The following is a 57,671-nucleotide window of genomic DNA, read 5'->3' as shown; positions in this document are numbered from 1 at the left end:
ACTTCAAGGAAGGCGTCAAGGCCACCGCCGAACGCCGCGTCGCGAACTTCAGGGGGCGGTGAGGCCAGGCGCGGCGCTCTCAACACGTCGTCCCGGCGAAGGCCGGGACCCATACGCCGCGGCCCACGCAAAAGGCACACGCGGCGTTGCCTTCTTCCTCCACCACCGTTCGGTGGTAATGGGTCCCGGCCTTCGCCGGGACGACAGTGAATTATTTCGGCACCGCCAGCGCATCCACGATCGTCACGCCCTGCCCCTCCGGATGCACCAGCACGGGATTGACCTCGATCTCGGCAATCTCGCTTGCATGCTGCGCTGCCAGCACCGAAATCTGCGAGATCAAGCGCGCAAGGGCTGCGACATCCGCTTTCGGCGCGCCGCGGAAGCCGTGCAGCAGCGGCGCGGCCTTTAGCGTCTCCAGCATCGTGGTCGCTTCCGCCGGGCTCACCGGCGCCGGGCGATAGACCACGTCCTTGAACAATTCGGTGGTGATGCCGCCGAGGCCCACCATCGCCATCGGCCCGAAGGTCGCGTCCGTCATGGTGCCGACGATGATCTCGACGCCCTTCTTCGCCATCGGCCCGACCAGCACGCCCTGGATCGCAGCGTCGGGCCGTTGCTTCTGCACGCTTTCCAGCATGTCGCGATAGGCCGTGAACGCCGCGCCCTTGGCGGCGATGTTGACGCGGACGCCGCCGACCTCGCTCTTGTGCGCGATCGCGGGCGACTGGATCTTCATGACAAGCGGAAATCCGGCGCGCTCGATCGCGGCGTCGAGCCCGTCGCGATCGGTCACCAGCACCTCGTCCGGTAGCGCGATGCCGGCGGCGCGCAGCAGCGACTTGCTGTCATGTTCGGAGAGCGTCTTCGACCTGAGATGCGCGGAAAGATCGTGCATCTGCGACGCAGATGCCGCCGTCTCCGGCGCGGGCTTGAAGGCGGCATAGTCCGCCAGCCGCCGCATCGCGACGCCGACATGGGTCAGCCCCGACAGCACCACCACGCCCGATTTCGCCAGCTCCTGCCGCGCGAAATACGACGGCAGCGTGTAGGAATAGAACACCACCGGCTTGTTCTGCGCCGCGATCAACGGCTTCAGCTCGGCCTCCTTGAACGGCATCCGCGTCTCGCTCGACAGCGACAGCACGACCAAGGTCGCATCGACCTCGTCGGAGGCGTCGAACAGCGCGATGCTCTTCTGCAGTCCGCCGGAGGAGACGCCCTGCGCGGTGACGTCGACGGGATTGCCGGCCGCGCCGTAGGACGGCATCCATTGCTTGATCTGGTTCTGGATCGCGATCGAAAGCTCCGGCACGCGCAGGCCCTGCATCGACACGGTGTCGGCGCCCCAGATGCCGGCGCCGCCTGATACCGTCAGCACCGCGACGCGGTCGCCCTTCGGCAGCGGGTTGGTGGCCAGAACCGCGGCGATGGTCACGGCCTCGTCGAGATCGTTGGAGACGATGAAGCCATACTTCGCGAACACCGCGTCATAGGCCGCCGACCAGCCCGCCATGCTCGCAGTATGCGACGCGGCCGCGCGCTCGCCCGCGCCGGAGCGGCCGACCTTGGTGACGATCACGGGCTTCCTGAGCTCTGCCGCGCGCTTCGCCGCGGTCAAAAAATTGTCGACGTCACGGATGCCCTCGATGAACAACAGGATCACGTCGGTCGAGGCATCCTGCACCATATAGTCGAGGAACTCGCCGGCGCCGAGATCGCTCTCATTGCCGGCGCTGACGACATAGCTAAGGGCTACGCCGAGCGCCTTGGCGCGATGATAGATCGCAAAGCCGATGCCGCCGCTCTGCGCGACGATGCCGATCCGCCGCTGGCTCGCCACCAGATCAGGCGCATCCGGCTTGACGTCGACGGTTGGGCTGAAGGTCGCGGCGACCTTCTGCGCCTGGCTGTAGAATCCTTCCGCGTTCGGACCGGAGATCCGCATCCCGGTTCGCTTCGCCAGCGCCACGATCGCGTCCTGCATGTCAGCGCTGTCGCCGCCCTCCTCGGCAAAGCCGGACGAGATGATGACCGCGTTCCTGACGCCGACGGAGGCGCACTGCTCCAGCGCCGGCAGCACCGCACGGGCCGGAATGACGATGACGGCGAGGTCGATCGGCGCGCCGATCTCGGCGACCGACTTGAAGCATTTTAGGCCGTCGATCTCGTCATAGTTCGGATTGATCGGATAGAGCGCGCCCGGATAGCCGTTCTTGCGCAGCATCGCGAGCAGCCGCCCGGGAATCTTCTCGTGATCGCGCGAGGCGCCGATCAGCGCGATGCTCTTTGGGGCGAAGAAGGAATCGAGCGGATGCGGCATGGGGCGTTCCGATTGTTGTTATTGCGCTCAACGATATTGGATCGTTGCCGTCAGCTCAATCTCTCCAAACAACCGACAGTCGTTCTCCGTCATCCTGAGGAGGCCGCAACGCGGCCGTCTCGAAGGATCGACGGCCGCGGCCGGGCCGTGCATCCTTCGAGACGCGCTGCGCGCTCCTCAGGATGACGGAAAAATGATCTGTAGCGGTCATTGCGAGCGAAGCGAAGCAATCCAACCCTCCACTTGCGGAAACAATGGATTGCTTCGTCGCTTCAGCGCAAAATTGCTTTGCAATTCTGTCGCGAGCTCCTCGCAATGACGGTGGACTACGCCGTCAGCTTGAACGTCACGCCGCAGAGCAGGAACTCATCCCCCGCCACCGCGCAGCCCCTGGCTTTCGAGGCGTCCAGTACCTTCGCCTTGTCGGCGACCTTGAACGTCAACCCGCTCATGATCTCGCTGTCGCCTTTGACGAAGCGGAAGGTCGCATTCGGCAGCTTCACCACGGTGCCGCTGGCGGGAAAGCCGACGATCTTGCCCCAATGCTCCGCCAACCCCTGCGGCTCGGGGCTCTGCATCTCGACCTCGGTCAGTGCCACCGTCGTGTCCCTGCGGATCGATTTCTGCCAGTCCGGGCCGGCCGGCGGATATGGGCCCAGGACGTCGTCGCTGCCGTCGGTGTGGTTGAACTCGATGAAGGCGGCACGGCAGTCGCGCGGGTGCAGCTGCACCCCGTGATAGGGCGCGTGCGTGATCACGTTCGCGGTGCGCACGCCCATCGCATTGGCCTTTACGCCGCGCGCATCGGGATCCTCGCAGCAGAAGATCGCCATGTAGCCGCCGCGGCCGCCGGTCTTCTCGATGAAGCGGCCGGCCGCCGTGCCGGGCCCCGGCTGGAACGGCGCGACCACTTCCAGCAGGATGGTATCGACCGGCAGCAGCGCGTTCTCGAGCCCGTATTTGGCGACGTTGCCGTCGCGGTAACAGACATCGAGGCCCATGATCGCGGAGATGTCCGCGATCACGGGCGCAAGCTGCGGTGCCACCAGGCAGATCTGCCGCAGCCGCATGTACTCGGCCATGTGATTGGTCACGGCTTACTGACCTTGGAAGGTGGGCTTGCGCTTCTCGACGAAGGCCTTGGCCGCTTCCTTGTGGTCGGCGGTGTCGCCGGTGCGGGTGTGATGGATCGCCTCGCCGTCGAAGCAGGCCTCCAGCGTCATCGTCTCGGCATTGTTGATGTTGCGCTTGATGTAGCCGAGCGTCACCGACGGTCCCTGCGCCAGCGATCGCGCGAGTTCCAGCGCCTCGGCCTCGATATCGGCATCGGGCACCACCTTGGAGACCATGCCGAGATTGTACGCCTCCTGCGCCGACAGCACCGGCGACATCAGATAGAGCTCGCGCGCTTTCGCACTGCCGAGCATCTTGGTCAGGAAATAGGTGCCGCCGTAATCGCCGGAGAAACCGACCTTGGCAAAGGCGGTGGTGATCTTGCAGGAGGCGCTGGCGACGCGGAGATCGCAGGACAGCGCGATCGAGAGCCCGGCGCCGGCCGCCGCGCCGTCGAGCTGCGCCACCACCGGCTTCGGCATCGTGTGCAGGATGCGCGAGACCTCCATGCCGCGGCGCAAGTTTGCCATCTTGGCCTCGAACGGCAGCGGCGCGCGGCCTTCGGCCATCGACTTGACGTCGCCGCCGACGCAGAAGGTGCCGCCGGCGCCCCGGATCAGCACCGCGCGCACCTCGATATCGTCCTGCGCACGCCGCGCCGCCTCGACAAGGCCGCGCGTCATGTCCGGATTGAGCGCATTGCGCCGCTCCGGCCGGTTCATGGTGATGGTGAGCAGGCCATGCTCGAGGGATTGGAGAACCATCTGATTGTCGCTCATGGCGTTTTGCCTTTCGTTGTTGTTTTGAATCCGTCGTTCCGGGATGGTGCGTAAGCACCAGACCCGGAACCTCGAGATCCCGGGTTCGATGCTACGCATCGCCCCGGGATGACGCTTCGCGTCACTTCTTCACTAGCGGGCAGCGCGAGTCGGCGAGCGGCTGGAACGCCTGGTCACCCGGCACCGTCGCGAGCAGCTTGTAATCGTCCCAGCGCCCCTTCGATTCCGAGGGCTTCTTGACCTCGAACAGGTACATGTCGTGTACCATGCGGCCGTCCTCGCGAATCCGGCCGTTCTTGGCGAACATGTCGTTGATCGGGGTCTCCTTCATCACCTTCATGACGGCGGCCGCATCGGTGGTGCCGGCGGCCTTCACCGCCTTCAGGTAATGCGTCACCGAGGAATAGACGCCGGCCTGCGCCGAGGTCGGCACCCGCTTGACGCGCTCCATGAAGCGTTTTGAGAACGCGCGGGTGTCGTCATTGAGGTCCCAATAGAACGCTTCCGCCAGCAGCAGGCCTTGCGCGGTGTCGAGCCCGACGCTGTCGATGTCGGTGACGAAGGCCAAGAGCGGCGACAGCTTCTGGCCGGTCTTGGTGAGGCCGAATTCCGCCGCCTGCTTGATCGCGTTGATGGTGTCGCCGCCGGCATTGGCGAGCCCGATCACCTTGGCCTTGGAAGCCTGCGCCTGCAGCAGGAAGGAGGAGAAGTCCGAGGTGTTGATCGGATGCCGCACGTTGCCGAGCACCTTGCCGCCCGACTTCACCACGACATTGCTGGTGTCCTTTTCCAGGTCCTGGCCGAAGGCGTAGTCCGCGGTCAGGAAGAACCAGGTGTCGAGGCCGGATTTCACCGCGGCAAGGCCGGTCACATTGGCCTGCGCAAAGGTATCGAACACATAGTGCACGGTATAGGGGCCGCAGGCCTCGTTGGAGAGGCGGATCGAGCCCGGGCCGTTGAACATGATGATCTTGCCGCGCGCCTTGGCGATCTCGCCGGCGGCAAGCGCCGTCGCTGACGCCGCGACGTCAAAGATCATCTCGACACCCTGGTTGTCGATCATGTCGCGGGCGATGTTGGCGGCAAGGTCGGCCTTGTTGAGATGGTCGCCGACCACGATCTCGACCTTGCGGCCGAGCACCGTGCCGCCGAAATCCTCCACCGCCATCTTGGCCGCGGTTTCGCTGCCCGAGCCGGTGATGTCGGCATAGAGGCTCGACATATCGAGGATGCCGCCGAGCTTCAGCGGAGGCTTGTCCTGCGCCAGCGACGCATTCGCCGAGATCGCAAACACACAGGCCAACACGCCGGCCAAAACTCGTCTCATTCACACCCTCCCCTTGAAGCACGGACCTCATTCCGTCGCGGCCGGTCCGTTTCACGCGCGCGGGATCATGCCGCATGCCATGCACAGCGGCAAGCCGCGGAGCTGACACGTGTTTTCCGCTGAACGGAATGGTCAAGATGTGCGAAGATCGAGCCGTGCAGATTCTATCGATGCAGATTCTGTCGACGCTAGCTCGCAGCACCCTGCTCGCGTGCACGACGCTGCTTGCTTGCGGCGCAAGTCACGCGGCCGGATGCAGTTTCGAGATTCAGGGCGAGGGCCGTGTTGCGGCAGTAATCGATGCGCGCAGCTTCCGGCTCGACGACGGCCGTGAGGTCAAGCTTGCCGGCATCGAGGTGGCGGACAGGACGAAGGCCACCGCCGCGCTGTCGGCGCTGCTGCTCGGCCGCGACGTGACGCTGCGCGGACAGGACGACACGCCGGACCGCTATGGCCGGCAGCCGGCCTATGCTTTCCTCGAAGGCCAAGAGATGCCCGTGCAGGGTGAATTGCTGCGCCGTGGCCTCGCTCTGGTGTCTTCAGGGATCGCCGACAAGGACTGCGCCGCGGCCCTGATGGCGGCGGAGGCCGAGGCGAGGACCGCCCGATCGGGAACCTGGGCCGAGTCCAGCGTCATAAAAAACGCCGAAAGTTCCGACGATATTTTGACCGGGATCGGGCGTTTTACAGTGGTCGAGGGCAGGGTTTTGTCCGTGCGTCAGGCTGGCGCGACGACCTATCTGAATTTCGGCCGAAACTGGACTCGGGACTTTGCTGCGACTATTTCAAGGCGCATAGTCCCTGCGTTCGAGGCTGCCGGGCTTGCGCCCAAGTCTCTGGAAAATCGTAGGATTCGTGTTCGAGGCTGGGTGGAAGCACGACGTGGGCCGCGAATCGAATTGCTCCGGGTGGGGCAGCTTGAAGTGCTCGGCGGGAACTAGGGGCCAGGAGGCCATGCCCCGGCCGGTTCATGGGACAATTTGTGGGTATTTGACGTGATTGAGCACGCAGGACGGCGTGAAGAGGGGACTGGCCGCCGTCTTTGGGCTGCGCCGGCGCTCGTCTGCGCGGCCCTGACGCTCTCGGCCTGCGGCAATATCGGCAATGTCGGCCGTTTCGAGCAGGCCCCCCCGACCGCAGCGGCGGCGCCGGTGAAGCCGAACCGCGTGGTGCAGCAGACGCCCAACAGCGAACGCGAGCATGAGCGCATCCTGTCGTCCTATGGCGGCGCCTATGACGATCCGAAGCTCGAGGCCCTGATCAGCAAGACCGTCGATCAGTTGGTCGCCGCGTCCGAACGGCCCGACCAGGCCTACAAGGTCACGATCCTCAATTCCGGCGCGGTCAACGCCTTCGCGCTGCCGACCGGCCAGCTCTACGTCACGCGCGGCCTGATCGCGCTCGCCAGCGACACTTCCGAGCTCTCCTCGGTGCTGAGCCACGAAATGGCGCATGTGCTGGCCAAGCACGCCGCGATGCGCGAGGACCAGGCGCGCCAGGCCGCGGTCGTGACGCGCGTCGTCACCGACATGAGCAGCGACCCCGATCTCACGGCGCTGGCGCTCGCCAAGACCAAGCTGACAATGGCGAGCTTCTCGCGGCAGCAGGAGTTCGAGGCCGACGGCATCGGCGTCGGGATCGCCGCGCGCGCACATTTCGATCCCTACGGCGCGGCGCGCTTCCTGACCGCGATGGAGCGCAATGCCGCGCTCAAGGTCGGCAAGACCGCGCTCGATCCGCGCGCGCAGGACTTCACCTCGTCGCATCCGGCGACGCCTGAGCGCATCGCCAATGCGCAGACCACCGCGCGGCAATACTCGTCGCCCGAAAACAACGAGCGCGACCGCGAGACCTATCTCGCCGCGATCGATAACATCGTCTATGGCGAGGACCCCAGCGAGGGGTTTGTGCGCGGCCGCCGCTTCCTGCATCCCAAGCTCGGCTTCACCTTCACCGCGCCCGACAATTTCACGCTCGACAACACCGCGCAGGCGGTGATCGGCGTCCGCGAGGGCGGCAGCCAGGCGATGCGCTTCGATGTGGTGCGGGTACCGGCCGAGCAGTCGCTCGGCGACTATCTGAACTCCGGCTGGATGGAAGGCGTCGAGAAGTCCTCGACCGAGGACCTCAACATCAATGGCTTTCCGGCGGCATCGGCCACCGCGCATGGCGACCAGTGGCAGTTCAAGGTCTACGCGCTGCGCTTCGGCAGCGACGTCTATCGCTTCATCTTCGCCGCCAAGCAGAAATCCACCGAGAGCGAGCGTAACGCGCGCGAGACCGTCAGCTCGTTCCGCCGCCTGACGCTCGACGAGATCCAGGCCGCGCGCCCGCTGCGCATCAAGGTCATCAACGTGCAGCCCGGCGATACCGTGGAATCGCTGTCGCACCGCATGGCCGGCATCGATCATCCGGCCGAGCGCTTCCGCGTGCTCAACGGACTCGATTCCCACGCCCAGGTGAAGCCGCGCGACCGCGTCAAGATCGTGGTGGATTGAGGCCGTGCACGCACCCTCACCACCGTCGTCCCGGCGAACGCCGGGACCCATAACCACCGTTATCGATTGATGGAAAAAGTTGGGGCCAACAGCGCGCCCTAACACCATCTTCCTTTGGTTATGGGTCCCTGCTTCGCAGGGACGACGTAGAGAGAGAACGCGCTATTTCGCCTTCTCCTTCAAGAAGGCGATGATGTCGGCGCGATCCTTCGGATCCTGAACCTCGTAGAACATCTTGGTGCCCGGAACCATGGCGTCCGGACCGGTCAGCCATTTGTCGAGATTCGCCTCGGTCCACACGATCTTCGAGTCCTTCAGCGCCGGCGAGTAATTGTAGCCTGCGACCGAGCCGGCGAGGCGGCCGACGACACCCTTGTGCATCGGGCCGACGTCGTTCTTCTCGATCGAATGGCAATCGCCGCAGCCCTGGTACAGCGTGGCGCCGCGCGCCGGATCTCCCGCCGCCCGGGCGCTGTTGAGGGCGAGTACAAGCGCAATCGCCGCCATCGCGGCGATTTTGGCGTGCCGCGGCGCGATGGCGCCTGCGATCGAACGAATAGTCATTCCATGGGGCTCCTGTTTGCCACCACAACAGGAGCAGCCACCCTGCCATTCTATTCCCTGAAATTCCGCCTGCGGGCGGGTTCCTTCAATCCTCGCAGCGGCCGACGTAATTGCGGGTCAGATGATAATGCGCGCCCGAGCGGGCGTATTCCTGATGCAGGCAGCCATCGGTGCGGTGGTGCAATTGCTGCGCGCCCTCGCAATTGAAGTGCTCGAAGTGCAGCCTGACCACGCGGGCGTTGTCGAGATAGGTCGCGAAATAGTGCCCGGCATTGGGCCGCGACCCGCACATATGCAGGACCGCATTGCGGATATCGGGCGGCAGATTGTCGATGCGCTCCGCGTTCCAGGGGTCATCGCGCGGAAAGCTGCCCCCGCGGGCAAAGACCCCCGATGGGTCCAGCAGACCCAGCAGCAGAGCGCCAATGGCAATCGGTGCGCGATATCCGCGTGGCGTTCGAGCGGTCATGCCGTGCCGCCTCGATCGGCAGCCCAAGCTTGCCGCACAATGGCGCAGGACGCCAGCCGCATTGATCGCTGACATCAGCACGTCTTGTTGAAGTTTTTTCCCGTCTGCGAGGAATATCCGCGTCATCGGCCGATCTATTCCAAGCTGCCACCTCCGCAGCGCGCCGCGCGACAGGAGCATCCCCAGTGTTTCCCAACCGGTGCGGCGCCGTCGCTCGACTTGCCCAACTCGGGTGCGCGCTTGCTGCGCTCACACTCGCAGCAGCCACCGCCGCGCGCGCGGACGGCTGTCCCAAGGCGAGCGACGAAATTGCGACCGACCGGCCCGACGTAACCAATTCGAGTATCGTCGTGCCGGTCGGGAGCTTGCAGAACGAGAACGGCGTCAACCTGACCGGCCGCAACAGTGGCCGCAGCATCGACGGCAGCAACAGCCGCTGGCGGCTCGGCATCGCGCCCTGCCTCGAAGTGCTGATCGACCTGCCGAGCTATACCGGCACGCTGAAGTCGCCCGGCGCCTCGGGATTTTCCGACGTGGCGCCCGGGATCAAATGGCAGATCAGCCCGGTGCCGGGGAAGATCGACCTCTCACTCACCGCCGGCGTCGCGCTGCCGACCGGTGCGGCCGAAATCGCCGGGCGCGGCGCGCAGCCCTACATCCAGCTGCCATGGTCCTGGGAGCTGCATGACGGCTGGGGCGTCAGCGGCATGTTCACGGAATTCTTCCGTCCCGCCGAGCTGACGGGACGGCACATGTCGGAAGCGACCTTCGTGATCGAGAAGAAGCTGACCGAGCGGATCAGCGTGTTCACTGAATATGTCGGCGACTATCCCGACGGCGCGCGGCCGACCCAGCTGATCAATTCCGGCGGTCTCTACCGGATCACGCCGACCCAGCAGGTCGACCTCCATGTCGCGTTCGGGCTCAACCGCAACTCGCCGAACTATATCGTCGGTGCGGGGTATTCGTTCCGCGTCGACGGACTGTTCCGATGACGATGGGTGATAGGCCCATCTCAATCCGCGCGGCGCTTCCACCTCCCCTTGAAAAGGGGAGGTCGCTTTGCTCGCCAGAGCAAAGCGGGTGGGGATCTGCTCTCCCGCTTGCAGCGTCGCCTGCGGCTGACCCCCATCCCGACCCTCCCCCTTTCAGGGGGAAGGAGAAGACAGGGCTGCGTGCTAATTAACTTCGGCTTCGCGCAGGCCGCTGAGCCACAGCGCCAGCAGCGTCCACACCGCGCCCGACAGAAGATAGGCACCGGCCGAGATCAGGCCGAAATGGGTCGCCAGCAGCAGCGCTGCGAGTGGCGCAAAGCCGGCGCCGAACAGCCAGGCGAAATCCGAGGTCAGCGCCGAGGCCGTGTAGCGATAGGTCCGCGCGAAGCTCGAGGCGATCGCGCCCGACGACTGGCCGAACGACAGGCCCAGCAGCACGAAGCCGAGCACCATGTAGACCGTCTCGCCGACCGCGCCGGCATCGAGCAGCTGCGGGGCGAAGCCGCTGTAGACAGCGATCGCGACCGCCGATCCGAGCAGCAGCGGCTTGCGGCCGACGCGGTCGGCGATCATGCCGGAGGCGATGATCGCGACGACGCCGACAGCGGCGCCGATCATCTCGATGATCAGGAAGCGCACCGGGCTTTCCTTGGTGAACAGGAACACCCAGGACAGCGGAAACACCGTAACCATGTGGAACAGGGCAAAGCTCGCCAGCGGCGCAAACGCGCCGAGCAGGATGTGGCGGCCCTCCTGCTTGATGGTTTCGCCGACCCGCGCCGGCTCGAGATCGCGGCTTTCGAACAGCTCGGAATATTCATCGGTCGCCACCATGCGCAGCCGCGCGAACAGTGCCACCACGTTGATGGCGAAGGCGACGAAGAACGGATAGCGCCAGCCCCAATCGAAGAAATCATCCGCCGAGAGGTTGCCGGCGAAGAACGCGAACAGCGCGCTCGCCACGATCAGCCCGAGCGGCGCGCCGAGTTGCGGCACCATCGCATACCAGCCGCGGCGATTCGGCGGCGAATTCATCGCGAGCAGCGAGGCGAGACCGTCCCACGCGCCGCCCCAGGCGATGCCCTGCGCGAGCCGCGCGGCAGCCAATAGCCAGATCGCCGCGACGCCGATCGTGTCGTAGCCAGGCAGGAAGGCGATCGCGACCGTGGCGGTGCCGAGCAGCAACAGCGCGATGACGAGCTTGGCGCCCTTGCCGTGGCGGCGGTCGACCGCCATGAAGATGACGGTGCCGAGCGGCCGCGCGGCGAAAGCCAGCGCGAAGATCCCGAACGAATAGAGCGTGCCGGTCAGTTCATTGACGAACGGGAAGACCAGCTTCGGGAACACGATCACCGAGGCGATTGCATAGACAAAGAAGTCGAAGAATTCCGAGGTGCGTCCGATGATGACGCCGATGGCGATTTCGCCGGGTTTCGCCTGCCCGTGGCCTGATGCCGTCGGGGTGCCGTGAGCCATTGCTGGGGCTTGTGCCATCGCCGGAGAACCGTCCTTTGGAGCATGATCCGGAAAAGTGGAAACCGGTTTTCCGAACAGATCATGCTCAAACAAGATGAGGCCACGAGCAGAATTTGCCACGCGGTCCACTTCACCTTCTGACCTCCTATCCCGCAGTGCAACATTGGACAAATTGTCCAATGTCAACTTTGCTGCATCGCAGCTACCCGTTGGCGGAACTCATGAAATTCTAGCGGGGTGAGCCGTGCGCGCCTTGAAATTACTGGCCTTATTGCCGTTCGCGGCGTTCCTTGGCGGGTGCGATTTCGTCGTCCTGGCGCCTGCCGGCGACATCGCCGCGCAGCAGCGCGACCTCGTCGTGATCTCCACCATCCTGATGCTCGTGATCGTGCTTCCGGTGATGGCGCTGACCATCTTCTTCGCCTGGCGCTACCGGCAATCCAATACCGAAGCATCGTACGAGCCGGACTGGGGTCACTCGACCCAGCTCGAGCTGGTGATCTGGTCAGCGCCGCTACTCATCATCATCTGCCTCGGCGCGCTGACCTGGATGGGCACGCATCTGCTCGATCCCTACCGCTCGCTCGGCCGCATCGCCGCCGACAAGCCGATCGAGAGCAAGGACGCCCCGCTCAATGTCGAGGTGGTCGCGCTCGACTGGAAGTGGCTGTTCATCTACCCGGATTACGGCGTCGCCGCCGTCAACGAGCTCGCAGCTCCGATCGACCGCCCGATCCGCTTCCGCATCACGGCATCTTCCGTGATGAACTCGTTCTACATCCCCGCCCTCGCCGGCCAGATCTACGCGATGCCGGGCATGGAGACTAAGCTGCACGCGGTCGCCAACCAGGAGGGCACCTTCCGCGGCTTCTCCGCCAACTACAGCGGTGCCGGCTTCTCCGGCATGCATTTCGACTTCAAGAGCCTGTCGTCCCAAGGCTTCGACAAGTGGGTCGCCAACGCCAAGGCCAGCACCAACATGCTCGGCCGCACCGACTATCTGCAGCTCGAGCGTCCGAGCCAGAACGATCCGGTGCGGCTCTATGGCACCGTCGATCGCGATCTCTACAAGGCGATCCTCAACATGTGCGTCGAGCCGGGCAAGATGTGCATGAGCGAGATGATGGCGATCGACGCCAAGGGCGGGCTCGGCCGCGAAGGCCTCAACAACACCCTGCCGCTGACTTACGACAAATACGCCCGCCGCGGCGCGCCGCTCGGCACTGAGCCGACCTTCGTCGCCGGCATCTGCTCGATGGACGAGATCAAGGATGCGCCATCGCGTGACGTTCTCGCGCCGCTCGACCTGACGCCACTGCGCGGCGTCGGGCTGAAGCGGCCGCCGTTCTCGCCCGCCCATCCGTCATCGACGTCTTTGCTGCTCGGCCAGCGCCCGAAATCAGACTCCTGAGGAGCGCCGCATGAATCCCGATCTCATCAAGATGATCTTCGGCCGCCTCAATCTGGAAGCGCTGCCGTTCCATGAGCCGATCCTGGTCGGCACCTTCGCGGTGGTTGCGACCGGCGGCCTCGCGCTGTTCGCGCTCGTCACCTACTTCCGGCTCTGGGGCTATCTGTGGAGCGAGTGGTTCACCACCGTCGACCACAAGCGCATCGGCATCATGTACATGATCCTCGGCATTGTGATGCTGCTGCGCGGCTTTGCGGATGCGCTGATGATGCGGCTGCAGCAGGCGGTCGCCTTCAACGGCTCCGACGGCTATCTCCCGGCCCATCACTACGACCAGATCTTCACCGCGCATGGCGTGATCATGATCTTCTTCGTGGCGATGCCGCTGGTGACCGGCCTGATGAACTATGTGGTGCCGCTGCAGATCGGCGCCCGCGACGTCTCCTTCCCGTTCCTCAACAATTTCAGCTTCTGGATGACGGTCGGCGGCGCCGTGCTGGTGATGATGTCGCTGTTCGTCGGCGAATTCGCCCGCACCGGCTGGCTCGCCTACCCGCCGCTGTCGAACATCGGCTACAGTCCCGACGTCGGCGTCGATTATTACATATGGGGACTGCAGGTCGCCGGCGTCGGCACGACGCTATCGGGCATCAATTTGGTCTGCACCATCGTCAAGCTGCGCGCACCAGGCATGACGATGATGAAGATGCCGGTGTTCACCTGGACCTCGCTCTGCACCAACGTCCTGATCGTCGCCTCCTTCCCGGTGCTAACCGCGGTGCTGGCGCTGCTGTCGCTCGACCGCTACGTCGGCACCAATTTCTTCACGAACGACTTCGGCGGCAACCCGATGATGTACGTGAACCTGATCTGGATCTGGGGCCACCCCGAGGTCTACATCCTGGTGCTGCCGGCGTTCGGCATCTTCTCCGAGGTGACCGCGACGTTCTCCGGCAAGCGGCTGTTCGGCTACACCTCGATGGTCTACGCCACGGTCGTCATCACCATCCTGTCCTACCTGGTCTGGCTGCACCACTTCTTCACGATGGGCTCCGGCGCCAGCGTGAACTCGTTCTTCGGCATCACCACCATGATCATCTCGATCCCGACGGGCGCGAAGATGTTCAACTGGCTGTTCACGATGTATCGCGGCCGCATCCGCTTCGAGCTGCCGATGATGTGGACGGTGGCGTTCATGCTGACCTTCGTGATCGGCGGCATGACCGGCGTGCTGCTCGCGGTGCCGCCGGCCGATTTCGTGCTGCATAACAGCCTGTTCCTGATCGCGCATTTCCACAACGTGATCATCGGCGGCGTGCTGTTCGGCCTGTTCGCCGGCATCAACTACTGGTTCCCGAAGGCGTTCGGCTTCAGACTCGATCCGTTCTGGGGCAAGCTGTCGTTCTGGTTCTGGGTCTCGGGCTTCTACTTCGCCTTCATGCCGCTCTACGTGCTCGGCCTGATGGGCGTGACGAGACGGCTTCGCGTGTTCGACGATCCGTCCCTGCAGATCTGGTTCGTCATCGCGGCCTTCGGCGCCTTCCTGATCCTGCTCGGCATCGGCGCGATGCTGGTGCAGTTCGCGGTCAGCATTCTCAGACGCGAACAGCTGAAGGACACCACCGGCGATCCCTGGAACGCGCGCACGCTGGAATGGGCGACCTCGTCGCCGCCGCCGGACTACAATTTCGCCTTCACGCCTGTGATCTACGACAACGACGCCTGGTGGGACATGAAGCGCCGCGGCTACAGGCGCCCGCTGACCGGCTTCAAGCCGATCCACATGCCGTCCAACACCGGCACCGGCATCATCCTCGCCGGACTGGCGACAGTGATGGGGTTCGGCCTGATCTGGTACATCTGGTGGCTCGCCGCCATCAGCTTCATTGCGCTGCTCGCGGTCGCGATCGGCCACACCTTCAACTATCACCGCGACTTCCACATCCCGGCGGATGAGGTGGTGCGGGCCGAAGACGCGCGGACGCGCGTTCTCGCCGCGGGAGCCCAGCCATGACCGTTGCTACCGTCTCCACCCAAAGCTCCGAACCGATCTTTCACGTCATCGACGAGCACGCACATCCGGAAGGGGCCAGCACCATGCTGGGCTTCTGGATCTACCTGATGAGCGACTGCCTCATCTTCGCGATGCTGTTTGCGACCTATGGCGTGCTCGGCGGCAACTATGCCGCCGGTCCGGCGCCGAAGGACCTGTTCGACCTCAAGCTGGTCGCGCTCAACACCACGATGCTGCTGCTCTCCTCGATCACCTATGGCTTTGCCATGCTGACGATGGAGAAATCGCGGATCGGCGCGACGCAGATCTGGCTTGCGATCACCGGACTGTTCGGCCTCGCCTTCCTCGGCATCGAGCTCACCGAGTTCGCGCACATGATCCATGAGGGCGCGACGCCGCAGCGTAGCGCGTTCCTGTCGTCGTTCTTCACACTGGTCGGCACCCACGGCCTGCACGTCACCTTCGGCCTGGTCTGGCTGGTGACGCTGATGGTGCAGACCGCGCGTTTCGGCCTGACCGAAGCCAACCGGCGCCGGCTGATGTGCCTCTCGATGTTCTGGCACTTCCTCGACGTGGTCTGGATCGGCGTCTTCACCTTCGTCTACCTCCTGGGAATGCTGCGATGACAACAGACTCTCACGCCCTGCACTCCGGCGCCGGCGATCACGGTCACCACGCCCACGATGGCGCCGCCCATGGCTCGCTCAAGACCTATCTGATCGGCTTCGGCCTCTCGGTGATCCTCACGGCGGTGCCGTTCTGGCTGGTGATGACCGGCACGATCGCGGACAAGGCGATCACGGCTCTGATCGTGCTGGTGCTGGCCGCGGTGCAGATCGTCGTGCACATGGTGTACTTCCTGCACATGAACACACGGTCCGAGAACGGCTGGACCATGATGGCGCTGATCTTCACCGTGATCATGGTGGTGATCGCGCTGACCGGCTCGCTGTGGGTCATGCATCATCTGAACGTCAACATGATGCCCCTGCACGACATGAGCCAGATGCCGTGACGGCGGAGGCTCCTCATCCGACTTCACCTCTCCCGCTTGCGGGGGAGCGTAGGCCGCCGTCGGCGGCCGTCTCTGAAGAACGCCGAAGCAAAGCTTCGGCTATGTCGCATCGTAAGATGCGATCCGGGTGGGGGCTTTCTCCGCAAAATGATCCTACCGACTCGCGGCGACACCTCCACCCCAGCCCTCCCCCGCAAGCGGGAGAGGGGGTGCAGTCCCGGCGCGGCCGCAGTTCGACTCTCCGTCGCTATTCACTGCTCACGCTCGGCATGCTGGGTGTGGTGCTGCTGATTGCGCTCGGGGTCTGGCAGGTCGAACGCAGGACCTGGAAGCTGGCGCTGATCGAGCGGGTCGAGCAGCGCATGCATGCGGCGTCGACAGCGCCGCCGCCCCCGTCGTCATGGCCGGCGGTCACCGCCGCGAGCGACGAATACCGCCGCGTCACCGTGCGCGGCACTTTCCTCAATGCCGACGAGACGCTGGTGCAGGCCGTGACATCAGACGGTCCAGGCTTCTGGGTGCTGACCCCGCTGCGCATGGCTGACGGAACCACGGTGCTGGTCAATCGCGGCTTTGTGCCGCCTGAGCGGCGCGATCCCACGACACGGCGCGACGGCGAGCCGCAGGGCACCGTCAGCGTCACCGGCTTGTTGCGGATGTCGGAGCCGAAGGGCGGTTTCCTGCGCAACAATGACCCCGCATCTGGCCGCTGGTATTCGCGCGACGTCGCCGCGATCGCCGCCAACCATGGATTGTCGCAGACCGCCCCCTTCTTCATCGATGCCGATGCGACGCCCAATCCGGGCGGCACTCCGGTCGGCGGGCTTACGATCGTGCGGTTTCCAAACAACCACCTGATTTACGCGCTGACATGGTTCGCGCTGGCCATTATGCTGGCGGGCGCGCTCCTGCGCATCATCAGCGGCAGGGGTCGCGCCGGCGCCGATCCAAGGTGGGACTCAAGGCGCGCCGCCGTGCGCCGCCTGATCGGCGTAGCCCGCAATCTGTCTCGCGACACAGGCCCAGATGCTCGAGCGCACATCGGATCCGCATGACGAAGAGGCCGCGACCGGCACGGCGGTGATGCCGTCCGCCGTGAGCGCGGCCGCCGGCATGCCGTTCGATCTCGCAGCCCCCGCCGACCTCGCCACCAACCGCAAGAACATGGCCCTGCTGGTCCAGCTGCGCTGGATCGCGGTGATCGGCCAGATCGCGACCATCGGCTTCGTGCAGTTCTGGATGGGCGTCGCGCTTCCGCTGATGCCGATGGCCGCCGTGATCTCGGGGCTGGTGGCGCTCAATCTCGTCAGCCTGCTGTGGCTGCGCTACCGCGCCGACATCAACAACCGCGAGCTCCTGATCGCGCTGACGCTCGACGTTGCTGCGCTCACCGTCCTGCTCTATCTCAGCGGCGGCGCCACCAATCCCTTCACGTCGCTCTATCTGCTGCAGGTCACGCTTGGCGCGGTGCTGCTCGACGCCCCCTCCACCTGGTCGCTGGTGGCGCTGGTGTGCATGAACTTCGCCTGGCTGACCAGCTACTACCGGCCGCTGGAGCTGCCGCAGCAGGGCTTTGCCGATGCGTTCAACCTCCATATCGTCGGCACCTTCATCGGCCTCGTGCTCGACGCCGTGCTGCTCGTGGTGTTCATGACGCGGATCAACCGCAACCTGCGGGACCGCGACCTCCGCCTCGCGGCGCTGCGCCAGCACGCGGCCGAACAGGACCATATCGTCCGGATGGGGCTGCTGGCCTCCGGCGCCGCGCACGAGCTCGGCACGCCGCTCGCTTCGCTCTCGGTCATCCTGGGTGACTGGCGCCGGATGCCCGCGCTCGCCTCCGATCCCGAGCTGTCGCAAGACCTCGGCGAGATGGAGATCTCGGTGCAGCGCTGCAAGACGATCGTCACCGGCATTCTGCTGTCGGCCGGCGAGGCCCGCGGCGAAGGCTCCTCGCCGACCACGGTCGCCGCATTCCTGTCGGCGCTGGTCGAGGAATGGCGGACGTCGCGGCCGTCGGCCACGCTGTATTTCCGCAACGCCTTCGGGGCCGATCTGCCGATCGTCTCCGACATCGCACTCAAGCAGGCGATCTTCAACGTGCTCGACAATGCCGCCGAGGTCTCGCGCGACTGGATCGAGCTGACGGCAGAGCGCGATCGCGACAGGCTGGTGCTGTCAGTGATCGATCGCGGCCCCGGCTTCTCGCGCGAGATGCTGGCGCATGTCGGCAAGCCGTATCAATCGACCAAGGGCAGCCCCGGCAGCGGCCTTGGCCTGTTCCTGGTCGGCAACGTGGTGCGCAAGCTGGGCGGCGTGGTGACGGCGCGCAACCGGCCGGACATCGGCGCCGCGGTCAGGCTCGAGCTGCCGCTCTCGACGCTCGCGATCGGAGACCATCTTGACGGATGAACGCCAGCTCCTGATCGTCGAGGACGACGCAGGCTTTGCCCGCACACTGAAGCGCTCGTTCGAGCGCCGCGGCTACGGCGTCGCGGTATCGGCCTCGCTCGACGAGGTCCGGCATCTCCTGGAAGTACAATCGCCCGGCTATGCCGTGGTCGACCTGAAGCTCGCCGGTGGCGCCTCCGGTCTCGCCTGCGTCGAAGCGCTGCACGCGCATGATCCGGAGATGCTGATCGTCGTGCTGACCGGGTTCGCCAGCATCGCGACCGCAGTGGAGGCGATCAAGCTCGGCGCCTGCCACTATCTGGCAAAACCGTCGAACACCGACGACATCGAGGCCGCATTCCTTAAAGCGCAAGGCAACGCCGCCATCGAAGTCGGCGCGCGGCCGACCTCGATCAAGACGCTGGAATGGGAGCGCATCCACCAGACGCTGATCGAGACCGACTTCAACATCTCCGAAGCCGCCCGCCGCCTCGGCATGCACCGCCGGACGCTGGCGCGCAAGCTCGAGAAGCAGCGGGTGAAGTAGCCGATAGAGGCGGGTGACGCCAACGAGACACGCGAATGCGCGCCTGATTCAGCCGGCCGCCCCTCGCTCCGTCACGACATCGCGGCAACATCAGCCGCAGTGTCGATGTACTCCTGAAAACGGACCGCCTTTCCGTCGCGGTACTTGAAAACGTGGGCCCATTCGTTCGTTACGGTCTTGCCTGTTCTCTTTGCCCGCGCCGTGAGTGTGCCCAAGACCACGACGGTGTCGCCCTGCTCGATCATCTCACGCGGAGCAAACTCGCTGAATTCCAAATTCTCGCCGACCTGGACGAAGAAGTTTGCAATCTGCTGCTTTCCCCTGAAGGTCCCCGCCCAAGGCAATTTATCCTGGGGACCTGGGGTTATCCACGTGCAGTCGTCATCGATCAGATCCCTGATGAGCGCTGGAATGTCACCACGTTGAAAGGCCTCATAGCCCTTCCTGGTTGCCTCAACATTGGATGCCATCGGATTTCTCCTCTGCAAATTGTTGGGTCATCTTAACGTCGATCCAATAACGGCAGGGCGGCCAGCATAGCATGCCGGGCACCGATTGCCGTCGTCATCCGTGAAACAACTCAAGACGATTCTGGTCAGGATCGTTTACGTGGCTTTCGAGCCGTTTGGCATCCGGAGGTTTCGCGCGCCTCACCTCGATCGGGGGCTGAAATGGAACGCATCCACCGGATCCTGATCGAGACCGATTGCAGCACACCGACATCGCCGCTTCGGCATGCACCGCCGTACGCTCGCGCGCAAGCTCGAGAAGCAGCGGGTGAAGTATCTGCGGATCGAGCGGCCCCGGATTTCGCTTCGCTTCATCCGGACTACGAATAGAGAGCCGCGTGGACGCAGCGTTGCCGTTTACTTCGGTGGCGTTGCAACGCGCGCCGCGCAAACAAAAAGCCCGGTCTTGTGACCGGGCTTTTGATCTGAAACCTTGCAGCGCTGCTTAGGCGGCTTCGTCGGCGACGCTGGTATCGTCGCCATCGCTGTCGAGATCCTCACCGTCGGCATCGCCCTCGCCTTCACCCTCGGCTTCGGCCTTGGCGCCGCGGCGCGGGCTCTTGGCGAGTTGGCCTTCGATCTCCTTGATCGCCTCGGTCTCGGTCGAGTGCTGCACGACCGCGATTTCGCGCGATAGACGGTCGAGCGCCGCTTCATAGAGCTGGCGCTCGCTGTAGGACTGCTCGGGCTGCGATTCAGAACGATAGAGATCGCGGACCACCTCGGCGATCGCGACGATGTCGCCCGAGTTGATCTTCGCTTCGTATTCCTGGGCGCGGCGCGACCACATGGTGCGCTTAACGCGGGCGCGGCCCTTCAGCGTCTCCAGTGCCTTCTTGACCAGCGCCGGCTCCGACAGCTTGCGCATGCCGACATTGGCGACCTTCGCCGTCGGAACGCGCAGCGTCATCTTGTCCTTCATGAAATTGATCACGAACAGCTCAAGCTTGGCGCCCGCGATCTCCTGCTCCTCGATCGCCAGGATCTGGCCGACGCCGTGAGCGGGATAGACCACGAATTCATTGGCCTTGAAGCCCTGACGCTGGGTCACGACCTTCTTCTCTGCGGGGGGCGGCGCGACGGCCGGCTTGGCGGCAACCTTCGGAGCAGCGGCGGGGACGGCAGCCTTCGGGGCAGCCGGCTTCGGCGCAGCAGCAACAGTCTTGGGGGCGGCCTTCGCAGCAGCGGGCTTCGCAGCTGCCGCTTTCGCAGCAGTCTTGGCAGTCTTTTCTGGCATCACGCTTCTTTTGTTCTTTGAGGACTTTGCAGCCGCCGCCTTCTTGACCCCCTTCACGGGCGCCTTGGCACGGCCCTTGGTTGCGCTGCGGGCAACGACAGCGGCTTTTTTCGTCGTCTTTGAAGCACTCTTTTTACGCGTTTTCTGTGACACAGCCTGCGCGCGGAAACTGCCACGCCCCTGTTCGATGTTTGCGGGAACCTCGAAGCCACAAGGTACGCATGGCAGGGGGTTCTTGGCCTGTAATGTGCCCAATATAGCACATTTTCCGCAAAAATCAATGGTTTACGCCCGATTCCGGGCATAACAGGGGACGCTCGGGTCAGATGTCCGTCATTAGGGTTAAATCGGCGGGCCGGACGGAGGGCCGCGGCGACCCCAAGCCCGCCCTTATCGGGGTAGTCCCGAGGGTGACAGGCGAACTTAGTCGCCGCTGCCCGGATTCGCAGAAAAATATTTCTCGAACTTGCCTTCCTTGCCTTCCCACTCCTTGGCGTCCTCGGGCGAGTCCTTCTTCTGGGTGATGTTCGGCCAGCTCTTGGCGTAGTCGCGGTTGACCTCGAGCCACTTTTCCAGCCCCGGCTCGGTGTCCGGCTTGATCGCATCAGCCGGGCATTCCGGCTCGCACACGCCGCAATCGATGCATTCGTCCGGATGGATCACCAGCATGTTCTCGCCCTCGTAGAAGCAATCGACGGGGCAGACCTCGACGCAGTCGGTATATTTGCACTTAATGCAGGCTTCAGTGACGACGTAGGTCATCCAAAACTCCGAAACGATCCACTTTTTCCGGGGTTGCGTAGCGCAGGAATACCGGAGCCGCAAGGAATTGCTGGCCCTAAATAGCTATTCCTTGCCTCCTTGCAAATCCTCGCAAAGCAGGCGCGCGGACGCGGCGTCGCCGCGCCGTTCGGCAAAGCCGATCACTTTCAGCACACGGACGCTGTTGTCGAGCGCGACGGTGACGACGTCACCCAGCTTCACGGCATGGCCCGGCGATTTCTCGCGCGTGCCGTTGATGCGGACATGCCCTGATGCGACAAGTTCAGCCGCGCTGGTGCGGGCCTTCACCACCCGCGCATGCCACAGCCATTTGTCGAGGCGCTGTCGATCCAAGCTTCAGACCAAGGTTGGATTATTCCTTCCGGCCGGCGAGCTGCTCCTTCAGCGCAGCGAGCTTGGCGAAGGGCGAGTTCGGATCGATCGGCCGGTCGCGCTCACGCGGCGTGCTCGCGCTCGAGGCATAGGGCCGATGCGACGGGCCGCCCTCGCGCTTGTCACGCCCGCCCTTGTCGCGGCCGCCGCGATCACGATCGCCGCCCTTGCGGCCGCCGCCGAATTTCTCGCCGCGCCGCTCATTGTCACGATCGCGGCCCTTGCCCTCGAAGCGCTCGCGGCGCTGGCCCTTGTCGTCACGATTGTCCTGGCGATTATCTTGGCGGTTGTCGCGGGCCGGCGCGCCATCGGCCGGCGCGACGGAAGCTGCCGCAGCGCCGTCAGCGGGTGCTGCGCCCGGACGCGGCGCGCGGAAGTCGTGGTGACGGCGCGGACGGCGATGCTGCTCGCGCTTCTCGCCTCCCTCGCCACCGCCTTCTGCGGCCTGCGCGCCTTCGGCGGGCTTGTTCTGGTGACGGCCGCGATTGCGATCGTGACCGCGATGATGCGGACGGCGTTCTCCATCGGAGCGGCCGCCGGGACGCCAGACTTCGACCAGTTGCGGCTCGGCCGGCGTTTCCGCGGCTGCGGGAGCGGCCTCGGCGGTGTCAGCGTCAGCGCTCGCGGGCTCCGCGGGCGCCTCAGTGGCAGCCTCAGGCGCCTCCGCAGCGGCTTCCGCGGCAGGCGCAGGCTCGGCTGCGGCTTCAGCGGCGGGCGCCTCAGCAGCGGGTTCTTCGGCCGCGGCGGGCGCGTCGACGGGAGCGGCACGCTCCGCTGCGGCATCCTGGTGCGTCTCGATGACGACCGGCGTCGCCTCACTGGCAACCACCTCGGCAAAGCCGACATCGGGCAGCAGCGCGGCCGACGGCGCGGGATCGCCGGATACCGGCTGATCGACAGCAGCTTCGGCCTCGGGCGCTTCGACCTCGGGCGCTGCGGCAGCCTCCACCGCATCGGTCGTGACCTCTGCGGCGGCGTCGGCCGGCGCATCGGCAGCGGCATCGACCGGCGCATCCGCGCCAGCGTCAGCACCAGCCTCGACCGGCGGTGCCTTGCCGGCAACCGTCTCGGTGGTCTCGACCGGTGCGGCCTCAACCGCCTTCGGCGGCAGCGGCGGACGGCGGTCCATGCGATAGCCGAGCGCACGCAGGATCGAGGCAAAATCCTCACCGGCGGAGCCGGTCAGCGAGGTCATCGCCTGCGTCACGACAAAGCCGCGGCCGTCGAAGGCGCCTGTGGGCTTTTCGCCCGGCGAGGTCTCGCGCCAGGCCAGCGCCGGACGGATCAGATCGGCAAGCCGCTCCAGGATGTCGACGCGCACCGCGCGCTCGCCGCACTGGCGATAGCCGAGCACGCGATAGCCATCGCGCGGCAACGTCTTGTCGACCGGGAACGAGGTGCGGCCGCTGGATGCGAGATGCTGCACATTCGACAGCGCCGCCATGTCGACATTGTTCTGCTTCTCGGCCCACAACAGCGAAGCCAGCGAGCGCGCCGCGGGCTTCAGCAGCTGCGGGAAATAGATGTGATAGGCGCCGAACCGCACGCCGTATTTGCGCAGCGCGGCGCGCGAGGGCTGGTCGAGATCCTTCATCTCGGCCGCGATCTTGCTGCGCTCGAGCACGCCGAGCGCCTCGACCAGCTGGAACGCGATGCCGCGGGCGATGCCCTGGATATCCTCGGCCTTGGACAGTTCGAACAACGGCCCGAGCAGTTTTTCGATATGCGTTTTGAGCCAGAGATCGAGCCTGGTCTGCACGGCTTCGCGCGAGGCGCCGGTCAGCCGCTCGTCGGAAATGATGCGCAGCCGCGGATGCAGCGCGTCCTCGGCGGCGACGAGCTTGGCGACCGCATCGCCGGTCCAGCGGATGGTGCCGTCGGAGGTCAGCACGAACTGCTCGTCGGGGGCGGCACCCAGTTTCTCGGCGCGCGCATCGATCTCGCGCGCCAGCACCTGCTGGGCGGCGGCTTGCAGCGCCTTGGCGTCGCTGCCGGCCTCGGCCGCATCAGGTGCAAAGGTGAAACCATCGAGCCGGCCGATCACATGACCTTCCACGATCACTTCGCCGGTCTTGCCAATTTCCGTATTCAAAACTGAGTTCTCCCGCAGGCGGCGCATCAATACACTGGTCCGCCTGTCAACGAAACGCTCCGTGAGCCGTTCATGCAGCGCATCGGATAATTTATTTTCGAGATCGCGCGTGATCCCCTGCCAGTGCTCCGGGTCATACAGCCAGTCCGGCCGGTTGGCCACAAAGGTCCAGGTCCGGATCTGCGCGATCCGGCCCGATAGCGTGTCGATATCGCCGTCGGTCCGGTTGGCCTGGTCGACCTGGGCGGCAAACCATGCGTCAGGGATACGACCCTTTTGCATCAGGAAGCCATACAGCGTGGTCACGAGTTCGGCATGGGCGGCCGGCGACAGCTTTCGATAGTCCGGAACCTGGCAGGCCTCCCATAGCCGCTCCACCGCTTTAGCCCCATGCGCGAATTCGCGCACCTCGGCGTCGCGCGCGACATGGTCGAGCACGCGCTGGTCCTCGGCGATCGGGGCCCGTGTCAGTGCCTCATGATTGGGCGCCTGCGCCAGCGACACCTGCAGCGCGCCGAGCGAGGCGAAATCGAGCTTCGCGTTGCGCCATTGCAACATCTTGACGCTGTCGAAGGTGTGGTTCTGCAGCGCGTTGACGAGCTCCGGCTCGAACGGCGCGCAGCGTCCCGTCGTACCAAACGTGCCGTTGCGCGTGGCGCGGCCGGCGCGGCCCGCGATCTGGGCGAATTCGGCCGGCGTCAGCCGGCGGAACTGATAGCCGTCATATTTGCGGTCGGAGGCGAAGGCGACGTGATCGACGTCGAGATTGAGCCCCATGCCGACCGCGTCGGTGGCGACGAGATAATCGACGTCGCCGTTCTGGAACATCTCGACCTGCGCATTGCGCGTGCGCGGTGACAGCGAGCCCAGCACAACAGCCGCGCCGCCATGCTGGCGGCGGATCAATTCGGCGATCGCATAGACCTCATCCGCCGAGAACGCGACGATCGCGGTGCGTCGCGGCTGCCGCGTGATCTTGCGGTCGCCGGCGAATTCGAGCTGCGAGAGCCGCGGCCGCGTGACCATCGAGGCGCCCGGCAACAGCCGCTCGATGATCGGCCGCATCGTCGCAGCGCCCAGCAGCAGCGTCTCGTCGCGGCCGCGGCGGTTGAGCATGCGATCGGTGAACACATGCCCGCGCTCGAGATCGGCGGCGATCTGGATCTCGTCGACCGCGAGGAACGACACATCGAGATCGCGCGGCATCGCTTCCACGGTCGAGACCCAGAACCGCGGCGCCTTCGGCTTGATCTTCTCTTCGCCGGTGATCAGCGCGACATTGTCGACGCCGGCGCGATCCGCGATCTTGTTGTAAACCTCGCGCGCGAGCAGCCGCAGCGGCAACCCGATCAGCCCCGACGAATGCGCAAGCATGCGCTCGATCGCGAGATGCGTCTTGCCGGTGTTGGTCGGGCCAAGCACCGCAGTGACGCCTGCGCCGGGCACGCGGTCATTTCCGAACGAGGATGAGAAAGCCATATTTTGCAGGTGTTTCTTGAATTGTTGGCAAGATCCCTAACCCGTCATCCCCGCGCAAAGGCCCCGCCTTTGTCGCTGTGAGGAGCGCGTCAGCGCGTCTCGAAGGATGCACGGCCGAGATCTATCCGTTTGCGGCGGTCTTGATGAGACAGCGGGGCCGTCGCCCTTCGAGACGGCCGCTCCGCGGCCTCCTCAGGGTGACGGTGAGGGATTGACGCTTTCGTCTTCACTCCTTCACGCGTCCTTTCGCAAAATCTGTCTCACAATGCGACGCTTTCTGCGCCCGGCTTAAGCTTCGGAACGACTCCGGAACGAATCGCGCCCGAATCGGTGACTCCATTCCAGGCCTGAAACGTTCACCGCAACATCTCGGGTGGACCTGACGGCGGCGGCACTAGATCAAGTTTGAGAGGGCTCCACAAGCACAGGATATGCGGACTGAATTCCTTAAATTCCAGAGGGGGCCGAGTCGAATCAGAAGCAGGCAAGAGTCAACTGGATTCCGGTGACGTCTGTTGCATTCCGCGGGGTCCCTAACTCGTCATGCCCGGGCTTGACCCGGGCATCCATCAACCAAGAAAGACCTCTCTCGAAAACGATGGATTGCCGGGTCAAGCCCGGCAATGACGAGATTGCCCCTACTGCGTCTTCGCCACGCGCGGCGGCGCGGCGGTGGTGACGAACGTGGTGGCTTCCAGCATGGCCTGGCCGAGCGGGGTCGGGATCGTCATGCGGAACGGCACCAGCAGGCGGGTGCCCGCGATCGGCACGAAGGCGATCTCGATGTTGCGCTGGGCGGCGAGGTATTTGATGACGGGGCGATCCGGGATGTAGCCCGAGACCGGCACGAAATAGAGCGCGCAGACCAGCGCCGGGCCGTGATAGCCGCGCTCGGCCTTGACGATCTCGACCCGCTTGAAATCGAGCTTGAGGTCGTAGCGCATGCGGCCGTCGAACACGCCGGCGCCGGTGCGGCAGACATCCGGGCTCATCAGTTCGGCATTGCCGGGGGCGCGCAGGAACGAGCCGGTCATCGGATCGAACACGCCCTTCTTCTGCGCGTCCGACACCGGCAGGCGGTCGGCATCGACCGGCGGCTCCGGTTCGATGGTGGATTCCTTGATGGCGCCGTTGGCCAGCACCATCCGGATCGTCTCGGATTTCTTCGCGGTGGTGGTGGTCGCGGTGTAGGAGTTCGCGACCAGCGAGCCGTTGACGACGCGGCCCTGCGAGGCACCCGAGCCGCTGCCGCCGGAAAACGCCTTCAGAAGCCCCGCGGTGCCGCCCTGGGCCGAGGCCGAGAAAGAGTCGTCGCCGATTTCGATGGTCCAGGCGCCCTTGCCGACCGGGATACCGGCCAAGGTCGCCTCATACTTGGCGTCAAGCCGCCCCTGCGCGCTGGCGCGCTCGGCGCAAAACAGCAGGAGGGCACCAGCGCACAGGCCGATGAGCCGGCCGAGCGGGGGCAAAAGGGCAATCGTGGTGGTCACTTACGTACCTGACGGTCCTGCTATCGGCGCTCGGTTCGTTGTCCAATTCCGCCAAGTCACATCAGCATGTCACATCGGCCGGACAACACGCGCATCTCTTATGGAACCAAGACTTGCAGCCGAATACGCCCTTTATATGGTTGCTATATCCGACGTTAAGTGGCTGGAACGGCTTATGAACCGCCATTTCCCGGACCGCCCGTGCGGCGATATAATCTTGACGCTTGGGCGATCTGCCCCTATACACCCGCGGTTCCTGGAAAATGGACGCGAATTCAAAACCCCCGCGCGGGCCGCGTGATCGCACGCGCCGCCAGAGGCGGGGATGCAATAAGGATTTTGTAAGATGTCCCGGCGCTGCGAACTGACGGCCAAGGGCCCCCAGACGGGCCACAAGGTGAGCCACTCCAACATCAAGACCAAGCGGCGCTTCCTGCCGAACCTGGCCAACGTGACCTTCATCTCGGACGCGCTCGGCCGCAACGTGCGCCTGCGCGTCTCGACCAATGCGCTCAAGAGCGTCGACCACAATGGCGGCCTCGATGCCTACCTGATCAAGGCCAAGGCTGAGGTGCTGTCGCCCCGCGCGCTGGATCTCAAGCGCGCGATCGAGAAGAAGGTCGGCAAGGCGGTGTTCGTGAAGAAGGCGAGCTGAGCTAGCCACAAGCGCGAAAGCGCGGAGAGAGTTTTGAACGGCCGGGTCGGATGACCCGGCCGTTTTTGTTTGTTCATATCCCGATGCATCAATGCGCCGGTGTCATGTCTTTCAAGAAATCTCTCAATCCCTCCTTCACCCGGCCCGTAGGCTCCACGATCGGCGAAATTCCCCAACGCTGAAAGATCGCCTGCTCAACCGGATTGGGATTCGCCATAAAGATATAGCTTGGAGGCCGGTCTAATTTTGAGCCAGCTGCTCGCCAGATTTTCGTGAGCCTATGGAAGAGATATCTAACATTGATGTCGGAGAGGCTGTACCCGATGAAAAGGACGGGATGCCGCAGCACGTCCGCTCTAAGCATCTGGTCGAGCGGCGACTCGAAGTCGAGCCGTTCAAAATAGCTACTCTCAGTGAGAATTTCGGGCGACGACGCCCTCGATGCGACCGGTGAACACTTCGATTTTCTTTCCGTCGCAATAAGCCAGATAGGTAATCGCTGTAACCGCCGGGTCTGCGGATTGGCCAACAATTTCTGCAAGCCTCTTATTCTTGAGTTTATTCCAAAATATCTCGGTAAGTCCTCCGGGGAATCCGCCGAGAAAGGGAAACTGCAAACCGGTGTGATCTACAAAGATTGGACGTTTGATTTTGGCAAACGCTTTAACAACTTTGTCTCGAACCAACACCTCCATGTCATCCGTTTGAATTTCGTCGATCGAGACGGATGCCTTCACGAGATCATACCGTGTTCCTTTGAAGAGTTTCCGAAACTCACCAAACTTGTAGTCATTCTTGGTCAGAAACCTCAGATCCATGTTGAACCCTTCATCCGAACGCAGTGTTGCGTTGCGCGTTGACCAGGATGAATGTTGTTCTCTTCGTGATCTCCTTTAGATTCTCCGCACCGATATACGTCATGGCCGACCTCACCCCTCCACTAATTTGAGAGAGGGTCACTTTGACCTCACCCTTGTACGGAATGCTTACAGTCTTGCCTTCCGCTGCACGGTACTCGGCAACGCCCCCGTGATATTTGGTCATCGCGGTCTCAGACGACATGCCGTAGAATGTCATACTCTTGGGAACACGTTTGCCTTCAACGTCCTCGTATTGGACCTCGCCTGCGCACTTCGCGTGACCAGCAAGCATCCCACCCAACATGACAAAGTCCGCACCGCCGCCAATCGCCTTCACGATGTCTCCTGGCACTACGCAACCGCCGTCCGAACAAACATGCCCCTTTAGTCCGTGCGCAGCGTCCGCACACTCTATGACAGCCGAAAGCTGAGGAAATCCGATTCCGGTCAAGTCTCGGGTTGTACACACCGACCCCGAGCCAATTCCAACTCTGACAATATCTGCACCAGCTAGTATCAGCGCTTCCGTGATCTCAGCCGTCACCACTGTCCCGGCCATGATTATCGCAGAGGGATTGTCCTCGCGTAGCTTGGTCACGGCGCCTAAGAACTGCTCCGTGTATCCGTTCGCTACGTCGATACTGATCATCGGAACAACAATTTGCTCCTTCACTTTGGCCAGCTTTTCCCGATCTTCCGTGGAAGTGCCGATCGTGTAGAAGGTCGAACCGGAAGCTTCGGTGCGGAAGAAATCTACTAGGTCTGCCACGTCGTAGTACTTGTGCAATGCGACAAGCGCTTTGAAGGGCGCGAATGCACGCGCCATCTCGAAAGTACCAACCGTGTCCATGTTGGAAGCGATTATCGGAAAACCCGCCCACTCTCGTGTCGAATGACGAAAATGAAATGTCCTCGCGATGTTGGCTTCCGACCTAGACGTCAATGTCGAACGTTTCGGTCGGATGAGTACGTCACGAAAATCCAGCTTCAAATCTGTTTCAATGTGCATTTTAGCCAAGCCTCGCCAACCGGCAGTTAAGAGTACGAGCTTATAAGTAGGGATCACCCAGAACAACTAGACGTTGTTCCTCTACCGGCCCTTCGGCTTCAAGAAATTTCCCGATGACCCGACAACGCGAGCGACTTCGTTAACCGTGGCTCGGCCGAGACGGGATAACGGCTTTCGGCGCTTGAACAGTACATTCCCGCAGTGCTCCGAAACGCGGGCCTTCCGTATCAACAGCGATAGTTTTGTGTGAACTGTGCGCGGCAATTAAGGGTCAAGGAGTGCGCTAAAAATCAAATTTCAATAACGTTTTCAATACGATACACCCTGTCCAGTCCCCGCAAAGAAAATATTCCTCTTCCCCGGCACCCCAACTCAGCATTACAAGCAGCGCGTCCCGCCTCCTCTGAGAGGGGCGTATCGCGATCGTCACGGACGTTGGGTGCGGGATGCGGTGGACGCTGTGGGTGCGCTTGACGAGCGCACCTCATCGCGGACGGTGAAAGCGTGTGGTCCTGACGCCCTAGCGGCCGGTGTCCCCTCGCGAAGCGCGCAAGCGTTTCTGCGGAGGCGGTGACAAGCAAGCCAAGTCTCGCCGGGGAGAGCACGTATAAGCCGTAACCCATCCGCGCGGGGAACGCCGGGATCGCCCGGCCGTACCTGTGGTCCTACCTCCCGAGCTTTTTGTTGCTCGGGACCCATGGGTGCGTGCTGGCACCCGGCGTTCCCTGCGCCCTCTGCTCCATCAGCGAGGGTCACACTGCCGCAAAGCTCGGGCCGATCCGGCCGCGAGGCTGCGTGCGCTCACCCTCTCCTGCTGTCTGACAGGTGAATCGATCCGAACAACGCGCATGCGTGGCAACGCGTGAGTGGTTTTTTCTTTGTGTGATGACGCATGGAGTAAAATCATTCATCACCTTGGACTGGAAGAGATGGATTGCGCTGTCTCACCAAAGTTTCCGCCTTCGCCAAAGGCTTCGGCGGACAAGACGGCGTGACAAGTCCGCCAACTTGCGGCGCAAAGAGTCCGCTGACAGCTGTTGCCAATGACAGCGGTGTCATCACGCGAATCCATATTGATGCGTCGAGAGCGCGTGAAGAAAGCCTTAACGCGCCGGCGTTAACCGACAAAGAAAGCCTATAAATCACGGCAAAAAGCGGCTTGTCGCGCCGAAGCCTTCGGCGAAGGCGGAACGTTAATCACAAACTCATTCGCATCATCACGAGCGCATGAGGCGCATGCAAAACGCCACGATCTCTTCCAGATGTTAGTGTGCAAACAAGCCGTCCGACACGATTGCGATTCGACGCGGCCACGCCGCGCGGGTTCGAAAACCGTGAAGGACATCACGGCCGGCACAACTGATCGTGAGGCATGTGCGCCGCACTCTTGGGAAGAAGCCAGGCCGTAACTACATCACGCCCAAAGAACGACTCAGTACAAGGAATTGATCAATGCAAGTTCGCGCAGCCGATCCGCGCGGAAGACTGGTGCCTGCACTCGCAACCGCCGCCGTGGCGGTGCTGGCCACGGCCGCCCTCGTCGTCCTCGAATTCAACCCGCCCCGCAATGTGCTGAAGGGCGAGCCCGGCATGATCACCTCCGCCGCCGCCAGCCGCGCCGGCGCCACCGTGCTGCCGTCCGATCCGATCACGACCGGCAGCGTGCGGTATCGCTGAGGGCGTCGCTATTTCATCATCGTCGTCCCGGCGAAAGCCGGGACCCATTACCACTAATGTTTGCCGTTCCGCGAAATGTTGCCCCAGCGTCGTACCCAATAAGCAGCCGGGGTAATGGGTCCCGGCTTTCGCCGGGACGACGGCAAAAATAGTAGTCCCCCGCCGCATTTTCGCATCCCTGCCCCGGCGTCTCGCCACAAGCCCGACACCCACGGCCTCACGTAAGCTCTCCCCCGCGAACAATAAGAACGCCACTGGGAGGCTCACGATGACATCGAAGGCCATTTGCAAGGCCATCACGGCTCTGGCTGCGCTTGCGCTCGCGACACAGGTGCAAGCCGCCGAGAAGAAATATGGCGCGGGTGCCAGCGACACCGAGATCAAGCTCGGGCAGACCTCGCCATTTTCAGGCGCAGCGTCGGCCTACAGCGTGATCGCGAAGACGCAAGCAGCGTACTTCAAGATGATCAACGACCAGGGCGGCGTGAACGGGCGCAAGGTCACCCTGATCACGCTCGACAACGGCTACTCGCCGCCGAAGACGGTGGAGCAGACCCGCAAGCTGGTGGAGCAGGAGGAGGTCGCCGCGATCCTCAATCCGCTGGGCACGCCGACCGGCCTCGCCGTGCGCAAATATCTCAACGACAAGAAAGTGCCGCAGCTGTTCGTCGGCGCCGGCGCCACGCTATGGGGCGACTATGCGCATTATCCGTGGTCGATCGGCTTCCAGCCGTCGTACCAGGCCGAGACCGCGGTCTACGCCAAATATGTGCTGACCAACAAGCCGGACGCCAAGATCGCGCTGTTCTACCAGAACGACGACGCCGGCAAGGATTACGGCAACGGCTTCAAGAAGGGACTGGGGCCCGAGAACACCGCGAAGATGGTGGTGGCGGAGACGACTTACGAGTCGACCGATCCGACGGTCGACAGCCAGATCGTGAAGCTGAAATCGTCGGGCGCCAACGTGCTGTTCATGCACGCGATCCCCAAGCAGGCGGCGCAGGCGATCAAGAAGATTGGCGAGATCGGCTGGAAGCCGGACCTGTTCTTCCTCGCGGCGACCTCGACCTCGGTGTCCTCGGTGCTGAAGCCGGCCGGCTTCGAATACTCGAAGGACATCATCTCGTCCTACTCGCTGAAGGATCCGAACGATCCGCAGTGGAAAGACGATAAGGATGTGATCGCCTGGCAGAGCTTCATGAAGAATTACTTCCCCGACGGCAATCTGCAGGATCAGCTGATCGTCTACGGCTATGTGGTGGCGGAGGCGACGGTGCAGGTGCTGAAGCAATGCGGTGACGACCTCACCCATGAGAACATCATGAAGCAGGCCGCCAACCTCGACATCGCGCTGCCGATGTTCCTGCCCGGCATCAAGGTGAAGACCTCGCCGACCGACTATTTCCCGGTCGAGGCAATGCGGCTGCAGAAGTTCAACGGGGAAACGTGGCAGCTGTTCGGCGACACGATCGGGAATGATTGAGGGGCGTTGTTGAACGCGATCCCACCCACATCGTCGTCCCGGCGAAAGCCGGGACCCATTACCCCGAGTTGATGTGTGGCGCGACGCTGGAGCCACAGCCTGCTCCCACAACAGGCTGCGGTGGTCATGGATCCTGGCCTTCGCCGGGACGACGAGGAGGTTAGACTGCCCGGACGACGGGAGGTTAGACTCCCCGCTCCAGCAACACCCGAAAATCCGCCCGCGCGCGCTGCGCCTCGGCCCGCGCAGCTTCCGACGCATCGCCGAGCCCGAAATAGCCGTGAATCAATCCCTCGCCGGCATGATACGTCACCGGCACACCGGCCGCCTGCAACGCCTTCGCATAGGCCTGGCCCTCGTCGCGCAGCGGGTCGAACCAGGCGGTGGTGACGACAGCCGGCCCGACACCGGCGAGAGACTTCGCGCGCAGCGGCGAGACGCGCCAGTCGGAGCCCTCAGCCGGGTCCGCGAGATAATGCCCGCAGAACCACTGCATCGTCGCACGCGTCAGGAAATAGCCCTCGGCATTCTCCGCGCGCGACGGAAATTTGGCGTTCTCGCCCGCGTCGGCAAAGCCGCCGGCCACATCAGTGACGGGATAGACGAGCAGCTGCCCGGCGAGCCTGATGCCGGCGTCGCGGCAGGCGAGCGCCGTGGTGGCGGCGAGATTGCCGCCCGCGGAATCGCCGGCGACGCCGACGCGAGAGAGATCGCCGCCGAACTCGCCGATGCGCGCGACCACGTTGCGGATCGCGGCGAACGCATCCTCGAACGCGCCGGGAAAGCGCGTCTCCGGCGGGCGGCGGTAATCGACCGAGATCACCACCGCGCCGGTTTCGATCACGAGGTTGCGCGCCTGGCGGTCATGGGTCTCGAGATCGCCGGCGACCCAGCCGCCGCCGTGGAAGAAGATCACGGTCGGCGCCCGCCCGTTGCCGCTGCGATAGAGCCGCGCGGCGAGCTTCCCCGCGGCGCCCTGCACCGCGATATCCCGCGCCACATCGACCGGCGGTGGCGGCACCGCCTTGCGCGCCTCGGCCAGCGCCCGCAGCGAATCGCGGGCGCTCTGCGGCGTCATGGTGGTGGGATCGCGCAGCGGCAGCAGCGGGATGATCTTCTCAATGACGGGATCGAGCGGAAGCGGCATGATCGTGCTTTCTCGGGAGCAGTTGCCGTCTATCTGACAACATGCTCCCGAAAAGCACAACCATCATGCCAACCGTCATGCCACGTGTTGCGCGAGCTGCTCCGGCGCGGCCTCGCCCTCCTCGCCGGCGGGCTCAGCCTGCGCGGCGGGCGCAGCGGCCAGTTCCTTGGCCAGCGCGGTGGCGCCGACATAGTCGGTTTTGCCGGTGCCGAGCAGCGGCACCTTGTCGACGACGCGGATGTCGGCGGGCACCGCGAGCTCGGAGGCGCCGGCGCTCTTGGCCTGGCGCTGCATCGCGGCGCGGTCGGCATCCTTCTGCGTGGTGAGCAGCACGATGCGCTCGCCCTTGCGCTGATCGGGCAGCGTGACCGCAACCGACATCGCCTGCGGCCACAGCGCGGTCGCCATGGTCTCCACCGCGGACAGCGAGACCATCTCGCCGGCGATCTTGGCAAAGCGCTTGGCGCGGCCCTTGATCGCGATAAAGCCCTGCGCGTCGACCGAGACGATATCGCCGGTGTCGTGCCAGCCATCGGGCAGCGGCTCGAGCACACCGGGATTTTCGGCACGGAGATAGCCGATCATCACGTTCGGGCCCTTCACCGACAGACGTCCACCTTCCTCGATGCCGGGGACCGGATCGAGACGATACTGCATCAGCGGCGAGATGCGGCCGACGGTGCCCTGGCGGTTCGCCATCGGCGTGTTCATCGCGAGCACCGGCGCGGTCTCGGTGACGCCGTAGCCTTCGAGGATGCGGATGCCGTAACGCTCCATGTAGATCTGCCGCGTGCGCTCCTTCACCGCCTCCGCACCGGCGATGACGAGCCGCAGCGTGCGGAAGTCATAGGCATGCGCCGAGCGGGCGTAGCCGGTGAGGAACGTGTCGGTGCCGAACAGGATGGTCGCGCCGGTCTGGTAGATCAGCTCGGGCACGATCCGGTAATGCAGCGGCGACGGATACATGAAGATCGGGATGCCGCCGAGAAGCGGCATCATCATGCCGCCGGTCAGGCCAAACGAGTGGAACACCGGCAAGACGTTGAACACCTTGTCATTGGCATTGGCATCGACCCGCGCCAGCGCCTGCGCCGCGTTGGCGAGGATGTTGCGGTGGGACAGCACGACGCCCTTCGGCGTGCCTTCCGAACCCGAGGTGAACAGGATGACCGCGGGATCGTTGGCGTTGCGAGTGACGCGCGGCGCGATGCCGGCGCGGAAACCGGCGATCTTGTCGGCGAGGCTGATGCCGACCCTGACATCCTCGAGATAGACGACGCGCGCCTGGCCCGCGATCGCCGCGATCAGCTTGTCGAGCTTGCCCTTCTCGATGAAGGCCTGCGAGGTCAGCACGGTCTTGACCTGCGCCGCCTTCATCGCGGCCAGCACGTTGACCGGGCCGGCCGAGAAGTTGAGCATCGCCGGCACGCGGCCGATGGTCTGCAGCGCAAAGAAAACGACGGCGACGCCGGCCGAATTCGGCAGCAGCACGCCGACATTCTCACCGACCGCGGTGTCCTGCTCGAGCTTGCGGCTCAACACCTGCGCGCCGAGGATCAGCTTGCGATAGGTCAGCTTGGTGCCGAGCGCGTCCTCGATGATCGGCTTGCCGGTATCGCGGTCGCGACAGGCGTGGCCGAGGCCCTCGAACAGCGTCTGGTCGAGCATCGCGTTCTTGACCATGGCGTCGATCATGACGTCCTGCAGCGCGGCACCGGCGGCGTTGCGGCGCGCCTTGCCCCGCAGCGTCTGATCGATCGGCAGCTTCACCGGCGGCAGGATCGAGATCGTCACCTTGGGAAACCAGGAGCGCTTGATCTCGCCGTTCTTGAGATAGCTGAGATGCGAACGCTGCGCGCCCTCGATGCGGACCGGGACGACGACCGCATCGGCCTTGTCGGCGATCATCGCGGTGCCGTCATAGACCTTCATCAGCGAACCGGAGACCGTGATGCGCCCTTCCGGGAAGATCACGACCGGCTCGCCGGCGGCCACCAGCTTGATCAGGTCGCGCGCGGCCAGCGGCTTGGATGGATCCATCGTGTAGTGCTTGATCATCTTCAGGAACGGCTTGGCCCACCACGCCTTGGAGATGCCGGTGTCGACGGCGAAGCTCGCATCGATCGGCAGGGTGGCGTGCAGCAGCGGGCCGTCGACCAGGCTGACATGGTTGGGCGCGATCAGCATCCGCGTGCCCTCGGGCGGCAGGTTCTCCATGCCGCGCACCTCGACCCGGAACAGCGCACGGAACAGCAACGCGCCGAAATCGCGCACGCCCTCCTTGCCCCACTTGCTCAGCACGAACCAAACGGTGCCGAAGCTCGCGATGGCAAGACCGAAGAAGATCCAGGCGATCGCAAGCCCCGCGGCCTGCAGCGCGCCGACGAACACCGCACCGGCGACCATGAAGCCGGCCTGCAAAATGTTGCCGGCGGCGATGATGCGGGCGCGTTCGGACGGCGCGGTCCAGGCCTGCACTGCGGCAAACGACGGCACCACGAACAGGCCGCCGCCGAAGGCGAACAGGAAGAAGTCGGCCAGCATGCGGAAGCCGCCGAACGAGCTCGCAAACGCAGCCGCGGTGACCTCCTTGCCGAGCGACGTGGTTGCGATCGCCCAGGCAAGGTCGAGGCCGATCACGCCCATCACGATGGCGCCGATCGGCACCAGCGCGAGATTCGGACGGACATGGCTCAGCTGCGCCGCGAACAGCGAGCCGGCGGCGATGCCGATCGCGAACACGGCGAGGCACAGCGTGACCACGCCCTCGGTGCCGCCGACGCCTTCCTTGATCAGCGCGGGCAGCAGCGACAGCACGATCGCGCCGACCATCCAGAACCAGGACACGATCACCATGCCGTCCCAGAGCCGCGGTTCGGCGTAGAGCGACTTCAGCAGGCGCACGGTCGAGGTCCAGGGATTCTTGGTGATCGACAGATCAGGCGCGGAGGGCTGCGTCAGGGGGATGCGGGATGCGAACGCCCAGGACAAGACCGACAGGCCGACGACGGCGGCGCAGATCCAGCCCATGTGGCTGGCGCCGGCGACGAACATGCCACCGGCAATGGTGCCGATCAGGATCGCCATGAAGGTTGCGCCCTCGACCAGCGCGTTGCCGGTAGCAAGCTCGGAGACCGAGAGCTGGTCGGGCAGCACCGCATACTTCACCGGACCGAACAGCGCGGCGACGATGCCGAACAGCGCCAGTGCGATGAACAGCAGCGGGATCGAATGGGTGAAGAAGCCGGCTGCGGCAAACGCCGCGGCGAAAATCTCGAAGAACTTCAGCCGGCGGGCGACGACGGATTTGACGTAACGGTCGGCGAGCTCGCCGCCGAGCGCCGACAGCACAAAGAACGGCGCGATGAAGACCGCACCCGCAAGCTGAACCAGCGCCGGCCCCTGCTCGTTGGCGACGCCATAGAGCAGCATGATCACCAGGGCATTCTTCAGCACGTTGTCGTTCAACGCCGAGCAGAACTGCGACCAGAACAGCGGCGCGAAGCGGCGGGACGACATCAATTCCTTGATCATGACCGTTTCCTTGGGTTAGCGCGCAAGGCGCTGGCAGGTCTGCGAGTTCGGGTGGCAGAGAATGGTGAGCGTGGTAAAATGACGGAGATGCCGCAGCCTTTAGTCTTTTCCGCAACGTATCGGTTCGAACCGGCGCACATCCGCCGGCGCCGGAATACCGGGACATTGCCCGCCAGAGATGTACGAGACCTTATCCAGACCTGGGGTTGCTCGGCGCCGAGGCGGGTTCGCGGGGGACATGGTGAGCGCTTTGTTGAGGTTTCGGCGACAATTGCCGCCGGACCGCTTCAGGTCAGTTCACTCAACCCGCGGAACGGCGACCACCGACAGTGGCGCGGCTTGCACCCGCGGCTGCCCGAGGCCGCCGGACGCGGCGCGCGCCGGTCCGCGCACCGCTGTTCCAGGACACCTGCGACGTCGCAGGCACGGGCGATCCGCTCGATCGGCTCCATCGCCGGGGAGAGGATGGCGCGGCCAAAGCCCTTCACGAACTCGATCGCGTCATCGACAAGGGTGGTGGTCAATTGAAGTGCTAGGGTCTGCATGTGAGTGGCCTCCTAAGCCAACTTGAGCAACGCTCAAATTAGTAATACGAAAATGAACATTGTTCAAGAAGAATCACGACGAGACCGGAAAAAACTTCAGCGGCGGACCCTGCTGATCGAGATCGCACGGCGGTTAATCGCCACTAAGGGATTGAGATCATTGAAGGTTCGAGACGTCGCCGAGGCCGCCGGATGCTCCATCGGCAGCGTCTATAACGAGTTTGGCGACTTCGATGGCCTGATCCTGACGGTGAACCGGGAGACCGTCGAGGCCCTGACCACACGGCTCAAGGCGGTTCCAGTCGACGATCCCCTGCGCCAGTTGCACGGGCTCGCCGACGCCTATCTCGGCTTCGCGAGCGAGCACGCCAATCTGCTGCGCTCGCTGTTCGAGCACCGGATGGAGGACGACCGGCCATTTCCGGAAGATATCCTCGTGATGGTGATGGACGCGTTCGCGCTGATGCACGCGCCGCTGCTGCGGCTGCTGCCCGATCGCGCTCCCGACGATGTCGCGCTGCTGTCGCGGATGATGTTCTCCGCGGTCCACGGCATCATCTCGCTGGGCCTCGAGGAGCGCATGGTCGCGGTGCCGCCGGAGCGGCTGCGCGAGCGGCTCGCGCAATTCGTCGACACGCATCTTGCTGGATTGGGCGTAACCCGCAGGCCGTAGTCAGGCTCGCGTGCCGCGATCATGTTTGATTGCGTGCGACGCGCCCTGAGCGGCCGAGCGTCCAGAGCGGCTCAAGAAATACCACTCCGGTGCCGCCCTCCCGGAAGATCAGCTTGAACTCGATCCGTCCGTCCGCGGTGATGGAGGCCGAATGCAGTCCAGCATTGCCGTCGTATCGCAAGGTGTCGTCCAGGACATGCCCGGTGAAGCCGCCGGCAAAGCCAGGTCCGGGTGTACGGCTGTGCGGCATGGCCGGTCCATTCACGAGATAGCCGGTCGCGACACCATCCCGATCGACGCTCGTGACGATCATCATGAACTGGCGGTGCGAGTTGATCCATCCTTCGTCGCTCACCCACACGCCGAGAAAGCGGCGGACACTGTCCGGCACGTCGTTTGCCGGCGCGTGAACGCGAAAGGCCGGAAGCGGCAACTGCTTCTCGACGGCCAGCGCAGTGATCCGCTCGACATCCTGATCTGGCACAATGCCGTGATCCTGCGGCGCGAACCAGTTCGCCAATTCCGCCAGGGGATGCCGCATCCCGTTTGCGATCGGCGGCACGAATGCGAGCGCGGCGAAGGCGATCGCCGACAGGCCGGCGACAAGCAACCATCGGGGAAACACGGCCAAGCGTCCTGCAACGGCGCGCGGAGCGGATGTCGCGCCCGCGGCATCCCGCGGTGCGTGTTCGTGCGATGCCGAAATCGGCTTAGCATCGAGGCGATAACCCCGGCGCGATACCGTCTTGATGATGCGGTGGTCGTCATCCCGCAGTTTCAGGCGCAGCTCGCGGATGCATTGGACCAGCGAATCGTCTGAAACAGCGACGTGGCCCCACACCGCCTCGTGCAGATCCTGCTTGGAGACCAGCCGCCCGGCATTTCTGGCGAGACAGCCGAGCACCGCGAACGACTTCGGCCTGAGATCAAGTTCGACGCCATCCGCGCGCGCGACGCCACGGGCGAAGTCCAGCTCAAAGGCATCAAATATCAATACGGAATCAGTCGCCGGGTTCATAGAGGTCACTCCATGCCCACAGACGGCACCAATCCGGGAAATTTAGCAGGAAAATCGTCGTTCTGTCACTTCTTCATCAGGACTTCCCCGCGGCGCAGCCGATAGTGGCAGACCGGCCTGGCATCATTTCCGGGCACGCGGGAGGTTGACCATGTCGAGGACGCCATTTGCCGTGTTGGTCGGGGGTGTCCTGGCGCTCGCGGCAGTGCAATCAGGACACGGCCAGGCGCAGAACGTCGTGAAGGTCGGCCTGGTGATGCCGTTGACCGGCGTTTTAGGGCCGGTCGGCAAACAGGCGGTCGCTGGGGCGAGGCTCTACATGGCGCAACACGGCGACACGGTCGCCGGCCGCAAGATCGAACTGATCGTCCGGGACGACGCGAGCGTGCCCGACAATGCCAAGCGCATTGCGCAGGAGCTGATCGTCAACGACAAGGTCGCGATCCTCGGTGGCGGACTGACGCCGAGCGTGCTGGCGCTCGCACCGCTGGTCAATGAGAGCAAGACCGCAACCGTCGTCATGGTCTCGGGCACGTCGATCGTGACCGATCGGTCGCCCTACTTCGTGCGCACCAGCTGGACGCACGCGCAGCAGGCCAGCGTACTGGCTGATTGGGCGGCCAAGAACGGATCGAAGCGGGCCACCATCATCGCGTCCGACTGGGCACCCGGGTACGAAGCCGCCGGCGTGTTTGCGGCGAGCTTCACCGCGGCAGGCGGATCGATCGTCGAGGCGTTGAAAGTGCCGCTGGCCAATCCCGACTTCGCTCCGTTCCTGCAGCGCGCGCGGGACGGCAATCCCGACACCCTGTTCATTTTCGTTCCGACAAGCCAGGCCGGCATCCTGGCCAAACAGTTTGTCGAGCGCGGGCTCGACAAGAGCGGGATCAAGCTGATCGGCCCCGGCGACATCGCCGACGACGAGGACCTGCCGGGGATGAGCGATGCCATGATCGGCACGATCACGGCGGGGTTCTACTCCGCCTATCATCCGTCGGACCTGAACCGCGACTATGTCGCCGCGTTCCGCAAGGCCAACGCCAATGTCCGCCCGAACTTCATCAGCGTCAGCGCCTATGACGGCATGCATCTGATCTACCAGGCGCTGCAGGCTACCGGCGGCAAGACCAACGGCGACGCGCTGGTCGAGGCCATGAAGGGCATGGCCTGGGAAAGCCCGCGCGGCCCGATGTCGATCGATCCGAAGACCCGCGAAGTCGTCCACAACATCTACATTCGCAAGGTCGAGAAGATCGGAGGCGAGCTCTACAGCGTCGAGCAGGAAACCTTCCAGGCGATCAAGGATCCCACCAAGGTCGCGAACAGGTAAAGCAGGACGGAGCGGCAACTCTTCCGGCGCGGCGTCGCTTCGACGCCTCAGACGCGGGTGCGCGCGATCGTGCCGGCGACGATCTGCATGGCGACGCCGAGCACCCAGCCCGCCATGATGGTCGCGGTCCAGGCGATGTCCGGCTCGCTGCGCAGCACGACGACACCGACCGAGAAGAATGCAACCATGGTCGCGAGGAAGGTGCCGACCGCGCTGAGCAGCTCAGCCGCGTCGATCTTGCGCGTCGAATTCGAGTCCTTCGGATGGAAGAGCTTTGGCGGCGTATCGATGCCGACATAGAAGCCGATCGCGCCGCCCAGCATCATGAGCAGCAAGAAGGCCTGCGAGGTCAGCGCCGACACGCTCGAGCCGACATGGATGGCGACGAACAGACCGCTCGCGGCTCCCGCCAAAGCAAGGCCGAAGCGCTCCAGGATATGGGCAAACTTTCTGACGCGGCTGCGCATGGCTGTGCCTCATCAATGAATTGCACCGCTGGCAGGCTAGGCCTTTTCGCAGCATCGCGAAAGCCGCCGCCGCTCACATGGCTGCGACCACGCGACGCTATTGTGCGCCAGTTCACATCTATCGTGGCACGGAATGACTAAACATCGATCCAAAGTAGCAATCGAATCCGCTACTACTACCTTGCGCGATCCGCTTCATTCTTTTCAGCGAGCGTCTTTCAATGCCGAGCCCCAAGATCATCATTCTGTCCGATGGCACCGGCAACGCCGCCTCCAGCGTCTGGCGAACCAATGTCTGGCGGATCTTCCAGTCGCTCGATCTGCAGGGCAACAGCCAGGCCGCCAAGTATGATGACGGCGTCGGCACGTCGTCGTTCGTCCCGCTTGCGCTGCTCGGCGGCGCCTTCGGTTACGGCCTCAAGCGCAATATCCTCGATGCCTACAAGTTCATCTGCCGAAACTACGACCACGAGAACGGTTCGATGATCTACCTGTTCGGCTTCAGCCGCGGCGCATTCACCGTGCGTACGCTTGCCGCACTCATCCTCGATCAGGGCCTGATCGTCGCGGACACCGAATCCGAACTGCATGACGGCGCGGTGAAGGCCTACCGGGCGTACCGGGCTGAGGGCTACCACTCGATCTGGCGCATCGAGGTGCCGTTCCGCGCGCTGCGCGACTACATCCTTGTGCCGGTGTGGGACCGCCTCCGGCCCAACAAGTCTTATGCAGAGATCGCCCGGAAGCAGGTCGCCGCGATCGAGTTCATCGGCATCTGGGATACCGTCGCGGCCTATGGTCTGCCGATCGACGAGATGACCCGCGGCATCTCCAACTGGGTGTGGCCGCTCGAACTGCCGAACCGGATTCTCAGCCCGCGGGTCAAGTGGGCGCGACATGCGCTGGCCCTCGACGACGAGCGCACGACATTCCATCCGGTGCTCTGGACCGAGCAGGAGCTGGGACAGCCCGCACCCGCAGTGCCCGCAACCATCGATGGCGAACGTCTGGTCCAGGTCTGGTTCGTCGGCATGCATGCCAATGTCGGCGGCGGTTATCCTGACGATGCCGTCGCCTTCGTGCCGCTGGCCTGGCTGGTCGACGAAGCCGTCAAGCGCGGCCTGGTGTTCAAGAGCGCACCGACCGCCGATCCCGATGCGATCAAGTCGATCAGATCGTCCGAGGACAAGGACGGCCGCCTCTATGATTCGCGCGCGGGCCTCGGCTCCTACTACCGGTATGGCCCTCGCAAGGTCGCCGAGCTCTGCAACGATCGTTATGCCCTTGTCAGCGTGCCGACGCCGAAAATCCACGAAAGCGTGTTCGAGCGGATCGACAGCGGCGCCAATGCCTATGCCCCGATCGGACTTCCGCCGAACTACGTGATTGTCTCCCGCAGCGGCCAGATCACGCCGCTGGGCGAGACGACGTTCGAGACGCCGGCGAGCGCACCGGCGCGTTATGCGGCGCAGGAGAAGCTGTGGAATTATGTCTGGATGCGCCGGATCGCCTACTTCGCCACGCTGGCGGCGTCGCTGCATCTGGCCGCGTTCTGGCTGTTCCACAACCAGCACAAGGAGCACGAATTCAGCTCCTGGTTCAGGATGATTTCGGAGCTGGTGCGCTTCGTCCAATCGTTCCTGCCCGATTCGTTTCACTGGTGGACGGACTGGTATGCCGGCAACCCGGAATGGTTCGCCGGCGGCGTCATTGCGGTTTTCCTGCTGATGGGCGTCGGCACCTCGCTCAGCGCCGCGATCAGGGACAGGATGCGGATCATCTGGCGCGACCGCGCGAACCCGACGCCGCTCTCCGGAATCGTGCACAATGCGATCTATCGATTCCGCACCAGCGCGGTCTATCAGTGGATCCTCAACTTCGGGAAGCGACACGCCGTTCCGTTCCTGCTGACGGCCTTGCTGGTCTGGTTCAGCGCGACACTGCTCAGCCATTTCCTGTTCAATGCCGCTGACTCGATGGGCGCTTTCTGCACGGGCACCGCGGCCGACAAGCTTGTCGCCGTCGACAAGGGCGTCCCGCAGGACGCAGCCGACTTCGATACAAGCGCGATTTGTGCGCCGACCGGCCTCAAGGTCCGCACCGGGTTCAAGTACGAGATCGCGATCACCATGGCGGAGCCGTGGGAGGACGCCGGACGGGCGGTGACGCCGGTCGGATACCGCACGTCGACGATCGAGGCCGCAAAACGTTGGCGTGGTTACGCCACGATTTTCCTGCGGCGCGTCCTGTTCCGGCCGTGGTTCAGGCTGATCGCACGGGTCGGACAGACCGGGGTCGACGAGTATTTTCTTGATCCGGCGCCGGCGCCCAACACCGATCCGCAGGTCTACAAGGCGCGGTTCACGGCCGATCGCAGCGGCGAGATCTTCCTCTACGTCAACCAGGCCGTCATCGGCCTGCCCTGGGTCTACAAATGGTTCTACGGCGATCACAAGGGCAAGGCGAAGGTCACGGTGCGGTTGCTGTAGGGGGGCCGAGCCGCGCCCACAGGATCGCGACCCGACACGGAGCCGCCCGGCGTGATCCATCTGTGATCCAGCCGACAGTTCGGGTTGTAGATCAGCTGCTATGCTCCCTTTGCTAGATGGGCTGCCAGACGCCTGGAACGATCCGACGCGACACCACGGATCCCCGGGGAGTGCTGACGCGCCAGTTTCATATCGACCGGCTATTTTCACCAGCGATTTGGAGGCATCACCATGATTTCCCGAATTCAGGCGTTTCCAACCACAGACGGCATCTTCGTGGTCTGGGAAGTATCGGCAATGATCCCGAACTGTCTGGGCTTCGCGCTGTATCGCCAGCAGCAGGGCAAGACCGCGACCGTGGTCGACACCTGGGTCGGGTTCGAGGATCAGGCGCAGGGCCACAAGTCCGGCGAGCATCGGCCGAGCACCGAATGGCCGGTGCAGAAGACCAACTGGACCGATTTCCTGGCGCCGGCCGATGCTCCGGTCCGCTACGGCGTGGTGCCCGTCCTCAAGGACGGCGATACCAAGGTAAAGCCTGCGGCCAACGCGCCGTCGACATGGACCGACTACGTCTCCGCGACGCCGTCGGGCCCGCTGAAGCCGTGGTTCAACCGCGGCACGATCTCGGCGCAATGGCTGTCGCGCGCGATCGGCAAGGACAAGAAGCCGGCGCAGACGCTGGAGAAGGCGATCTCGACCAAGGGCAACAAGATTCGCGACTTCCTCAAGGGACAGCTTGGCGCCCGCCTGCTCGCGTTACTGGCCGATGCCAAAAAGAACAAGCGCGACGTCTATCTCGCGCTTTACGAGCTCAACGATCCCGAACTGATCGCGGCGCTGACCGCGCTGAAAGGCAAGGCCCATGTCGTGCTCGGCAACAGCACCGGCAAGTCCGACGCCACGGCAAAGGACACCGAGAAGAACGCCGGCGTGCTGAAGAAGGCCGGCGTCGACATCGTTCGCCGCAAGATCGCGCCGAGCCGCTACGCGCACAACAAGTTCGCGGTGTTCTGCGACGGCGCGCAGACACCGAAGGCGGTCTGGACCGGCAGCACCAACTGGACGCGCACCGGACTGTGCACCCAGAACAACAACGGCCTCGAGATCACCGACGACAAGATCGCCGCGGCCTACTACGACCATTGGAAGCTGATCTACGACGACGGCAGCAAGTCGCCGAAGGCGCTGGCGGTGGCCGGCGATAAGGAATGGCCGTTCACCATCGGCCCGTCGAAGGTCAGCGTCTGGTTCACGCCGACCACCAAGAGCGGCGATCTCAAGGAAGCCACCAAGATGATCGAGGACACCGAGCATGGCGCGGTGTGCCTGATGCTCAATCCCGGCAACAAGGGCCTGCTCGGCCCGATCCTGGAGAAGGCGCAGGACAAGAAGCTCTATGTCCGCGGCGTGCTCAACAATTTCCCGGCGCAGGGCAAGGACAGCCCGAAGGATCAGCTGCAACTGCTGGCCGGCGACGGCCAGCAGCAGGTGTTCAAGGGCAAGCAGATCGCCGACGTGATCCGGCCCGCCGGCATCGACAAGACCGCCGACTGGTGGGAGCACGAGATCAAGAACACCGGAAAATTCATGATCGCCGTGCACAGCAAGGTGATCGTGCTGGATCCGGCCGGCAAGAACCCGGTGGTCATGACCGGCTCGCACAATTTCTCTGACCGCGCCAGCACCAAGAACGACGACAATCTCGTCATCATCAGAGGCGATTCGCAGCTCGCGCTAACTTACGCCGCGCGCATCGTCAGCATCTACGGTCAGTATCGCTGGCAGGCCTGGCGCAACACGCCGGAGGGCCAGACGGACAAGGGGCTGAAGCGCAGCGATGCCTGGCTGAGCAACCGCATCGGCAAGGGTTGGGCGGAAACCGAGACGCGGTTCTGGCTCGGCACGACCTGACTGCCTGATCTCCTATCGGGGGTCATGACATGAAACACAGGGCAGCGTCGCCGCTGCCCCGCGTTCTACCTCACTCGCTACGCCGCGCGGCCGACCGAGGCGTCGAGATGCTTCAGCCGCGGCAGCACCTCCTGCTTCAGCAGCCGCAGCGAATTGTGCCAGGCCTCGGGCTTGTGCTTGTAGTCGAAGCCGAACACCAGCAGCACGCCGAAGCCGCCGACCTCCTGGTAGATCTTCTCGATCTTCTCGGTGACGGTCGCGGGCGAACCGACGATCCAGTTGTTGCGGGCGCAATATTCGACGGTGACTTCGCTGTCAGGCACGTCGGGCGAGGCTTTCAAATAATCCTTGAAACCGAAGTGACCGAGCAAGGGGAGAAAATACTCACCCATCATCCGGCCCATCATGTCGCCGGTCGAGAGCTTCCACGCCTCCGCATCAGTGTCGGCGACGAACACCTCGCGCACCATGCGCCAGTCCTTGCGGCTCGGCTTGCGGCCAGTCTTGGCGGCGCCGGCTTCCACTGAGTCCCAATGGCTGCCGACATAGGCAGGATTGAGATTGAGGCTCATCGGAATGAAGCCGCGTTCACCGGCGAGCTTCAGCGTGTCCGAGTTCTTCGACAGGCCGGCGACGCCGATCGGCGGATGCGGCGCTTGCTGCGGCTTGATATGCGGTTTGAGGAAATCGAACATCGTGTCCGGCTTGGTCACCGTCCAGAACTTGCCCTTGTGGGTCCACGGCGCCGGCTCGGTCCACATTTTCAGGATGATTTCGAGCGCCTCGCGGGTCATGTCGCGGTTCTGGCCCGACATGCCGTCGACGTTGAACATCGCCCAGTCGCTCGGCAGGCCGCTAGCCGCGACGCCGAAGTTCAATCGCCCGTTCGAGATGTGATCGAGCATCGCAACGCGGTTCGCGAGTTCGGCGGGGTGATGATAGGGCAGGAGGAAACCGCCGGGGCCGATGCGCAGAGTCTTGGTCTGCAGCAAAGCCTGCGCGACCAACAGATCAGGCGACGGGTGCGGCTCCCACGGTGCGGTGTGATGCTCGCCGATCCAGGCTTCCTGGTAGCCGAGCTCGTCCAGCCAGCGCAGCACCCGCAGGTCCCAGTCGTGGCCCTCCTTCAATCCGCACTCCGGCGGATGCGACGGCATCGCGAAGTATCCGAGTTCCATGGGTTTCCTCTCTTTGTCTGATGCGTGTCTTCCGCACGCGATGGAAGAGTACCCGCCATGGCCGCGGCAGAACAATGGCCTTGTCGCATGCAGCCGGGCCGGGATTATGCGAAGGGCGTATCCTTCAGCATGGCCGCGATCCCCGAAAAGCTTCGCTCCATGATCTGGAGGAAGGCCTCGCGTGACGATGCGGCCGATCTGCGGGCCTTGTGCGCGCGAAGCCCTTCCGCATAGGCGACGGTGATTGCCGTCACCACCATCGAAGCGGCGAGCCGGGCATCGGCGTCGGCGAGCGGCCGCTTGATCGCGCCCGCCAGCACGGTCGCGAGATCATCGATGAACTCGTCACGCATCTCGCGCGCCCGCGCCGCGAGCGCCGGGCTCTCTGCGACGGTGCGCCAGAATTTCGCCGTTGCATCGGTGAATTTCGCGAACGGATGCGCTCGATCCGCCAGGCTCTGCACCAGCTTGCGCAGGGTCACGAGCGGCGCCTCGCCGGGTGCTCGCTCGGCAAACGCGGTCTTCAGAATCTGGCGGCTTTCCTCTTCGCGGTCGAAGAACAGATCTTCCTTGCGCGGAAAGTAATTGAACACCGTCATCCGGGAGACCTCGGCGGCCTCGGCAATTTCAGCCACCGAAACATTGTCGAAGCCGCGTTCCAAAAACAGCTCGGTGGCGACGTCCGAGATCGCCTGACGCGTCGCATACTAAATATTATACCCAGTATAAAAATATGGTGACGGCGTGACGCGTGAACGAACGGATGTGGTGGTGGTCGGCGCCGGGCCGACCGGACTGCTGCTGGCGATCGAATTGACCCTGGGCGGCGCCGACGTGGTCGTCATCGAGCGGCTGAGCGAGCCCGACCAGACCATCAAGGCCGGCGCGATCGGCGCCCTCGCAGGCGAGGCACTGGAGCGCCGCGGCCTTGCCGACGCGATGGATGCGGTCGAACGCGCCATGGCGGAGAGCATGTCCCGCCTCATGAAGGGCGCGGACGGCCAGAGCGAACTGCCGTTCAAGAAATTCGGCGGTCACTTCTCCGGCATTTTCCTGATCGACCAGACACGGCAGCACGAGCCGGACCGACGGCTGCGCGGCGTGAACCAGCAAGCCCTGGAGAAGATGCTGGGCGAGCGCGCCCGGGCGCTCGGGATCGAGATCAGGCGCGGCTGCGAGCTGATCGATTTTGGGGATCACGGAGACGGCGTCGTGGCGCGGACGACGGGTGCGTCCGGCGATGTCGAGCTGCACGCCGCCTATCTCGTCGGCTGCGACGGCGGACGCAGCGCGGTGCGCAAGCGCGCCGGCTTCGACTTTCCCGGCACCGACCCGACCCTCACCGGACACCAGGCCATCGTCGAGCTGGATTATCCGGATCGACTGCTGCCAGTCGGCTGGCGGCGAACGCCGGTCGGCATGATGGCGTATGGACCGATTCCCGGCCGGGTGTTCCTCGCCGAGTTCGACGGGCCGCCGGCCGATCGCAGCGCACCCGTGACGCGCGAGGAGATCGAGACCACCCTGCGCCGGATCAGCGGCGCCGACGTCCGCGTCACCGCCGTCAAGACCGCCACGCGCTTCACCGACCATGCGCGGCAGGCCACCGACTATCGCAGGGGACGTATCCTGTTGGTGGGCGACGCGGCGCATGTGCACTCGCCGTTCGGCGGGCAGGGCTTGAATCTCGGCCTGCTCGATGCAGTCAACCTCGGCTGGAAGCTTGCGGCGGTTGTCTGCGATCGCATGCCGGAGAGCCTGCTGGACAGCTATACGGAGGAGCGGCATCCGATCGCGGCGAAGGTGCTCGCCAACACCCGCGCCCAGGTCGCATTGATGCGGCCGGATGCCATGACCGACGCGCTGCGCGACATCGTCGCGGAGCTGATGAGCCTCGACGAGGGCACCCGCTACTTCGGCGAAATGATCAGCGGCATCAAGATCCGCTACGACCTCGGCAGCGATCATCCGCTGGTCGGCCGGCTCGCCGGCAATTTTGCGCTCGGCGACGACGGCGCGGCAACGACGCTGTTCGATCAGATGGAGGACGGCAGGGCCGTGCTGCTCGATGCCACGGGCAGCGCTGCGTCAGCGATCGCAGCCCACTGGGACATCTTTGTCCGATGCATGCCAAGACGCAGCGGCCCTTCGCTGCTGATCCGTCCGGATGCCTGCATCGCCTGGGCGGCCGACGACGCCGATACGATGGGCCTCGACGCCGCGCTGGTGCGATGGTTCGGGCCCGCCACGCATTGACCTCGCAGGCGAGGCGCGCGGTCAGCGCGCCCCGAACGTGGTCTTGCCGAACAGCGCCTTCTGCGTCGAGGGCTGCGAGCGCCAGTATTGCGGCGGCGCGTTCACCTCGCCGCCGAGCTCGGCGGCGGCGTGCCAGCCCCAGCGCGGGTCGTAGAGCATGCCGCGGGCGAGCGCGACCATGTCGGCCTTCCCTGAGGCGACGATCTCCTCCGCCTGCTTCGCTTCCGTGATCAGGCCAACCGCCATCGTGGTGACGCCAGTCGCCTCCCGCACCGCCTGCGCCGCCGGCACCTGATAGCCGGGTGCGAGCGGGATCTTCTGCAGCGCCGAGACGCCGCCGGAGGAGACGTCCATCCAGTCGACGCCGCGCTTCTTCAACTCCTTCGTATATTCGATGGTCTGCGCGACGTCCCAGCCACCCTCGACCCAATCGGTCGCCGAGACCCGGACGCCGACCGGCTTGCGATCGGGAAACACGGCGCGCACCGCATCGAACACTTCCAGCGGGAAACGCATCCGGTTCTCGAGCGAGCCGCCGTAGCGATCGGTGCGCTTGTTGGCGAGCGGCGACAGGAACTGGTGCAAGAGATAGCCGTGCGCGCTGTGCAGCTCGATCGCGTCGATGCCGAGCCGGTCGGCCCGCTTTGCTGAGGCGACGAAGGCCTCGCGGATCCGCTTCAGGCCGGCATCGTCGAGCGCGACCGGTGCGGCCTCGCCTTCCTTGTGCGGGACATCAGACGGCGCCACCGTCTGCCAGCCACCCTCGGCAATCGGGATCAACTGCCCGCCTTCCCAGGGCCGCTGGCTCGAGGCCTTGCGGCCGGCATGGGCGAGCTGCATCGCGACCGCCGCCTTCGAATGCTTGCGCACCGAGGCCAGGATCGGCTTCAGCGCCGCCTCATTGGCATCGCTGTAAAGCCCGAGGCAGCCCGGCGTGATCCGCCCGATATCCTCGACATGAGTGGCCTCGATACAGAACATCGCGGCGCCCGACAGCGCCAGCATGTTGATATGGGTGAAGTGCCAGTCGTTGGCGGAGCCGTCGATCGCCGAATATTGGCACATCGGCGCGACCATGATGCGATTGGAGAGTTTCAGGCCGCGCAGTTCGATCGGAGAAAACAGGGTGCTCATGTGGACGGTATCCGGGATCGGGGAAAGGGCACGGTTAAGATAGAGGCGGCGGCCGCGATCACCAACCGTCCGGACGGCCACGCGGGCCGGGACGCAGATCAGCAATGCGATCGCGCCGCCCCTTCGGCGCGGCGGATCAGTCCACCAGCGTGAACTGCAGCAGCAGATTGCGCTGGATTAGTGAGAAATTGTCGTCCGAGATCATGGTCAGCACGGTCTCGCCCTCCGCGGTGACATGGGCGTCGATGCCTTCCATGTTGTCGATCTCGTTGCCGAGATCGGCGTTGAAGATCGCAGGGCCATCGACGATGGCGCCGGGCGCGATGTCGGACAGCGCGAGGCGGCGGATGCGGATGCCGACGCCACCGAGCCAGGAGAACTTCCGCTCGAGGATCAACAGTTCGCCCGACGGCAGCAGCACCGCGTCGCTGATGTCGAAATTCTCGGTGCGGCGCACGCTGAACTGCCCCGGCGTCTTGCCGCCGACCAGGAAGGCGATCAGATTGCCGCTCGCATCGAGCCCGCGCTCCGAGAACGCGATCAGCGTGCCGGCAAGCGGCTGGCCTTTCGGCACGAACACCAGCGCCTCTAGCCCCTTGTTGTTGGGCAGCTTGCGCGCCGCCGCCGGCAGCGGCACCACCTCGCCGCGCGACCGGGTAAAGCCCTTGGAAAAATCGTAGCGCAGCACCTGGTTGACCCGCTCGAGCCCGACATAGGCGAACGAGCCGTCGAGCGCGAGCGATTCCGAATCGTACCAGCCGCGCGTCGCGGTGATCGGCCTGCCGTCGGAGGCGAGCAGCGGCGCCGCCTCGACATCGTCGAGCCCGGCCATCTCGCGGCCGCGATAGACGATGCGGCCGGTGAACCAACTGCCCTGATCGCTGACCGCGATGAAGCGCTCGCCCTTGGGATCGAGCCGCAATGCGGAGAGGCCGCCGAAGCCGGAGAACGACGAGGTCAGGATCAGGCCGCTGCGATATTCCAGCGCGCCGAACCGCGTGCGCGCACGATCGCGGATGTCGAACGACGGCAGCGGCCGCGCATTGACCTCGACCGCGACAGGTTCGTCCACGCGATGACGGCCCGGCCTGCCGGATGGTCCCGGCGTCAGCGGCGGCTCGGTGGCGCTCTGTGCCTGCGCGAGACGCGGCAGCGCGGCCGCCGACAGTCCCGCCGCCATATCTCGAAGGAAACGGCGGCGGCTAAGGTGTGAGCGCATATCTCACGAGTGGAGGCGGCGCCGGGTGCCTTGAGCGGGCGCCGAGCCGTGGGTCTCGCTGAACAGCTCGGCGAGCTTTTCGGTGATGGCGCCACCGAGTTCTTCGGCGTCCACGATGGTGACGGCGCGGCGATAGTAGCGCGTGACGTCGTGACCGATGCCGATCGCGATCAGCTCGACCGGCGAGCGGGTCTCGATCTCTTCGATGATGTGACGCAGGTGCCGCTCCAGATAGTTGCCCGGATTGACCGACAGCGTGGAATCGTCGACCGGCGCACCGTCGGAGATCATCATCAGGATGCGGCGCTGCTCGGGACGCGCCAGCAGGCGCTTGTGCGCCCAGTCGAGCGCCTCGCCGTCGATGTTCTCCTTGAGCAGGCCCTCGCGCATCATCAGGCCGAGATTTTTCCGCGCGCGACGCCACGGCGCGTCGGCGGACTTGTAGATGATGTGGCGCAGATCGTTGAGGCGGCCGGGATTGGCCGGCTTGCCGGCGGCAAGCCACGCCTCGCGCGACTGCCCGCCCTTCCAGGCGCGGGTGGTGAAGCCGAGAATCTCGACCTTGACGCCGCAACGCTCCAGCGTGCGCGCCAGGATGTCGGCGCAGGTAGCGGCGACCGTGATCGGACGGCCGCGCATCGAGCCGGAATTGTCCAGCAGCAGCGTCACCACGGTGTCGCGGAAGGTCGCCTCCTTCTCATGCATGAAGGACAGCGGGTGATAGGGATCGGTCACGACGCGCGACAGCCGCGCCGGGTCGAGGATGCCCTCTTCGAGATCGAACTCCCAGGCGCGGTTCTGCTGCGCCATCAGGCGGCGCTGCAGGCGGTTGGCAAGCCGCGCCACGATACCCTGCAGATGCGCGAGCTGCTTGTCGAGATAGGAGCGCAGCCGCTCCAGCTCGTCATGATCGCAGAGATCCTCGGCCGCGATCACCTCGTCGAACTTCGGCGCGAAGGCATGATATTCCGGACCGCGCGGCTCGTTCTGGCCGCGTGAATTCGGCCGCGTCGCCTCGCCCGGCGTCTCATCGTCGCCGAGCTCGCCGTCGTCAAACGTATCGCTGGTGGAGGCCTGCGCGCTCTCCATCGCGCTTTCGCTCATCTCTTCCGCCGTCGTCTGCGCCTGGTCGGCGCTCATCTCCTGCGCGGCATCGGAATCGGGCGAACCCTCGGCACCGGACTGATCGCTCTCGCCGTCCTGGTTCTCGTCCTGATCGTCGTCATCGTCGGAATCCATGTTGCGGTCGTCGCCGAGGTCGAGCGCCGACAGTAGATCATGGACGAGGTCGCCGAACTTGGCCTGGTCCTCGGTGAAGCGGCTGAGCTTGTCGAGCCGCGAGCCGATCTTGTCCTCCAGCGTCGGGCGCCAGAGATCGACCATCTTCTTGGCGGCCGCGGGCGGCGCCATGCCGGTCAGGCGTTCACGCACCAGCATCGCCAGCGCGTCCGACAACGGCGCATCGGCGCGGTCGGTGATCTCGTCATACTTGCCGCGATGGAAATGATCGTCGAGCATCGCGGTCAGGTTCTTCGCAACGCCGGACATCCGTCGCGAGCCGATCGCCTCGACGCGCGCCTGCTCGACTGCCTCGAACACGCCGCGCGCCTGCGGATTGCCCGGCATCAGCTTGCGATGCACCTTGGGATCGTGACAGGCGATTTTCAGCGCGATCGAATCGGCATGGCCGCGCACGATCGCCGCATCGCGCTTGGTCATCTTGCGCGCCGGCTCCGGCAGCCGCGCCTTGCCGGGCGCAAGCCCCGGCCGCTCGGCGGCGAAGCTGACTTCGAGCTCCGGCTTCTTGGCGATCGCCTTCAGGCACGCCGACACCGAGCGCTTGAACGGCTCGGTCGGCGCTTCCTTCGACCCGGGACGGAATTTGATATTGGAGGTTGTCATAGTGATTTCGTAAGCCAGTGGCGCGTGACGCCGCCGGGATACCCCTCAATCGAACCGAACTCTTTATATCCGTTGGCGCGGTAGAAGCCCGGCGCCTGGAAGCTCATCGTATCCAGATAGGATCGCGTCGCCCCGAAGCGCCGCGCCTCGTCCTCGATCGCCTTGATCAGCTTCGCGCCAAAACCCCTGTTGCGAAACTTTTGCTCCATCCAGAACAACTGGATGAACAACACCGCGGTCCAGACCTCGCCGACGATGCCGCCGACGATCTCGTCGCCTTGCCGCAGCGAGATGGCGAAGCGCTTGTACTTCTGCTTCCCCATCTTCTCGTGGTTGTAGCGGAGCAATCCGCCGAGCACCGCCTTCTTCGTCTGTGTGACTGTGCGCTCGACGGAGATTTTCGGCATGGACTAGCTGAGCGCCACGTTGACCGAGGATTCCGGCAGCTCGACGTTGAAGCAGCGCTGGTAGAACTCGGCGACCAGCGGCCGCTCCAGCTCGTCACACTTGTTGAGGAAGGTGACGCGGAACGCGAAGCCGATGTCGTTGAAGATGTCGGCGTTCTCGGCCCAGGTGATCACCGTGCGCGGGCTCATCACCGTCGACAGGTCGCCATTGGCGAACGCGTTACGGGTGAGGTCCGCAAGTCGCACCATCTTGTTGACGATGTCGCGGCCTTCCTGCGTGCGATAGTGTTTCGCCTTGGCCAGCACGATCTCCACTTCCTCGTCATGGGCGAGGTAGTTCAGCGTGGTGACGATCGACCAGCGGTCCATCTGGCCCTGGTTGATCTGCTGGGTGCCGTGATAGAGGCCCGAGGTGTCGCCGAGGCCGACCGTGTTGGCGGTCGAGAACAGGCGGAACGCCGGATGCGGCTTGATCACCTTGTTCTGGTCGAGCAGCGTCAGGCGGCCGGAGACTTCCAGCACGCGCTGAATCACGAACATCACGTCCGGGCGGCCGGCGTCGTATTCGTCGAACACCAGCGCGATATTGTGCTGCAGGGCCCAGGGCAGGATGCCGTCGCGGAATTCGGTGACCTGCTTGCCCTCCTTGACCACGATGGCGTCCTTGCCGACGAGATCGATACGGCTGATGTGGCTGTCGAGATTGACGCGCACGCAGGGCCAGTTGAGGCGGGCCGCAACCTGCTCGATGTGGGTCGATTTGCCGGTGCCGTGATAGCCGGTGACCATCACGCGGCGGTTCTTGGCGAAGCCGGCGAGGATCGCAAGCGTGGTGGCGCGGTCGAAGCGATAATCGCTGTCGACTTCCGGCACGTGCGGATCGACTGCGGAATAGGCGGGAACTTCCAGATCGCTATCGATCCCGAAGACCTGCCGAACCGACACCTTCATGTCGGGCATTCCGACGGGTTCTTGCTCTTTGGTCTGGACGGCGGTCGTCATTCATCCTCCGAGGTCCCGGGCATTCCCGAAACCAGATTAGGTCATTTGGCTGCGGATGGGGTGCTTCGCACAAGCCTAGCAGAGAGCAACGGCCGGCAGAAGCCCGCGGGCAAATCAAAGTTTCGTTGTTCTATCATAAAGATAGGAGTGAAACTCGGTTTTTGGAAGGCTGCCCTGCAAATCCCGCCGTACTTTCGCCGCAGCGCCAATGCGGCCTGCCCGGCCGGGCACTTTTCAGCCCGGCGGGGAGTTGATAGCTCTCAGATCGATATCACCGCCACATGGGAATTTTGTGACTTCATTCCTGGACCCCTTGATTGCGTTCGTTTCAGCCCATGCCTGGCTTGCCTATCTGACCCTGTTTCTGGCCGCCTTGCTGGAGGCGGTGCCGGTGGTCGGCTCCCTGGTGCCGGGCTCGACCATCATCCTGGCGCTAAGCGCACTGGTGCCGGGCGGCGAATTGAAGCTCTGGCCGGTGCTCGCCGCGGCGGCTGCCGGTGCGATGCTCGGCGACGGCACGGCCTATATGATCGGCCACCGCAGCCAGCGCGAGATCCTCTCGGCCTGGCCGCTCTCCAATTATCCGCGCGTGGTCGCGCAGAGCGAGGCCTTCTTCAACCGCTGGGGCGTGCTCGCGGTGTTCTTCGCCCGCTTCGTGCCGCCGATCCGCGCCTTCGTGCCGATCACGGCCGGTGCGCTCGACATGCCGCCGGCGCGCTTCTACGCGGTCAACATCCCCGCGATCCTGCTCTGGGCGCCGGCGCATGTACTGCCCGGCGTGCTCGCCGTCACCGCGCTGCACGACTATGCCGGGCTGCCGCATCACGAGCATGTCGGCAAGCATCTCTGGATGTTTGCGGTGGCGGGCGGCGCCGTGATCCTGGCGCTCGCGATCTGGACCATCCGCCGCCGCCATGGCGGCAGCCTGATCGAACCGGCCAAGCCGGCCAAATAGCTAGATACTGTTGGTCGCGCCGGCCCGCCCGGGCGCCGGGCCGACATAGCGCGCGCGAGGCCTGATCAGCTTGCCGAGCTGAAGCTGCTCGCTGGCATGCGCGATCCAGCCGACGCTGCGGGCCATCGCAAACAGCGCCAGTTCGCTGCCCGCCGGCATCCGCAGCGCATGCACCAGCACCGCCAGCGCGTAATCGATGTTGACGAATTCGCCGGTCGCCTCCGCGATCCGCTCGGGCACCTCCCGGGTGAATTTGCGCGGTGCGCCGGCCCGCGTCAGCGCCTCGAGCAGCGAGATCGCGCGCGGGTCGCCCTTCTTGTAGACGCCGTGCCCGAAGCCGGCGAACCGCTCGCCCAGCGCGACGCGCTCGCGAACGACCGGCGCAACGTCGTTGTCGATCATTGTCCTGACCAGGCGCGAAGCGAGCACGCCGGCGCCGCCATGCATCGGCCCCTTCAGCGCGACGAGCCCCGCAATCACCGCGTCGTACAGATTGAGCCCGGTCGATGCCGCGCAGCGCGCGGTGAAGGTGGAGGCGTTCAGTTCATGTTCGGCGAGCAGCACCAGCGCGCGGCGGATCAGATCGGGCGCGTGCTTGTTGTCCGATGTCCAGACCCGCGCCACCTGCTCGTGCAGCAGGTCCGCCGATGGCGCCGAGTTCAGCATCGTCGCGACCAGCAGCCGCAGAATGCGCCCGCCGACCATCGCGCGGCCGTCGGGCGCACGCGTGAAGGCGCCGGGATCGGCGCTTGCCGCCAGCGCCAGCACGGCGACCGTGCGGTCGATCGGCTGGGCGCGGCGCGCGGCCTCCGCGATCGCGCGCATTTCATCCGAGACATGCGGACAATTGTCTGAGGCGAACGGATCAACGCCGGTGACGTCCCAGAGCAGCGTCGCGGTGTGCTCCAGCGTGTCGCGCTCGGCCAGATCGACGCAATTCACGCCGCGATAGATCGGGCCCTGCTCGGTGATGGTGGCGATCGCCGAATCCATCACCGGCAGGTCGGCGTCGAAATTGCGCAACCCGCGCGGCTCCGGCGACGGCACGCGGCGCTCCTTCAAGCCCCGGATGTCCTCGGCGCGGTAGCGGTGGCTGCGCGAATCCGGCGATGGCTCGGAGCGGATCAGCCCGCGGCTGACATAGGCGTAGAGGGTCGCCGGCGAGATCGCGAGCTCGGCGGCGGCTTCCCGGGCGGAGAGGTAAAGCTCGACGGATTTTTTCATATTGATTGATATAATCAAGATTGATCAACTCGTCGAGAGGCCCGATCTTGAAGGCGTGAAGCAAGGAGATCGGGCCATGAATGTGCATCTCACCAAGAGTCAGATCGGTCTGGACGGCGTTCCCGCCGCTGAGACCGTGTTGAGCCATGTTGACGGCGAGCGCGGCGAACTGATCATCGCCGGCGAGCACGTCGCCAACCTCGCGGGCAAGTCGAGCTTCGAGGGCGTCACGGCGCGGCTGTGGAACGGCGCCACCGGCAAGTCGCTGAGCGAGGCCAATGTCCGCGCCAGCCTCGGCGCCGCCCGCGAGCGCGCCTTTGCGCGGCTAGAGGACCTGCTGCCGGCGACCTGCGGCATGTCGATCGGCGACGGCTTCCGCGCCGCGATCGCAGGGCTGCGCGGCGAGAACGGACTGGAGCACGAGGCGACCATTGTCGGCGCCTTCCCGGTGATCGCCGGCGCCCTGGTCCAGCGTGCCCGGGGCAGCGATCCGATCGCGCCCGAGGCGAATGCCAGCCACGCCGCCGACACGCTGCGGATGCTGCTGGGCCGCAAGGCCGCGCCGCGCGAGGTCGCCGCGCTCGACGCCTATTTCGTCACCGTCTGCGATCACGGCATGAACGCGTCGACCTTCACCACAAGGGTGATCGCCTCCACCCAGGCCGACCTGTTCGCGGCCATCACCGGCGGCTATTGCGCGCTGACC

50 protein-coding genes (2 of these 50 cut by a window edge) are annotated in these 57,671 nt (G+C 64.5%); 21 read left to right on the top strand and 29 right to left on the bottom strand.

The window, feature by feature from the left end:
• Positions 1-62, top strand: partial view of an enoyl-CoA hydratase/isomerase family protein gene (locus tag K359_RS0112400; protein WP_029079641.1) — the final stretch only. It extends 739 nt beyond the left edge of the window; only the last 62 of its 801 coding nucleotides appear in the window; its start codon lies beyond the left edge, outside the window; the stop codon is at positions 60-62.
• 149 nt (positions 63-211) lie between these two features.
• Here the strand turns inward: K359_RS0112400 and K359_RS0112395 are convergent, their stop codons facing one another.
• The 4 genes from K359_RS0112395 to K359_RS0112380 all read right to left on the bottom strand — a co-directional run bounded on the left by K359_RS0112395 (position 212) and on the right by K359_RS0112380 (position 5,542).
• Positions 212-2,323: an acetate--CoA ligase family protein gene (locus tag K359_RS0112395; RefSeq protein ID WP_029079640.1), complete on the bottom strand. Its 2,112-nt coding sequence runs from the start codon at positions 2,321-2,323 to the stop codon at positions 212-214.
• Positions 2,324-2,649: 326 nt separating this feature from the next.
• Positions 2,650-3,405 carry a hypothetical protein gene (locus K359_RS0112390; protein WP_029079639.1) on the bottom strand — a complete coding sequence of 252 codons (756 nt, stop codon included), beginning with the start codon at positions 3,403-3,405 and terminating at the stop codon, positions 2,650-2,652.
• 15 nt (positions 3,406-3,420) lie between these two features.
• The gene (locus tag K359_RS0112385; RefSeq protein WP_029079638.1) at positions 3,421-4,215 is read right to left on the bottom strand and encodes an enoyl-CoA hydratase; all 795 of its coding nucleotides are present in this window, start codon (positions 4,213-4,215) and stop codon (positions 3,421-3,423) included.
• 121 nt (positions 4,216-4,336) lie between these two features.
• Positions 4,337-5,542, bottom strand: a complete 1,206-nt coding sequence (locus tag K359_RS0112380) for an ABC transporter substrate-binding protein (RefSeq protein WP_029079637.1) — start codon at positions 5,540-5,542, stop codon at positions 4,337-4,339.
• A gap of 170 nt (positions 5,543-5,712) precedes the next feature.
• On the opposite strand from K359_RS0112380, the gene K359_RS0112375 reads away from it, so the two are divergent.
• Both K359_RS0112375 and K359_RS0112370 read left to right on the top strand, forming a co-directional pair.
• Positions 5,713-6,483 carry a thermonuclease family protein gene (locus K359_RS0112375; RefSeq protein ID WP_084518371.1) on the top strand — a complete coding sequence of 257 codons (771 nt, stop codon included), beginning with the start codon at positions 5,713-5,715 and terminating at the stop codon, positions 6,481-6,483.
• A 54-nt stretch (positions 6,484-6,537) separates the two neighbouring features.
• Positions 6,538-8,040, top strand: a complete 1,503-nt coding sequence (locus K359_RS0112370; RefSeq protein ID WP_051346100.1) for a M48 family metalloprotease — start codon at positions 6,538-6,540, stop codon at positions 8,038-8,040.
• Positions 8,041-8,202: 162 nt separating this feature from the next.
• On the opposite strand, the gene K359_RS0112365 is transcribed toward K359_RS0112370, so the two are convergent.
• Positions 8,203-8,604, bottom strand: a complete 402-nt coding sequence (locus K359_RS0112365; RefSeq protein ID WP_051346099.1) for a cytochrome c family protein — start codon at positions 8,602-8,604, stop codon at positions 8,203-8,205.
• 85 nt (positions 8,605-8,689) lie between these two features.
• Complete coding sequence (locus K359_RS0112360; protein WP_051346098.1) at positions 8,690-9,073, bottom strand: hypothetical protein; 384 nt, start codon at positions 9,071-9,073, stop codon at positions 8,690-8,692.
• A 185-nt stretch (positions 9,074-9,258) separates the two neighbouring features.
• Here K359_RS0112360 and K359_RS0112355 point away from each other — a divergent pair, with 185 nt between their 5' ends.
• A complete protein-coding gene (locus tag K359_RS0112355; protein ID WP_029079632.1) occupies positions 9,259-10,068 on the top strand; it encodes a transporter in 810 nt (269 codons plus the stop codon).
• 183 nt (positions 10,069-10,251) lie between these two features.
• On the opposite strand, the gene K359_RS0112350 is transcribed toward K359_RS0112355, so the two are convergent.
• Positions 10,252-11,544: an MFS transporter gene (locus K359_RS0112350; protein WP_029079631.1), complete on the bottom strand. Its 1,293-nt coding sequence runs from the start codon at positions 11,542-11,544 to the stop codon at positions 10,252-10,254.
• A gap of 244 nt (positions 11,545-11,788) precedes the next feature.
• On the opposite strand from K359_RS0112350, the gene cyoA reads away from it, so the two are divergent.
• The 7 genes from cyoA to K359_RS0112315 all read left to right on the top strand — a co-directional run bounded on the left by cyoA (position 11,789) and on the right by K359_RS0112315 (position 18,922).
• Entirely contained in the window at positions 11,789-12,955 is a 1,167-nt protein-coding gene (gene cyoA, locus K359_RS0112345) for a ubiquinol oxidase subunit II (RefSeq protein WP_029079630.1), read from the top strand.
• Between the two features lie 10 nt (positions 12,956-12,965).
• The gene (gene cyoB / locus K359_RS0112340; protein ID WP_029079629.1) at positions 12,966-14,969 is read left to right on the top strand and encodes a cytochrome o ubiquinol oxidase subunit I; all 2,004 of its coding nucleotides are present in this window, start codon (positions 12,966-12,968) and stop codon (positions 14,967-14,969) included.
• Positions 14,966-15,595, top strand: a complete 630-nt coding sequence (gene cyoC / locus K359_RS0112335; RefSeq protein WP_029079628.1) for a cytochrome o ubiquinol oxidase subunit III — start codon at positions 14,966-14,968, stop codon at positions 15,593-15,595. The genes cyoB and cyoC overlap by 4 nt, the downstream gene beginning before the upstream one ends.
• A complete protein-coding gene (gene cyoD / locus K359_RS0112330) occupies positions 15,592-15,984 on the top strand; it encodes a cytochrome o ubiquinol oxidase subunit IV (protein WP_029079627.1) in 393 nt (130 codons plus the stop codon). The genes cyoC and cyoD overlap by 4 nt, the downstream gene beginning before the upstream one ends.
• Positions 15,985-16,253: 269 nt before the next feature.
• Positions 16,254-17,039, top strand: coding sequence for an SURF1 family protein (locus K359_RS0112325; RefSeq protein WP_035976491.1), 786 nt, complete (start codon positions 16,254-16,256; stop codon positions 17,037-17,039).
• Positions 17,040-17,067: 28 nt separating this feature from the next.
• The gene (locus K359_RS0112320) at positions 17,068-18,396 is read left to right on the top strand and encodes an ATP-binding protein (RefSeq protein ID WP_371261151.1); all 1,329 of its coding nucleotides are present in this window, start codon (positions 17,068-17,070) and stop codon (positions 18,394-18,396) included.
• The gene (locus tag K359_RS0112315) at positions 18,386-18,922 is read left to right on the top strand and encodes a response regulator transcription factor (protein WP_029079624.1); all 537 of its coding nucleotides are present in this window, start codon (positions 18,386-18,388) and stop codon (positions 18,920-18,922) included. The genes K359_RS0112320 and K359_RS0112315 overlap by 11 nt, the downstream gene beginning before the upstream one ends.
• A gap of 71 nt (positions 18,923-18,993) precedes the next feature.
• Here the strand turns inward: K359_RS0112315 and K359_RS0112310 are convergent, their stop codons facing one another.
• The 6 genes from K359_RS0112310 to K359_RS0112280 form a co-directional block, all read right to left on the bottom strand.
• Positions 18,994-19,392 carry a nuclear transport factor 2 family protein gene (locus K359_RS0112310; RefSeq protein WP_029079623.1) on the bottom strand — a complete coding sequence of 133 codons (399 nt, stop codon included), beginning with the start codon at positions 19,390-19,392 and terminating at the stop codon, positions 18,994-18,996.
• Positions 19,393-19,876: 484 nt separating this feature from the next.
• The gene (locus tag K359_RS0112300) at positions 19,877-20,668 is read right to left on the bottom strand and encodes a CarD family transcriptional regulator (RefSeq protein ID WP_084518370.1); all 792 of its coding nucleotides are present in this window, start codon (positions 20,666-20,668) and stop codon (positions 19,877-19,879) included.
• A 423-nt stretch (positions 20,669-21,091) separates the two neighbouring features.
• A complete protein-coding gene (fdxA, locus tag K359_RS0112295; protein WP_029079620.1) occupies positions 21,092-21,430 on the bottom strand; it encodes a ferredoxin FdxA in 339 nt (112 codons plus the stop codon).
• 84 nt (positions 21,431-21,514) lie between these two features.
• Positions 21,515-21,784, bottom strand: coding sequence for an RNA-binding S4 domain-containing protein (locus K359_RS0112290; RefSeq protein ID WP_029079619.1), 270 nt, complete (start codon positions 21,782-21,784; stop codon positions 21,515-21,517).
• 19 nt (positions 21,785-21,803) lie between these two features.
• A complete protein-coding gene (locus K359_RS0112285) occupies positions 21,804-25,394 on the bottom strand; it encodes a helicase-related protein (RefSeq protein WP_029079618.1) in 3,591 nt (1,196 codons plus the stop codon).
• Positions 25,395-26,032: 638 nt separating this feature from the next.
• On the bottom strand, positions 26,033-26,863 hold the full coding sequence (locus K359_RS0112280; RefSeq protein ID WP_084518366.1) for a DUF3108 domain-containing protein: 831 nt from the start codon (positions 26,861-26,863) through the stop codon (positions 26,033-26,035).
• 367 nt (positions 26,864-27,230) lie between these two features.
• Here K359_RS0112280 and rpmB point away from each other — a divergent pair, with 367 nt between their 5' ends.
• The gene (gene rpmB, locus K359_RS0112275) at positions 27,231-27,539 is read left to right on the top strand and encodes a 50S ribosomal protein L28 (RefSeq protein ID WP_029079616.1); all 309 of its coding nucleotides are present in this window, start codon (positions 27,231-27,233) and stop codon (positions 27,537-27,539) included.
• 88 nt (positions 27,540-27,627) lie between these two features.
• Here the strand turns inward: rpmB and K359_RS66175 are convergent, their stop codons facing one another.
• From K359_RS66175 to K359_RS0112260, 3 genes are read right to left on the bottom strand one after another with little or no spacing between them, the layout of a single operon-like run.
• Positions 27,628-27,903, bottom strand: coding sequence for an SIR2 family protein (locus K359_RS66175; RefSeq protein ID WP_029079615.1), 276 nt, complete (start codon positions 27,901-27,903; stop codon positions 27,628-27,630).
• 46 nt (positions 27,904-27,949) lie between these two features.
• The gene (locus tag K359_RS51760) at positions 27,950-28,357 is read right to left on the bottom strand and encodes a non-canonical purine NTP pyrophosphatase (protein WP_051346097.1); all 408 of its coding nucleotides are present in this window, start codon (positions 28,355-28,357) and stop codon (positions 27,950-27,952) included.
• A 10-nt stretch (positions 28,358-28,367) separates the two neighbouring features.
• On the bottom strand, positions 28,368-29,465 hold the full coding sequence (locus tag K359_RS0112260) for a GMP reductase (RefSeq protein WP_245284584.1): 1,098 nt from the start codon (positions 29,463-29,465) through the stop codon (positions 28,368-28,370).
• A gap of 1,395 nt (positions 29,466-30,860) precedes the next feature.
• Between K359_RS0112260 and K359_RS0112255 the strand changes: the two genes are divergently transcribed.
• A complete protein-coding gene (locus K359_RS0112255) occupies positions 30,861-31,085 on the top strand; it encodes a hypothetical protein (RefSeq protein ID WP_029079613.1) in 225 nt (74 codons plus the stop codon).
• Positions 31,086-31,353: 268 nt separating this feature from the next.
• Positions 31,354-32,571 (top strand): ABC transporter substrate-binding protein, encoded by a 1,218-nt coding sequence (locus K359_RS0112250; RefSeq protein WP_029079612.1) that lies wholly within the window; start codon positions 31,354-31,356, stop codon positions 32,569-32,571.
• A gap of 184 nt (positions 32,572-32,755) precedes the next feature.
• On the opposite strand, the gene K359_RS0112245 is transcribed toward K359_RS0112250, so the two are convergent.
• From K359_RS0112245 to K359_RS0112235, 3 genes are all read right to left on the bottom strand, one after another.
• Positions 32,756-33,718 (bottom strand): alpha/beta hydrolase, encoded by a 963-nt coding sequence (locus K359_RS0112245; RefSeq protein ID WP_029079611.1) that lies wholly within the window; start codon positions 33,716-33,718, stop codon positions 32,756-32,758.
• Between the two features lie 75 nt (positions 33,719-33,793).
• Positions 33,794-37,252, bottom strand: coding sequence for an acyl-[ACP]--phospholipid O-acyltransferase (locus K359_RS0112240; RefSeq protein WP_029079610.1), 3,459 nt, complete (start codon positions 37,250-37,252; stop codon positions 33,794-33,796).
• Positions 37,253-37,539: 287 nt separating this feature from the next.
• Positions 37,540-37,797 (bottom strand): hypothetical protein, encoded by a 258-nt coding sequence (locus tag K359_RS0112235; RefSeq protein ID WP_029079609.1) that lies wholly within the window; start codon positions 37,795-37,797, stop codon positions 37,540-37,542.
• Positions 37,798-37,849: 52 nt separating this feature from the next.
• On the opposite strand from K359_RS0112235, the gene K359_RS0112230 reads away from it, so the two are divergent.
• The gene (locus K359_RS0112230; protein ID WP_029079608.1) at positions 37,850-38,470 is read left to right on the top strand and encodes a TetR/AcrR family transcriptional regulator; all 621 of its coding nucleotides are present in this window, start codon (positions 37,850-37,852) and stop codon (positions 38,468-38,470) included.
• Between the two features lie 19 nt (positions 38,471-38,489).
• On the opposite strand, the gene K359_RS57220 is transcribed toward K359_RS0112230, so the two are convergent.
• On the bottom strand, positions 38,490-39,488 hold the full coding sequence (locus tag K359_RS57220) for a winged helix-turn-helix domain-containing protein (RefSeq protein WP_051346096.1): 999 nt from the start codon (positions 39,486-39,488) through the stop codon (positions 38,490-38,492).
• A gap of 151 nt (positions 39,489-39,639) precedes the next feature.
• Here K359_RS57220 and K359_RS0112220 point away from each other — a divergent pair, with 151 nt between their 5' ends.
• Positions 39,640-40,818, top strand: a complete 1,179-nt coding sequence (locus K359_RS0112220; RefSeq protein WP_035976485.1) for an ABC transporter substrate-binding protein — start codon at positions 39,640-39,642, stop codon at positions 40,816-40,818.
• Between the two features lie 47 nt (positions 40,819-40,865).
• Here the strand turns inward: K359_RS0112220 and K359_RS0112215 are convergent, their stop codons facing one another.
• Positions 40,866-41,285 (bottom strand): hypothetical protein, encoded by a 420-nt coding sequence (locus K359_RS0112215; RefSeq protein ID WP_029079606.1) that lies wholly within the window; start codon positions 41,283-41,285, stop codon positions 40,866-40,868.
• A 221-nt stretch (positions 41,286-41,506) separates the two neighbouring features.
• Here K359_RS0112215 and K359_RS0112210 point away from each other — a divergent pair, with 221 nt between their 5' ends.
• A complete protein-coding gene (locus K359_RS0112210; protein WP_029079605.1) occupies positions 41,507-43,774 on the top strand; it encodes a DUF2235 domain-containing protein in 2,268 nt (755 codons plus the stop codon).
• Positions 43,775-44,005: 231 nt separating this feature from the next.
• Complete coding sequence (locus tag K359_RS0112205; RefSeq protein WP_084518364.1) at positions 44,006-45,688, top strand: phospholipase D-like domain-containing protein; 1,683 nt, start codon at positions 44,006-44,008, stop codon at positions 45,686-45,688.
• Between the two features lie 77 nt (positions 45,689-45,765).
• Here K359_RS0112205 and K359_RS0112200 read toward each other — a convergent pair whose 3' ends face one another.
• Together K359_RS0112200 and K359_RS51750 are read right to left on the bottom strand one after the other, a co-directional pair.
• Positions 45,766-46,866 carry an LLM class flavin-dependent oxidoreductase gene (locus K359_RS0112200; protein ID WP_029079603.1) on the bottom strand — a complete coding sequence of 367 codons (1,101 nt, stop codon included), beginning with the start codon at positions 46,864-46,866 and terminating at the stop codon, positions 45,766-45,768.
• Between the two features lie 104 nt (positions 46,867-46,970).
• Positions 46,971-47,555: a TetR/AcrR family transcriptional regulator gene (locus K359_RS51750; protein ID WP_051346095.1), complete on the bottom strand. Its 585-nt coding sequence runs from the start codon at positions 47,553-47,555 to the stop codon at positions 46,971-46,973.
• A gap of 55 nt (positions 47,556-47,610) precedes the next feature.
• Between K359_RS51750 and K359_RS0112190 the strand changes: the two genes are divergently transcribed.
• Entirely contained in the window at positions 47,611-49,122 is a 1,512-nt protein-coding gene (locus K359_RS0112190; protein WP_198031138.1) for an FAD-dependent oxidoreductase, read from the top strand.
• Between the two features lie 21 nt (positions 49,123-49,143).
• Here K359_RS0112190 and K359_RS0112185 read toward each other — a convergent pair whose 3' ends face one another.
• From K359_RS0112185 to cobS, 5 genes are all read right to left on the bottom strand, one after another.
• Complete coding sequence (locus K359_RS0112185) at positions 49,144-50,256, bottom strand: NADH:flavin oxidoreductase/NADH oxidase (RefSeq protein WP_029079601.1); 1,113 nt, start codon at positions 50,254-50,256, stop codon at positions 49,144-49,146.
• A 136-nt stretch (positions 50,257-50,392) separates the two neighbouring features.
• Entirely contained in the window at positions 50,393-51,475 is a 1,083-nt protein-coding gene (locus K359_RS0112180) for an esterase-like activity of phytase family protein (RefSeq protein ID WP_029079600.1), read from the bottom strand.
• 3 nt (positions 51,476-51,478) lie between these two features.
• Complete coding sequence (gene cobT / locus K359_RS0112175; protein ID WP_029079599.1) at positions 51,479-53,377, bottom strand: cobaltochelatase subunit CobT; 1,899 nt, start codon at positions 53,375-53,377, stop codon at positions 51,479-51,481.
• Positions 53,374-53,784 (bottom strand): GNAT family N-acetyltransferase, encoded by a 411-nt coding sequence (locus K359_RS0112170; protein WP_029079598.1) that lies wholly within the window; start codon positions 53,782-53,784, stop codon positions 53,374-53,376. The genes cobT and K359_RS0112170 overlap by 4 nt, the downstream gene beginning before the upstream one ends.
• 3 nt (positions 53,785-53,787) lie before the next feature.
• Positions 53,788-54,786: a cobaltochelatase subunit CobS gene (gene cobS, locus K359_RS0112165; RefSeq protein WP_029079597.1), complete on the bottom strand. Its 999-nt coding sequence runs from the start codon at positions 54,784-54,786 to the stop codon at positions 53,788-53,790.
• A 292-nt stretch (positions 54,787-55,078) separates the two neighbouring features.
• Here cobS and K359_RS0112160 point away from each other — a divergent pair, with 292 nt between their 5' ends.
• Positions 55,079-55,741: a DedA family protein gene (locus K359_RS0112160; protein WP_029079596.1), complete on the top strand. Its 663-nt coding sequence runs from the start codon at positions 55,079-55,081 to the stop codon at positions 55,739-55,741.
• On the opposite strand, the gene K359_RS0112155 is transcribed toward K359_RS0112160, so the two are convergent.
• On the bottom strand, positions 55,742-56,965 hold the full coding sequence (locus K359_RS0112155) for a citrate synthase family protein (protein ID WP_029079595.1): 1,224 nt from the start codon (positions 56,963-56,965) through the stop codon (positions 55,742-55,744). It abuts the gene before it with no gap.
• A gap of 76 nt (positions 56,966-57,041) precedes the next feature.
• Between K359_RS0112155 and K359_RS0112150 the strand changes: the two genes are divergently transcribed.
• Positions 57,042-57,671 carry the 5' portion of a citrate synthase/methylcitrate synthase gene (locus K359_RS0112150; RefSeq protein WP_029079594.1) on the top strand. 465 nt of this gene lie beyond the right edge of the window, so the window shows 630 of its 1,095 coding nt (coding positions 1-630); it begins with the start codon at positions 57,042-57,044; its stop codon lies beyond the right edge, outside the window.

The organism is Bradyrhizobium sp. th-b2 (assembly GCF_000426785.1).
Classification (GTDB): Bacteria; Pseudomonadota; Alphaproteobacteria; order Rhizobiales; family Xanthobacteraceae; genus Bradyrhizobium; species Bradyrhizobium septentrionale.
The sequence above is the reverse complement of the archived record's forward strand: the minus strand, read 5'-3'. Positions and strand labels throughout refer to the sequence as shown.

Excerpts from the sequence above, each read along its gene's own strand:
- K359_RS0112395 (WP_029079640.1), bottom strand. The coding sequence starts at position 2,323 with ATGCCGCATCCGCTCGATTCCTTCTTCGCCCCAAAGAGCATCGCGCTG.
- K359_RS0112390 (WP_029079639.1), bottom strand. The coding sequence starts at position 3,405 with ATGGCCGAGTACATGCGGCTGCGGCAGATCTGCCTGGTGGCACCGCAG.
- K359_RS0112385 (WP_029079638.1), bottom strand. The coding sequence starts at position 4,215 with ATGAGCGACAATCAGATGGTTCTCCAATCCCTCGAGCATGGCCTGCTC.
- K359_RS0112380 (WP_029079637.1), bottom strand. The coding sequence starts at position 5,542 with ATGAGACGAGTTTTGGCCGGCGTGTTGGCCTGTGTGTTTGCGATCTCG.
- K359_RS0112375 (WP_084518371.1), top strand. The coding sequence starts at position 5,713 with ATGCAGATTCTGTCGACGCTAGCTCGCAGCACCCTGCTCGCGTGCACG.
- K359_RS0112365 (WP_051346099.1), bottom strand. The coding sequence starts at position 8,604 with ATGACTATTCGTTCGATCGCAGGCGCCATCGCGCCGCGGCACGCCAAA.
- K359_RS0112360 (WP_051346098.1), bottom strand. The coding sequence starts at position 9,073 with ATGACCGCTCGAACGCCACGCGGATATCGCGCACCGATTGCCATTGGC.
- K359_RS0112350 (WP_029079631.1), bottom strand. The coding sequence starts at position 11,544 with ATGGCTCACGGCACCCCGACGGCATCAGGCCACGGGCAGGCGAAACCC.
- cyoB (WP_029079629.1), top strand. The coding sequence starts at position 12,966 with ATGAATCCCGATCTCATCAAGATGATCTTCGGCCGCCTCAATCTGGAA.
- cyoC (WP_029079628.1), top strand. The coding sequence starts at position 14,966 with ATGACCGTTGCTACCGTCTCCACCCAAAGCTCCGAACCGATCTTTCAC.
- cyoD (WP_029079627.1), top strand. The coding sequence starts at position 15,592 with ATGACAACAGACTCTCACGCCCTGCACTCCGGCGCCGGCGATCACGGT.
- K359_RS0112325 (WP_035976491.1), top strand. The coding sequence starts at position 16,254 with ATGCTGGGTGTGGTGCTGCTGATTGCGCTCGGGGTCTGGCAGGTCGAA.
- K359_RS0112320 (WP_371261151.1), top strand. The coding sequence starts at position 17,068 with ATGCCGTCCGCCGTGAGCGCGGCCGCCGGCATGCCGTTCGATCTCGCA.
- K359_RS0112310 (WP_029079623.1), bottom strand. The coding sequence starts at position 19,392 with ATGGCATCCAATGTTGAGGCAACCAGGAAGGGCTATGAGGCCTTTCAA.
- K359_RS0112300 (WP_084518370.1), bottom strand. The coding sequence starts at position 20,668 with ATGCCAGAAAAGACTGCCAAGACTGCTGCGAAAGCGGCAGCTGCGAAG.
- fdxA (WP_029079620.1), bottom strand. The coding sequence starts at position 21,430 with ATGACCTACGTCGTCACTGAAGCCTGCATTAAGTGCAAATATACCGAC.
- K359_RS0112285 (WP_029079618.1), bottom strand. The coding sequence starts at position 25,394 with ATGGCTTTCTCATCCTCGTTCGGAAATGACCGCGTGCCCGGCGCAGGC.
- rpmB (WP_029079616.1), top strand. The coding sequence starts at position 27,231 with ATGTCCCGGCGCTGCGAACTGACGGCCAAGGGCCCCCAGACGGGCCAC.
- K359_RS66175 (WP_029079615.1), bottom strand. The coding sequence starts at position 27,903 with ATGCTTAGAGCGGACGTGCTGCGGCATCCCGTCCTTTTCATCGGGTAC.
- K359_RS51760 (WP_051346097.1), bottom strand. The coding sequence starts at position 28,357 with ATGGATCTGAGGTTTCTGACCAAGAATGACTACAAGTTTGGTGAGTTT.
- K359_RS0112255 (WP_029079613.1), top strand. The coding sequence starts at position 30,861 with ATGCAAGTTCGCGCAGCCGATCCGCGCGGAAGACTGGTGCCTGCACTC.
- K359_RS0112250 (WP_029079612.1), top strand. The coding sequence starts at position 31,354 with ATGACATCGAAGGCCATTTGCAAGGCCATCACGGCTCTGGCTGCGCTT.
- K359_RS0112245 (WP_029079611.1), bottom strand. The coding sequence starts at position 33,718 with ATGCCGCTTCCGCTCGATCCCGTCATTGAGAAGATCATCCCGCTGCTG.
- K359_RS0112240 (WP_029079610.1), bottom strand. The coding sequence starts at position 37,252 with ATGATCAAGGAATTGATGTCGTCCCGCCGCTTCGCGCCGCTGTTCTGG.
- K359_RS0112235 (WP_029079609.1), bottom strand. The coding sequence starts at position 37,797 with ATGCAGACCCTAGCACTTCAATTGACCACCACCCTTGTCGATGACGCG.
- K359_RS0112230 (WP_029079608.1), top strand. The coding sequence starts at position 37,850 with ATGAACATTGTTCAAGAAGAATCACGACGAGACCGGAAAAAACTTCAG.
- K359_RS57220 (WP_051346096.1), bottom strand. The coding sequence starts at position 39,488 with ATGAACCCGGCGACTGATTCCGTATTGATATTTGATGCCTTTGAGCTG.
- K359_RS0112220 (WP_035976485.1), top strand. The coding sequence starts at position 39,640 with ATGTCGAGGACGCCATTTGCCGTGTTGGTCGGGGGTGTCCTGGCGCTC.
- K359_RS0112215 (WP_029079606.1), bottom strand. The coding sequence starts at position 41,285 with ATGCGCAGCCGCGTCAGAAAGTTTGCCCATATCCTGGAGCGCTTCGGC.
- K359_RS0112210 (WP_029079605.1), top strand. The coding sequence starts at position 41,507 with ATGCCGAGCCCCAAGATCATCATTCTGTCCGATGGCACCGGCAACGCC.
- K359_RS0112205 (WP_084518364.1), top strand. The coding sequence starts at position 44,006 with ATGATTTCCCGAATTCAGGCGTTTCCAACCACAGACGGCATCTTCGTG.
- K359_RS0112200 (WP_029079603.1), bottom strand. The coding sequence starts at position 46,866 with ATGGAACTCGGATACTTCGCGATGCCGTCGCATCCGCCGGAGTGCGGA.
- K359_RS0112185 (WP_029079601.1), bottom strand. The coding sequence starts at position 50,256 with ATGAGCACCCTGTTTTCTCCGATCGAACTGCGCGGCCTGAAACTCTCC.
- K359_RS0112180 (WP_029079600.1), bottom strand. The coding sequence starts at position 51,475 with ATGCGCTCACACCTTAGCCGCCGCCGTTTCCTTCGAGATATGGCGGCG.
- cobT (WP_029079599.1), bottom strand. The coding sequence starts at position 53,377 with ATGACAACCTCCAATATCAAATTCCGTCCCGGGTCGAAGGAAGCGCCG.
- K359_RS0112170 (WP_029079598.1), bottom strand. The coding sequence starts at position 53,784 with ATGCCGAAAATCTCCGTCGAGCGCACAGTCACACAGACGAAGAAGGCG.
- cobS (WP_029079597.1), bottom strand. The coding sequence starts at position 54,786 with ATGACGACCGCCGTCCAGACCAAAGAGCAAGAACCCGTCGGAATGCCC.
- K359_RS0112155 (WP_029079595.1), bottom strand. The coding sequence starts at position 56,965 with ATGAAAAAATCCGTCGAGCTTTACCTCTCCGCCCGGGAAGCCGCCGCC.